The organism is Streptomyces sp. SID13666 (assembly GCF_010548325.1).
Taxonomy (GTDB): Bacteria; Actinomycetota; Actinomycetes; order Streptomycetales; family Streptomycetaceae; genus Actinacidiphila; species Actinacidiphila fildesensis.
Genome location: NZ_JAAGLX010000001.1, coordinates 734,604 through 792,274, shown reverse-complemented (window position 1 = coordinate 792,274; position 57,671 = coordinate 734,604). Strand labels below are relative to the sequence as shown.

Here is a 57,671-nt window from a genome sequence, read left to right as displayed (position 1 = left end):
GCGTACCCCACGGACTCCTGCTACGCGCTGGGCTGCAAGCTGGGCAACCGCGAGGGCATCGACCGCATCCGGTCCATCCGGAACCTCGATGACCGGCACCACTTCACTCTGATCTGCCAGAATTTCGCCCAACTGGGGCAGTTCGTACAGATCGACAACGACGTGTTCCGCGCGGTCAAGGCGGCGACACCGGGCAGCTACACCTTCATCCTGCCGGCGACGAAGGAAGTGCCGCGCCAGCTGCAGCACCCCAAGAAGCGGACCGTCGGCGTGCGCATCCCGGATCATGTCGTGACGCAGGCGCTGCTGGCCGAACTCGGAGAGCCACTCGTCTCCAGCACCCTGCTGCTGCCCGGCGAGGCGGAGCCGATGACGCAGGGCTGGGAGATCAAGGAACTGCTCGACCACGTGGTGGACGCCGTGGTCGACTCGGGCGACTGCGGCACCGAGCCCACCACCGTCATCGACTTCTCCAGCGGCGAGACCGAGATCCTCCGCCGCGGGGCGGGCGACCCCACACGGTTCGAGTAACCGCGCGTCCTGCCACGTGCCGTCAGTCCTGTTGGCGCCACACGTGCAGACCCCACCGGAACGTGTGCAGGTCGCCGGGTGCGAGTGCCACCAGACCGTCTCGGCTCCGGAAGGCGTTCGGCGGGCAGGACATCGGCTCGACCGCGATACCCCGGCGCCGCCGCTCCGGCAGGGTGTCTCCGGTATACACCTGCACGAACCCGGTGCCCTCCCCGAGCCACAGGTCGGTGCCGTGCGAACCCGAGGGGTGTGCGAGGCGCACGACGGCCCGGCCGGAGGAGTCCCGTTCCAGTTCGGCGAAGGCCGTGTCCAGGCGCTGCCCGCCGACGGCCTTGGCCGTGCGGAAGTCGAAGGGTGATCCCGTCACATCCTCGGCCGCGACGGGCATACCCGTATCGTCGAGTGGAAGCCATTTCCGGGCCGGGACAAGGAGCACCGCGTCGTCCACCATCTCGGTGCCCACGGTCAGGTAGGGGTGCTGGCCAACGCCGTAGGGTGCCGTGTCATCACCGAGGTTACGTGCGACCACTGTCACCATCAGTCCGTCCGCCCCGAGCACGTACCCCACGCGGACGTCGAGGTGGAACGGGTAGCCGGGCTGCGGCCACAGGGTGGCGCCCAGAAGTACCCGGTGCTCCTCACGTTCCACCACCTGCCAGGACATCCAGCGCAGCAGCCCGTGAATGGCGTTGCCGCTCTCCGGCTCGGTCAAAGGCAGTTGGAGGTCCTGGTCGTTCCAGAGGTACCGGCCCTGGCCGATCCGGTTCGGCCAGGGCACGAGGAGTTGACCGCGGCCTCCCGTGATCCGCTCGTCGGCCGAGAAGCCGTCGAGCACCGGGCGACCCTCGACCGTGTAGTCGCGCAACGCACCGCCCACTTCCACAATGACGGCGGTCTGCTCACCATGGCGCAGCAGAATCTGCTGCCCGGTAGGGCTCTCGGACACGTACGGCCTCCAGGTCGAAGTTGGTATCGGGCGAGGGCTACGGGTGGCCGCCGGAAACGTCCGCGGGAAGGTCGGCGGGAACGTCGGCTGGAACCGGGGTGAGTCGGAGCGAGATGACGTAGGACACCACGACCGCGACGATCACCAGCGGCATCACGGTGAGACCCTCCGCTCCCAGCAGCAGCGTGGCCAGCAGCACCGAGGTCATCGGCAGTTTCAGCATCGCCACACACATCGCGCCGATGCCCATCGCGAAGCCGGACGTCACGTCCAGTCCGGGCAGATGGGCGAGGGCGAGCCCGCCCGCCGCTCCCACGAACATCGCGGGAAAGATGGGGCCTCCCCGGAAGCTGCTCAGGGACACGCTGTACGCGAGCGCCTTGCAGACCACGAGTACCACGAGAGTGCCCACCGAGTACCCGGCATACCCCTCGAGCAGGGGGTCGAGCGCGCTCTGCCCGGAGTACAGCACCCCGGACGCCTCCTTGCCCGTCCCTTCGGCGTAGACCAGCGCGATCACGCCGACCACCGTGCCGGCCAACACGGTGGCCACCACCCGCCGCCGCTCGACCCGTGCTTGCAGGAAGAGGGCGAGCCGGCGGATCCCCGTGCCGACGAGGGCCGCTGCCACCCCGACCACGATGGCCCAGCCGAACGCGGCGATGTCGGGCCGGTCGGTGTGCGGCACCTGTTGCAAACCCAGAGAGTAGGTGCCCAGGCCGGTCCACGAGCCCAGGCCGGTGAAGATGAGCGAGCCGACTCCGGCCGCGACCAGCCCCGGAACCAGGACCATCCCGAGCATTGCCCCGCCGAGTCCGGACGCTTCCATCAGGAGGAACGCTCCGAGCAGCGGGGACCCCAGCAGCGCGCTGATGGCGGCGAAGCTCCCGGCGACCCCCACCACGGCGGTCGCGTCCGGCGGAAAGTCCTTCTTGACCAGGCGTACGGCGCCGACGGCCAGCCCGCTGCCGAGCGCGATCAGCGGCGCCTCGGGGCCGAGGACGGCGCCCAGGACGAGCGAGGCGACGCTTGCGAGCGCGATGCCGGGCAGATCGATCGCCGGTGTCGGACCCGTGGCCGCGAGCCCCTCGGCCGGTTTGTGGCCGCCCCCGCCCGGCAGGTACCGGATGGTCAGGCCGACCAGGAGTCCCGCCAGGGCGAGGAGCGGCACCGGCCACCAGGACGGCGTTCCGTGGAAGCCCAGTGCCGTGGGCAGATCCTTGTAGGTCAGCGACTGGAGTTCGGAAACGAGGGCGAGATAGCCGAACGCCGCCGCCGAGACCGGGACACCGAGCACCGCGGCCACCACCAGCAGGACCGGATACCCGCGGGCGCGGACCAGGGCGAAAGGGTCCTTGGGGATCGCCCCCGGCTGTCCGACACCGTCGGCCGACATGATCACCGTCTCTCAGCACTGGCGGGCGGGCACGCGAGGTCTTCCCTGCCGTGATATCACGCGACGACGATGCTCCCGGGTGTGCCGGTGCCTACCGGGCGACGACGGCCGGGTTGCCATTCCGATGGCCCAGCGTCCTGACCGGAACGCTCCGGACGGGGCGCCGTCCGTATCCCCCTCCCGGCCCGCTCAGGAGGAGTCGGGTTCGGTCTGCGCGGCGGTGACCCGGCCGTCCTTGACCGCCTTCACCAGCGCCTGGTGGTCTCGCTCGTTCTGGTCGGCGTAGCTCTCGGCGAAGGTCGACAGTGCACGGTCGAAGACGTCGCCGCGCCCCAGGTATCCGGCGATCGCGATCCGGTCACCGGACCTCGCGTGGGCGCGGGCCAGGGTGGTGCCACAGACCTCGCCGAACGCCCTCATGCCCCTCGGCACCATCAGTTCCGGCTGGGCGATGCCCTTCCAGTCACGCAGCTGACGGATGTAGAAGTCGCGGCGCCGCCCGTCGATCCCGTCCACCCGCTGCCAGCCGAGGAAGATGTCGCTCGCGGCCTGCATCAACCGCTGCCCCGCAACCACCCGCTCGCCCTGGTTCTCGTATTCGCTCGCGCCCACATAGGGGGCGAGCGCCGAGGTGTCGGCCTCTTTGGCCTGGAGGAAGAGCGGGTCGTCGCCGTCCCTGCCGCTCAGCAGGAAGATCCAGCATCGGGTGCCGACGCTGCCGACGCCGACCACCTTGCGGGCCACGTCCACCAGGCGGAAGCCTGCGAGCAGGGAGCGCCGGTCCGACGCGAGGCTATGGCCGTAGCTCTCGATCAGCCGGCGGAACTCCTCCTCCAGGGCGCTGCGTTCGATGTCGGGGAGCAGATCGTCGAGCGACACGAGCAGCGGCGGGTCCGCGACGATCCGGGTTTGCCCGTCCACCACCTCGGTGAGTTTGTCGAACGCCTGCAGACTGTCCCGGGTCCTGGCCTTCGCCAGCGCTCGCGCCACGCCCTTGCGGCCGCGCTTGGCCAGCTGTTCGGCCGCCACTTCCTGGAGACGATCCGCGTCGATCTTCGTGTACCACACGGCGAGATGGCCCATGCCCGCGAACCGGGTCATCGACTCCCGGTAGGACCGTACGGTCGCCCGCACGATGTCGGCCCGCTCCGCGTCCGCGAAGCCGTTGGCCCGGCCCGCGATGACGAGGCTGGCAGCCAGTCGCTTGACATCCCATTCCCAGGGACCGGGCAGCGTCTCGTCGAAGTCGTTGATGTCGAAGAGCAGGCGGCGTTCCGGCGAGGCGAGCAGGCGGAAGTTCAGCAGATGTGCGTCTCCGCACAGTTGGGTCCTGATTCCCGAGTCCGGGGTGGTGGCGAGGTCGGCGGCCATGATCGCGGCGGCGCCGCGGTAGAAGCGGAATGGCGACTCGATCATCCGCCCGTAGCGGATCGGCACGAGTTCGGGCACCCGTGTGGCCGACTGGCTCTCGAGGATGCCCAGCGGATCGGGCCGGCTCGCCTGCGGCGAGAACTCGGCATGACTCGAACGGGGCACGTCACGACGGGCCGCCCTGCCGCGAGCCGCTCGTTCCGCAGGCGTCGCCTCAGGTAGGGGGCGGATCATCGCGGCGGGGCGCTTGGTCATCGAATACCTCCTGTATGCACTCACATCGGATCATCGCGGACATGACCGCTTCCGGCATCATCTGAGCGCTACCGCTGCTCCGCTCGGGCGTGCCGGGCGCCGACCTTCCGCCAGATCGCCCGCTGGCAGCGGAGCGTGGCGGTGCCCACCACGATCAGCACCACGATGTTGACCAGTAGTTGGACGAGCGATCCCCAGGCGTTGCTCCAGCTGGTGAACGCCACCGAAACGCTGATGTCCGCGGCGGCCGGGATCGTCGTGACCGAGATGAACACGCCGAGCAGGGCACTCGTCCTCGCCTCGGTCAGCGAGACGATACCGACGATCCCGGCAAGGGCCGCCACGGCGAACGAGAAGAAGTTGGGCGTGTTGATCAGGTTGGAGACGGGCCGCAGCCCCGCGGTGAAGGCCTGCGACTGCAGGTCGAAGGCCCGGATGAGGAGGCTGAAGAGGAAGGTGATGAGGACAGTCAGCAGGAAGCCCACGAACAGGGCGAGCAGGCCCTTCCGGACCCTCCCCCGGTCGCCCCGGTCGATGCCCAGCGCGATACTCACGATGGCGCCGTACTCGGGACCCACGACCATGGCCGCGACGATCAGGATCTGGGAGTTGGTGACGATCCCGACCGAACCGATGAGTCCCGCGATGACCAGATAGAGATAAAAGCTCGGCGCATACCTCCCCTCGGCCCAGATCCGTGCCTCGACCTGCTCCCAGACCGGCGAGCGGGTCAGTGGCCCGAGCTTTTGCGCTCCGGCGTCGGTCGCCCGTCCCGAGAAGGCGATGTCCACCGGTTCGATGACGATCGAGCCCCGGCGGTCCACCTGCAGCGCACGCAGACCGTGCAGAACCTCGTTCGCCCCTCCCGTGAGCACGTCGCAGGCGATCGCGTCACCGTCCGGGTTTCGCGCGGCGCCGGTCTGCACGATCAGGTTGAGGACGCAAGGGTCGCCGGCGAGCAGGTCGACCACCTCGCTCGTGAGGTCCGGCGGGCTCACCGCGCGCACATGGATCATGTCCATCCTGAACCTCCACGCGCTCCGGCACCCGTCCGTGTCCGCTCGGCCGGGAGCCGGGCCGCCGAAAATCATGGGTCGGACGGTCCTTCCAGTAACACCGCAGGCACGGCGTTCCGCAATCCGGAGCACGTGGCGCCAGGAGCGCGTCGGAGCACGTCAGAGCAGGTCGGAAGCGGTGGTGGAATCCCCAGAGGCGCGCCTGCGGCGCCTGTCGGATAGTGGATCAGGTAGTGATATGTCGGAGATTGGATTCTCATGGACCGCTACCCCCCCATAGCCGAGCACGGACTGGTGGGCGATCTGCAGACCGCCGCTCTGGTTTCCTCGCAGGGCGTCGTCGACTGGTTCGCCGCCCCACGCTTCGACTCCCCCAGCGTCTTCGCCGCGCTGCTCGACCACGACCGCGGCGGATACTTCCGGATGACGGCCAGCAACCCGGATGCATCGTGCAAGCAGTTGTACTACCCCGAGACCGCCATCCTGGTGACCCGCTTCATGTCCCCCGACGGCGTCGGTGAGGTGATCGACTGGATGCCGCCCAACCGCACCCGCACCCCGAGCGACCGCCACACGCTGATACGGGCCGTACGCACGGTTCGGGGGACGGTCCGGTTCGACATGGAGTGCCGGCCACGGTTCGACTACGCCCGGGCCGCCCACCAACTGGACCTGGTTCCCGACGGCGCCACCTTCCGGGCACCGGGCGTCACCGCATACCTCCAGAGCACCGTCCCGCTGGAGCGGGACGGCGAGGACGTGCGCGGCTCGATCACCCTGAACGTCGGCCAGCAGGCGGTGGCCGTGTTCACCGTCTGCGACGGCGACGGCGACGGGCAGCTCCCGCCGCCGCCCACCGTCGACGGGATCACCCAACAGCTGTGGGATGCCGCCGACTTCTGGCAGAGGTGGGTGCGGGGCTCCAACTACCGGGGACGCTGGCCCGACATGGTCAACCGCTCCGCCATCACCCTCAAGCTGCTCACCTACGCCCCCACCGGCGCACCGGTCGCCGCAGCCACCATGGGCCTGCCCGAACAGGTCGGCGGCGAACGGAACTGGGACTACCGCTACACCTGGGTCCGTGATGGCTCACTCTCCATCCGGGCCCTGCTCGACCTCGGCTTCGTCGAGGAGGCCACGGACTTCACGCACTGGCTCGGCGACCGGCTGCGGGAGTCGACGGGAAAGGGCGGCGAGCCCCTCCAGATCATGTACCGGGTCGACGGGGAGCCGCTGGTGACGGAGGAGACGCTCGACCACCTCGAGGGATATCGGGGTTCGGCCCCCGTGCGGCTGGGCAATGCCGCCTCCGACCAGTTGCAGCTGGACATCTACGGCGAGGCGCTCTACGGCCTGTCGGAGGGGCGCGAGGTCGCCATTCAGGCCGGCTATCGCGGGTGGAAGATCCTGGCCGACACCCTGAACTGGCTGGCCGACTCCTGGGACCGGCCCGACGAGGGCATCTGGGAGACCCGCGGCGGGCGCCAGGACTTCACGTACAGCCGGGTGATGTGCTGGGCCGCCTTCGACCGCGGCCTGCGCCTGGCGGCCGAGTTCAGCCGGCCTGCCGACACCGACCGCTGGACCAACGCCCGCGACGCCATCCTCGAGCAGGTCATGGCCCGCGGCTGGAGCGAGAAGGAACAGGCCTACGTGCAGCACTACGGCGGGGACGATGTCCTGGACGCCTCGCTGCTGCTGATGCCCCGGGTCGGATTCATCGCCCCCCGGGACCCGTCCTGGCTCTCCACCCTGGACGCCATGGACCGCACGCTGGTCTCCGACAGCCTGGTCTACCGCTACGACCCGGCCGCCTCCCCCGACGGCCTGCGCGGCTCCGAAGGCACCTTCAGCCTCTGCACCTTCCTCTACGTGGACGCACTTGCCCGGGCGGGACGGCTGCGGCCCGCGCGGTACACGTTCGAGAAGATGCACACCTACGCCAACCACGTCGGCCTCTTCGCCGAGGAGGTGGGACCGAGCGGCGAACAACTGGGCAACTTCCCGCAGGCGTTCACCCATCTGTCGCTCATCACGGCGGCCTGCACCCTGGACGAGGCACTCGACAAGCAGCGCGGCTGAGATGGCACGGGGAGCGATGCGGATGGCCGGAAAGGACACGTCCGAGCGTCAACCACTCCAGAGCCTCGACGAGTTCGGGGCCCTGTACGAACAGCTGCTCAGGCGGGCCGCCGGCGCGGGCGGCGGGCGGGGTGCCCTGGCCACCCTGACACCGGACACGGTACGCGCGGCCGCGGCGGAGGTCCGCTCGGGCCGCACCGTGACGCTCGCCTCTCCTGTGGAGACGGAGCCCACGCCGGACAACCCGCGCCCGGCCGGTCACCGGCTGACCAGCCCGCCCGAGGCGGCGGCCGACGGCACCGGACTCCACTTCGCCATCGACCACTTCAGCATGGATGTGCACGGCGACGCCGACAGTCATCTCGACGCCCTGTGCCACGTCGTCTACAACGGCACCCTGCACGGCGGCGTCCCCGCGGCCACCGTCACCGCCGACGGCGCCACGGCCCTCTCCGTCGAACTGGCCAGTAACGGAATCGTCGGCCGGGGCGTGCTGCTCGACATCCCGCGGCTGCGCGAGGTCCCCTGGCTCGAACCGGGCGACCATGTCAGCGCCGACGACCTCGTGGCCGCCGAGCGCTCCCAACGGGTACGGGTCGGGGAAGGGGACCTGCTCCTCGTGCGGGTCGGCCACCGCCGGCGGCGCAACGAGGCCGGGCCGTGGGACGCAGCGCACACCCGGGCCGGACTGCATCCGACCGCGATGCAGTTCCTCGCCGAACGCCAGGTGGCGGCCCTGGGCAGCGACAGCAACAACGACACCGCCCCGAGCCCCACGGACGGCGTGGAGTTCCCGGTGCACGTGCTGGGCATCCACGCCCTCGGCCTCCACCTCCTCGACTACCTCCAGTTCGAGGACCTGGTGCCGCTCTGTGAACAGGAGGGCCGATGGTCGTTCCTCTGCGTGGTTGCGCCACTGCGGCTACCGGCGGCCACCGGCTCCCCCGTCAACCCCATCGCCATTCTCTGACCGGCAGACGGTTGGGCACGCGCCCGCTCGAAGGATCCACGACCCCGAGGTGGTCGACATGGCTGACAACGAACACTATGACGTCATCATCATCGGCACCGGAGCGGGCGGCGGAACCCTCGCTCACCGGCTCGCCCCCACCGGCAAGCGCATCCTGATCCTGGAACGCGGCGGCTACCTTCCCCGGGAACGGGACAACTGGGAGTCGACGGCGGTCTTCGTCAAGGGCAAGTACCGGGCCCCGGAGTTCTGGTACGACAAGCACGGTGACACGTTCCCACCCGAGGTCAACTACTACGTCGGCGGCAACACCAAGTTCTACGGCGCCGCGTTGTTCCGTCTGCGCCCCGAGGACTTCGGCGAGCTGCGCCATCACGGCGGAATCTCCCCCGCGTGGCCCATCCGCTACGAGGACCTGGAGCCCTATTACACGCAGGCCGAGCACCTCTACCTCGTGCACGGCCGGCACGGCGAGGACCCCGGTGAGGGCGAGGTCAGCGCCCAGTACGCCTACCCGGCGGTGCGGCACGAGCCGCGGATCCAACAACTCAGCGACGACCTGGAGAAGCACGGGCTGCACCCGTTCCATCTGCCCATCGGCGTGAACCTCACTCAGGACGAGCACGGCCGCGCGACCCACGAGAGTGTGTGCATCCGCTGCAACCGGGTGGACGGCTTCCCCTGTCTGGTGCGTGGCAAGGCGGACGCGCAGGTGATCTGCGTCGACCCCGCCCTGGAGCACGCCAATGTGCACATGGTCACCGGCGCCAACGTACGCCGGCTCGAGACCGACCCGACCGGGCGCAGCGTCAACAGGGTGGTCGCCGAGCTGGAGGACGGCTCGACCGCCGACTTCAGCTCCGACATCGTCGTCGTCGCCTGCGGGGCGGTGAACTCCGCCGCGCTGCTGCTGCGATCGGCGAACGAGCAGCACCCGGGCGGGCTCGCGAACACCTCCGACGTCGTCGGCCGCCACTACATGCGGCACAACAACCTGGCACTGATGGCGGTCTCCAAGGAGCCGAACGACACCCAGTTCCAGAAGACGCTCGCGCTCAACGACTGGTACCTGGGCGCGGACGACTGGGACTACCCGCTCGGCGGTATCCAGATGCTGGGCAAGTCGGACTCCGACCAGATCCGCGGCGAAGCCCCGCGCTGGGCCGGGATGGCTTCTCCGGACATGCCCTTCGAGGTGCTGGCCCATCACGCGGTGGACTTCTGGCTCTGCGGAGAGGACCTCCCGCAGCCGGAGAACCGCGTGACCCTGGACGGCGACGGCGGCATCCACCTCGCCCTGGACGAGAAGAACAACATCGAGGGCCTCAAGCGCCTGCAGCACAAATTGCAGGGCATGTTGGGACACCTGGGCATGCATCCGCACCACTTGCTCCCGCACAGCCTCTACCTGCACAAGGGGATGCCGATCGGTGCCACCGCGCATCAGGCGGGCACCGTCCGCTTCGGTTCGGACCCCCGGACCTCGGCGCTCGACGCCAACTGCAAGGCCCACGACGTCGACAACCTGTATGTCGTGGACACGAGTTTCTTCCCGAGCATCGGCGCCGTGAATCCCTCCCTGACCGCCATCGCCAACGCCCTGCGGGTAGGCGACCACATCACGGAGCGACTGGGCTGAGCGGAAACGGGACGACCCGTCCGGGCACGTTGGCCGGCTCGGGGACGGTCAGTGCCCGGACGTCGGAGTCAACAGCACGGCGATGTCTCCGGGGTGACGAGTGGGGGCGCCGGCCGCAGTGACCGGTGTGAGCTGACCGTCACGGCGCAGCACGAACAGCATCTGGTGCCCTGTGGGGATCGCGCTGTCGGTGCGGTGCATCACGATCCGGGCGCCGGCCGCGTACCGGCGCACCAGTTCCGGCCGGGTCAGCCCGGCGCCGAAGAGTGCCTCACCTCCGGCGTACGGCGCCACCACACCCTGGCTGCCGGCGAGCGGTCCGAGACGGTGGACGGAGCCTTCCACGCTCTCTTGGAGCGTCATCGAGGCGAGCGCGTTGAAATCGTCCTGCTCGGTGAGCAGCAGCACACTGGTGATTCCTTCCAGCTCGGCGCCGGCCCCGGTGGCAGCCGCGAGCAGCTCGCCGGGCGCCAGCTCCAGCCCTGCCTCCTCGATCCGGGCGCGCTGGTCATGGGCGCCGGCCCACATCAGGACGTCCAGCCCCGCCGAGTTCAGGGCCCGTCCCAGGTCGATCGCCCACAGATCGCCCCCGACGAGCAGCGGCCGCGACCGTGCGGGGCGCAGCACCCCGAGCCGTCTGGCGACCGGGAGCGCGGTCAGGCCGTAGAGCATGACGGTGGCGACGATGACAAGGAAGGTGGCCGGCAGGATCCGGTCGGCACCGTCGATCCCTTTCTGGACAAGGGTGACGGAGAAGGTGGAGGCGGTGGCCGCGGCGACGATGCCGCGCGGTGCCATCCAGCCGACGAACCACCGTTCGCCGGGCAGGATGTCGGTCCCCGCGGTGGCGATGTGCGCCACCAGCGGCCTGACCACGAGGACCAGGACAGCCACCAGGGCGAGCGCCGGGAGGATCACATGACGCAGCGACTGCGGGGTGACGGTGGCCGAGATGGAGATGAACAACAGGCCGATGATCAGCGAGACCAGAGCCTCGAAGAAGGGCCTGCGAGCCGGGATGTCCAGGCCCGGCAGATTGGCCAGGGCCATTCCCATGACCACGGCGGCGATCAGGCCGGTGTCGTCACGGATCGCGTCGCAGGCGGCCGCCACGCCGACCACCGCGGCGAACTGGACTGTGGTTCCGAGCACCTCGTTCAGCCTCATGTACCGCATCACCAGCCAGAGCGCCCCCGCCCCCACCACACCGCCGGTCAGGCCCACCAGCGCGCTGATCCAGAACTGTCCCAGCTGGCTCCCGAAGCCGTTCTGGTCGGCCCTCGCGATGACGCTGTGGAAGATGAACGCACCCAGGATGCCGCCGATCGGATCGATCAGGGAGCCCTCCCAGATGAGGATGCGCTGCAGTCGCTCGGTCGGGCGGACGAAGTTGAGGAGCGGCCCGACGACCGTCGGGCCCGAGACCACCAGGATCGCTCCCAGCATGATGGCCGCGTACTTCGACATGCTCAGGACCGGTACCGCGAACAGTGCTGCGGACACCCAGGTGATCAGCGTGCCGAGCCAGAGGAGTCTGACCACGACGCGACGCGTGTGACCGCGCAGCCGTTTCAGTTCGAGGCCGAGCCCGGCGTCGTAGAGGATCACCGCCACGGCGAGCGAGACCAGCGGGGAGAACGCCGGGCCCAGCAGACGTTCGGGGTCGACGTCGTCCGACAGCGCGCCGGCGGCGAAGCCGACCGGGAGCAGGACGAGAAGCGCCGGCACGCGCAATCGGCTCGCCAACAGCTGGGAGCCGACCGCCAGCACCACGATCAAGCCCACACCCGTCAGTACCTGATTGGGCGTCACAGCTGTGCCTCCTGGGCGGGTTACTGGCCGACGAGCTGGTACCTGCTCCTGCCGGCCGGTCAGCGGCCGACCAGCAGGCAGAGCGCGCCGATGGTCCGGTCCTGGTGGCTCTCCATCACCCCGCGACGTCCTCGTCGGCGAGGGGCTCCAGTACACCGTGGGTGTCGAGGCGGTACAGCACGACGAGCGCGGGTCCGATCAGCACCAGCGCGACGGCCGCGATGATGAGCATCCACTGGAGCGACGCACTCGCTCCCGCGCCCTGCTGGACGGTGAGCGAGGTGGGCACCAGATAGGGCCGCTGGGCGAAGCCCCACGCGGCGACCAGCAGGGCCACGGTGGCAACCGAGGTGTAGCGGGCCCACCCGGCAGCCGGGCCGGCGACCAGCAGGACGGTGACCGCCACGGCGAGCACGGCGATGAGCACCAGGAGGAGCCCCATCCCGTGGGTGAGCCCGTGGTGGACGTACGACGCGTGCGGGTCGGTCACGGTCAGGCCGATCACGCCGAGCACCAGGAGGGCCGCGGCGCTGATCCACGCGCGGAGCCGGAAGTAGCCGATCAGGTCGACGGCCCCGAAGCGGCGGGCGTCAACGGTGAGGAAGACCGCGCCGAGGAAGGCGGTGGCCGCGACGGTGAGCAGCCCGGCCATGATCGAGGTGGTGTTGGACCAGGCGTCCGCCGAGGCGGTGGTGCCGGGCGCGACCCGCCCGGAGGCCACCCCGCCGGCGGCGGTGCCGAGGAAGAACGGGGTGACCAGCGACGAGACCGCGAACACGGCGCCGTAGATCCGGCGTGCGGCGAGCCGTCGGGCGGGCTTGCGCAGGGCGAAGCCGGCCCCGCGCAGGACCATGCCGACGGCCGCCAGCGCCAGCGGGAGCCACAGCGCGGTGAACACCGTCTGGAAGAACACCGGGAAGCCGGTCCACATCAGGATGAACACGAAGATCAGCCAGACGTTGTTGACCTCCCAGACGGGCGCCATGGCGTGGTCGATCAGCCGGCGTGGGCGCTTGCCGCGGTCGGCGCCGCCGGCCAGCAGGTCCCAGAACCCGGCGCCGTAGTCGACACCGCCGCCGCAGGCGTAGGCGGCGATCACCAGCAACAGGATCCAGGCGACGAGGGTGGCGGTCACTGGTCGCTCCCGGATGTCCCGCCGGTGCCCGGATCGGTCGGCGACGCGCCGGAACGCGTCCCGGTGGTGGCGAGTTCAGGGCGCGGTCCGTACGGAGTGTCGGTCTCCGGTCCCTCGGCGGACGCCCGCGCGGAGCCGGCGTCGGCGAGCCGCCAGCGGCTGCGCATCTTCAGCACCACTCCGAGGAACGCGCCGAAGACGAGTGCATAGACCGTGACGACGATGCCGAACATGGTCCACAGCGAGGATGCGGCGGTGGGGGTCACCGCTTCGGAGACCCGCATGTTCTGGTAGACGATCCAGGGCTGCCGGCCCACCTCGGTGGTGATCCAGCCGCACTCCACGGTCAGCAGGCAGGCCACGCCGGAGACGGCGGCGCACCGGAAGAACCAGCGGGACCGTGGCAGGTCGCGGTGGCGCAGCCAGCACCAGCCGTACCAGAGCGCGAGCAGGATCAGCAGGCTGCCGATGGTGACCATGATGTCGAAGGCCCAGTGCGCGATGGTGGCCTGGGTGGCGGTGGGCCGGTCAGCGGCGGGTACCGATGACAATCCGGTGACCTGGGTCTTGGGGCTGAACCCGGCCAGGATGGAATCCAGTTGGGGAATCTTCAGGCCACCCTTGATGCTTCCGTCCTCCTGCAGACGGCCGAACATGTACTCGGGTACGTGGGTGTCGGTCTTCCAGACGATCTCGGTGGCGGCGAACTTGGTGGGCTGCTTGTGGAACACCGCCCGGGTGATGGAGTCACCCAGCACGAACTGCACCGGCGTGAGGATCGCGGCGGCCGTGAAGGGTACGGAGAACCCGAGGCGGTGATAGCGGTCCCGGCGGCCGCGCAGCCAGCCCACCGCGTAGACGCCTGCAACGACGTAACCAGCCGTCAGGAACATCGCCACCACGAAGTGCCAGTACTGCGGACCGAACATGGGCGTGAAGATCGCCTGTTGGACGCTGACGTTCACAGGCCTGCCACTCGGGTCAAGCGTGAATCCCTGGGGGGTGTTCATCCATGAGTTCGCGGCGATGATGCCGAAGGCTCCCAGCAACGCCGCGAGCGGCAGCGGAACACCGAGCCAGAAGTGCGTCCACGGCTTCAGCCTGCGCCACCCGTAGAGGTAGATCGCGATCAGGATCGCCTCAAGGAAGAACGCCCACGCCTCCACGCCGAACCCGATACCGAAGACGTCACCCCAGCGACCCATCATGCCCGGCCACAGCAGCCCGAACTCGAACGACAGCACCGTACCGGTGACGATGCCGACGGCGAACTGGACGGCCATCACCGCCGACCAGCGGCGCGCCAGCAGCATCGCGACCGGGTCGGCCCTGCGCAGTCCCCGGTAGTGCATCACCAGCGTGATGAACGGCAGTGCCACCCCCAGCGGCACCAGGAGGATGTGGGAGGCCAGGGTGAACGCCATCAGTTCCCGGGCCGGCAGCAACTGTGGAGGGGTGGTCGCCAGAAGGTGTACTGCGGTGTTCATGCGGGCCTCGGTGGCTCGTGCCGGTTGACAGGGGGGTCAGCCGGTGGACCGGACGGGGGGAAGGCTTGTGCGGCGGCGCCGTGCGGGACCTCCGGGGTGAAGGCACGTTCACGGCGCGAGCCGGTGGCGAAGACCACCGCCCAGCTGAGGACGGCGCCGAGCCGACTGCGGAAACCGGTGAGGAAGGCGATGTGGATGAACAGCCAGATCAGCCAGCCGATCAGCCCGGAAGCGCGGAAGCGGCCCATCTTCACCACGGCCCTGCCGCGCGAGATGTACGCCGCGCTGCCCAGGTCCAGATAGCGGAACGGTCGCGGCGCGCGGGTCCTTCCCTCGATGGCGTGACGGATCCTGCGGCCGGCGTAGGCGCCGCTCTGCATCGCGACCTCCGCGAGACCGGGCAGCTTGTCCAGGCTCATCAGATCGCCGACGACCCGGATCTCCGGATGGCCGGCGATGGTGAGATCCGGCTCGACCCGGATGCGCCCCGCCCGGTCCTGCTCGGCGCCGGTCGCCCTGGCCAGCGCCGTCGCCAGCGGAGGCGCCTCGACCCCGGCCGTCCACAGCACCGTGCGCGCCTCCACCCGGTCGATGCCACCGTCCTTGCGGCGCACCGTCAGGCCGTGGACGTCCACTTCGGTGACGATCGACCTCAGGTGGACCTCGACACCGAGAGCGTCGAGGGTACGGGCGGTCCGGCGGGACAGCTCAGGCCCGAAGGCACCGAGCACCCCGTCGGATCCGTCGAAGATCAGGACCCGCGCCCGACCGGGGTCGATCGTGGAGAACTCCCGCTCGAGCGTGTGGCCGGCGATCTCCCGGATCTGCCCGGCCAGCTCGACCCCGGTGGGGCCACCACCTACCAGGGCGAAGGTGAGCCACTGAGCGCGCTCCTGCGGATCCGTGCTCGCCTCGGCCATCTCGAACGCCTGGTAGAGCTTGGTCCGCACAGCCAGCGCATCCGCGAGCGTCTTCATGCCGGGGGCGTACGGCGCGAACTCGTCGTGCCCGAAGTAGGACTGCCGCACGCCGATCCCCACGATGAGATCGTCGTAGGGCAACTCGAGTACGCCGCCGTCCGGCCGCTGCGCGTGGACGATCCGCCCGGCGACGTCCACGTCGATGGCCGTGGCCTGCAGGCACCGCACCTGGGGGTGGCGCCGCAGGACAGCCCGCAGCGGCTGGGCGATCTGTCCCTCGGAGAGGATGCCGGAGGCACACTGATACAGCAGGGGCTGGAACAGGTGGTGCGCGCAGCTGTCGACCAGGGTGACCGCTACCGGGGCGCTGCGCAGGGCCCGCACAGCGAAGAGGCCGGCGAAGCCGCCGCCCAGGATTACCACTCTGCGGGGTGTCACATGGTCTTCCACCTGGGATCAGCCGCCGGTGGCGAAACCGGGGAAGAGGGTCATCCCGCCGTCGACGAAGAGCGTGGTGCCGACGACGTAGTCCATCAGGTCGGAGGCGAGGACGGTCACCGCGTTGGCGATGTCCTCCGGATCGCCGACCCGGCGGTACGGGACCAGCCGCAGGAGGTCGGCCTCGGCCTCAGGGGTGTCCCAGGCACTGCGGTTGATGGGAGTGCGGATGGCGCCGGGCGCCACGGCGTTCACTCTGATCCCCTTCGGGGCGAGCTCCTGCGCCAGGGTCTGCATCAGCATCAGGACGCCGCCCTTGGATGCGGCGTAGTTCACGTGGCCGGTCCAGGGGATGATCTGGTGGACCGAACTCATGCAGACGATCTTCCCGGCCGAGCGGGACACCTCGGGGACGACGCCGCGGCGGAGGAATTCCTTGGCGGCTTCCCGGGCGCACAGGAACTGGCCGGTGAGGTTGACGTCCAACACCTTTTGCCATTGGGCGACGCTCATGTCGGTGATGGCGGCGTCCCGCTGCAGCCCGGCGTTGGCCACCATGATGTCGATCGTGCCGAACTCCTCGACCATGCGCGCGACCATCGCGACGACCTGGTCCTCCTGGGAGACGTCGGCCTCGTGCGCGTACGCCCGCACCCCCAAGGACTTGATCTCCTCGACCACTTCCTCGGCCGCCTCCTTGCCGGAGACATAGTTGACGACCACGTCGGCACCCGCCCGCCCCAGACCGATCGCGGTCGCCTTGCCGATGCCGGAGTTCGCCCCCGTCACCAGCGCCTTCTGTCCATGGAGAATCGCCGGTACCGGCCTCCGGCCTTCGTTCACGTCTGAGGTCACTGCCTGTCTCCCGTCGTCGGCCGTGCATCCGGTACCAAGAATGGAGACTCCCCGGCGATGTCCTGTCCTGAGCGCGCGGCGCGCGCGGCCCGCCCGATGGGCGCAGTGATATCGCTCCGACGGCCCAACGCGGGGCGCGTCCGGACCGCAGGCACCTGGATCACCCCTTCGGGAGCCATCCGGGTGCGTCTCTCCGGCCCCATGGCGCCCATGACATCCCACCGCGCCCCCGCCGTGCATGATCTCCGCAGTGGGAGTTGTCCAGACCCGGGAGAGGCACTGTGGTCGGATCAGGACCAGGACCGGCGATCGTCGTGGTCATGGGTGTCGCCGCGTCGGGCAAGACCACCGTCGGGCGGTTGCTCGCCCAGCGTCTCGATGTGCCCTTCGTGGAAGGTGACGACTTCCACCCCGCGGCGAACATCGCCAAGATGACCGCGGGGCAAGCACTCGACGATGAGGACCGCGAACCGTGGCTGCGGAGCCTGACCCGCTGCATCCGGGAAACCTCCGGTGCCCACCAGGGTGGGGTCATCTCCTGCTCGGCCCTCAAGCGGGAGTACCGGGACCTGCTCCGTGCGGCCGGCCCGGGCGTCTGGTTCCTCTACCTGGCCCTTGACGAGGAGACGGCCCACACCCGGATCGCACACCGGACCGGGCATTTCATGACCGCCCGGCTCCTGGACTCCCAATACGAGGCGCTGGAACCACTGCGGGCCGACGAGCCCGGACTCACCGTCGATGCGACCGCCGGGATCGACATGATCATCGGCCCGGTCCAGGCCGCCGTCGCCCGCTTCGAGGCCGGCGAACCGGGATGACCGCCCCCGGTCCCCGGACTCGGCCCGAAGGGAAGCGAAGCGATGGACTCGTTGCCGTCCTTCACCGTGACGGCCCCCGCACCGGTCAGTCGCCGTGCCAGGATCGCCACAGCGCCGCGTAGCCGCCGTCCGCCGCGACGAGTGCGTCATGGGTGCCGAGTTCGGTCAGGACGCCGGACTCGATGACGGCGATGCGGTCCGCGTCGTGGGCCGTCTGGAGACGGTGGGCGATGGCGATGACCGTGCGGCCCTGGAGGGCGGCGGCAAGGGCACGCTCGGTCAGGCGTGCCGCGGCCGGATCCAGCAGGGCGGTCGCCTCGTCGAGGATCACGGTGTGCGGGTCGGCGAGGATCACGCGGGCCAGGGAGAGCTGCTGTGCTTGTGCCTCGTCCAGCCGGTGAGCGCCACCACTGAGATCGGTGTCCAGACCGGACGGCAGATCGTCGATCCAGTCGGCATGCACCGCCTCCAGCGCGGCTCGCAACTGGAGGTCCGTAGCGGACGGGCGCGCGATGACCAGGTTGTTCCGCAGGGTGTCACGGAAGACGTGGTGTTCCTGGGTGATCAGGGCGATCTGGCGGCGCATCCGGTCCGGTGGGAGGTCGGCGACAGGGACGCCGCCGACCGAGACACGGCCGCTGCCGGGCCGGTCGACGCCTGCCAGGAGCCGGCCGAGGGTGGACTTTCCCGCACCGGAGGGTCCGACGATGGCGAGCCGTTCGCCGGGCTGGACGTCGAGATCGATGCCGTGCAGGACGTCGCCCAGGTTCGGGTACGCGTAGGTGACGGCGACGGTCTCGATGCGGTTGCCGGCCGGCTCGGCCGTCGTCGGGGTCGGGCCCGCCGGGACGGCGGCCAGGCCCTCCACCCGCGCGTACGACGCCATGCTGCTCTGCAGCTGTTCGACCGAGAGCAGGACGGTGTCCAGCGGTCCCATGAGCTGGCGCAGGTAGACGGCCGCCGCGACCACCTCGCCGAGGTCGGCCGCGCCGTGGTTGTAGAGCGCGCCGCCGACCAGGAGCACGCCGACGACCGGCAGCGTGTAGGAGATGTCCACGGAAGGGAAGAACACCGAACGCAGCCACAGCGTATGCAGCCTGGCGCCCCTGGCCTTCGTGATGGCCGCCTCGGCGACGTGCAGCCGCTGCTGCTGCAGCCGCAGCGCCTCGACCGTGCGGGCGCCGCCGGCGGTCGTGGCCAGCATTTCCGCGAGTTCGGAATTGGCCGTGCCCTCTGCGAGATAGCCGGTGCGCGCCCTGCGGAGGTACCAGCGCGTGACGACGACGATGACGGCCAGGCAGGACAGTCCGCAGACGCCCAGCAGCGGGTTGAGGACGAGTACCGCGCCGATGATGAACAGCGCCTGTGTCGTGGCAATGAGCACCTCGGGTGCGGTGGTGCGCAGCGCGGTGGCGACGGCGTCGACGTCCGTGGTGCCGCGTACGGCCAGGTCGCCGGTGGGTGTGTGCTCGACGACGGTCGGGGGCAGCGCGAGAGCGCGGGCCAGGAACCGCTCGCGGATACGGGCCGCGGCTCGCTCGCCGAACCGGGCGGCGAGCAGCAGTGCGGAGCGCGACAGCAGGATCTGGACCAGCACGGCGGCGACGATGACGAGGGCGAGCCGGTCCACGGTGCCGACGCTGTCCTGGCCGGTAGATGCCTTGACCGTGTTGACGATGGTGCCCAGCAGCCAGGGACCGACCAGTCCGGCAGCCGCGGCGAGAGCGTTGAGCGCGAGGATTCCCGCGAACGCCGCCTTTTCCACGGCTATGTCGCTGCCTGCGGTGCGACGGACGTGCCTGGTATCGGCGACGGGGAGCGGACCGGTCATCGGGACACTTCCTCTTCCTCTTCGGCGCCCCGGGAGACCAACGCGCGATAGTCGGCCCGGGCGTGCAGGAGGTGCTGATGGGTGCCGGTCGCCTCGACCTGGCCCCCCACGAGATAGACGACCGTGTCCGCCAGCTCCAGGACCAGCGGTGAGGTGCTGGTCACCACGGTGGTCAGGCCGGTACGGGCCGCGCGCAGCCCGGCGGCCATCGCGGCCTCGGTGTGCGCGTCGACGGCGGAGGTCGGCTCGACGGCGAGCAGGACCTCGGGCCGCGCGTACAGGGCCCGGGCCAGCCGCAGCCGCTGGCGCTGGCCACCGGAGAGGTTGGCGCCCTGCGCGGTGATCACGGAGTCCAGTCCTTCGGGCATCGCTTGGACGATGTCGGTGGCGGCGGCGCTCCCGATCGCCGCCAGGATCGCCTCGTGGTCGATCGCCTGCCCGCCGGCGACCACCTCGCGAACGGTCCCGCTGAAGAGATGGGCATCGTTGTCGGCGACCAGGACGCGCTCCCGGAACTGGTCCGGAGCCATCGCATCGACACGGTGGCCGTCCCATGCGGCGTCCGAGGGGGTGAACCGGCCGAGCCGTTCCACCACTGCGGGCGCGTCGGCCGGCCGGTCACCGATCAACGCGATCAGCGCGCCGGGAGGCACCTGGACGCCGGAGGCGGGATCGTGCAGGACAGCGGGCCCCGGCGGGGCATCGAGCCGGCCCGTGTCATGGAGGTGACCGGGCCGCAGGCCCAGGAAGTCGATCACCCGCCGGGCGGCCACCAGGCCCCGGGCGACGTCGGAGCCGCCTTCGATGAAGGCGTAGACCGGCGTGACGAGCATGGCGGTGTACCCGTACACCGCCACGAGGTCGCCGACGGCGAGCGAACCCTCGGCCGCCATCCGCGCGGTCAGCCACGTGACCAGCGCGAGGAACAGTGCCGGCAGACCGATGGCCAGCGCGCCGATCCAGCTGGTCACGGCGCCCACCCGGTAGCCCTGTTCGCGCAGCTCCCGGGACCGCTGCCCGTAGCGGGACGCGTAGACGTCCTTGCCACCGAGACCGTTCAGGACCCGCAACCCCGTCACCACGTCGACGAGCAGTTCGGTCAGCGCACCCTGCCGCTGCCGGTATTCGGATCCGACACCCAGCAGCCGCCGCTGCAACGGTCCGACGGTGACGGCGAGCAGCGGCACTCCCGCCAGCACCACCACGGCCAGCAGCGGTGAGATCGACAGCAGCAGGGCCGCGACGACGAGATAGGCGAGAACGGCCCCCACCCCCGGCCCCATCACGGTCAGGGACATGGCGATCACCTGCACGTCTCCCATCCCGATGGCGACGACCTCACCGGCACCGGCCTGACTCCGCAAGCCGGCGCCGAGCGATGTGGCCTGCCGTACGGTCGCTCGGACGGTGCGGAACGACGCGTCCATGCGGACCTTCGTCATCGTCCGGTGGCGGAGGATGCCCACGACCGCGTTGACCACTCCCATGACGAACAACGCCGCGGTCCAGCCGAGCAGCGCGGAGCTGTCCTGTGCCCGCAGCCCGTCGTCGATCGCGCGGGACAGCAGGTAGGGCGGAACGGCCAGCCCGACCATCCACAGGCTGCCCAGCAACGCCCCGGTGGCGACCCGCCGCCGCTGGCTGGTCACCAGCCACAGCAGGAACCGCAGAGGGCTCCGGATGTCCTTCGGAGCAGGCGGGTGAAAGGTGTCGGCCATGCCCGCACCCTAGCCACCAGCAGGTCGGCGCCCGGCAGCCAGGGGGACGTTACCGCCGCGACGGCACACGATCTCCATCGCCGGTGCATCCCGGATGACGCAGCCACCGATCCAAACTATTGAACACGTTCAAATTAGCTGTAGGCTGCGGCCATGAGCGAACGAAGCACCGCCCTACGGCAGATACGCGCCTGGCTCGTCCTGTTCATCGTTTGTCTCGCGCTCAGCGGATTGACGGCCTTTCCACTGGTCCACGAACTGCGCTGGGCCGACAGCCTGCTGGGGTCCACCGCTCTCGGGGACTGGTTCCCCGGGCTCACCCGCTGGATCACCCGCGTCCGCACCGGACTCGACACGGCCGACGCCGACTACCCGTTCCTGCTGTACGGAACCGACTGGCTGGCCTTCGCCCACCTGGTCATCGCCGTGGCGTTCTACGGGCCCTACCGCGACCCCGTACGGAACATCTGGGTCGTCGAGTTCGGAATGATCGCCTGCGCCGGGATCATCCCGCTGGCCCTGATCTGCGGACCCGTGCGCGGCATTCCCCTCTGGTGGTCGGTCATCGACATGTCGTTCGGCGCCTTCGGAGTCATCCCGCTGTACGTCGTGCGCAGAAAGATCCAACGCCTCGCGGCACTGGACGACGCGGCCGGCCCCCGGCCTGCGGCGGTGGCGCAGCCCGCACAGTAGAGGCCAGCGCCCTGGCCTGATCTCCCGCCCCAAGGCCAGGGCTTCGTGTCCGGGGACAATGCCTGCGGCGATGACGCCGATGGTGACGCCGACCGCGGCGGTCAGCCCTGGGGCGGAGTCACCGGCAACTGCCTTTTGTGTTCGGTCCCTTGGTACCTGCCAACGATCGAAGCGAAGGCACGCTCGCTCACCGGCTTGCCCTCCAGGAAGTCGTCGATCTCGTCGTACGTCACCCCGAGCGCGTCCTCATCCGCCTTGCCCTCGTCGAGCGTCTCCAGGTCCGCCGTCGGCACCTTCCACACCAGCGAGGCGGGCGCCCCGAGCGCCTCCCCGACGGCCCGCACCCGGCGCTTGATGAGCCCGGCAAGGGGCAGTACGTCCGCCGCGCCGTCCCCGAACTTGGTGAAGAACCCGGAGACCGCCTCGGCCGCGTGATCGGTCCCCACGACCAGCCCTTCATGCGCCCCCGCAACCGCGTACTGGGCGATCATCCGCTGCCGGGCCTTGATGTTGCCGTGCACGAAGTCCTGGTGCCGCTCGTCGCGGAAGGCGACCCCACCGGCCAGACAGGCCTCCAGCGCGGCATCGCTCGCTGCCTTGACGTTGACGGTCAGGACCTGGTCGGCCCGGATGAAGTCGAGGGCGAGCTGAGCGTCCTGCTCATCGGCCTGGACGCCGTACGGCAACCGCATGGCGTAGAAGGTCGCGTCGTGCCCGGCCCGACGGGCCCGCTCCACGGCCAGCTGGCACAACCGCCCCGCCGTGGTGGAATCCACCCCGCCGCTGATGCCGAGCACCAAGGACCGCAGTCCGGTGGTCGTCAGCCGCTCGGCCAGGAACGCCACCCGGCGCTCGATCTCCACCTCCGCATCGAAGATCGCGGCGACGTGAAGATCCCGGGCGATCTCCTGCTGCAGGCCTATGGGCGCGGGATCGGTCACGACTACTCCTCGGGGTCGGTTCGGGGTGCAGATTCTATGCTGGCTGCCTGCTGCCACCTCCCGCGGCCTGCGGCTGGCAGCAGGCAGCAAGGCCGACGGCCTCGTCGCGGCGCGGCCCGGCAGCTTCGCCCCACGCCGCCGTTGACCGGCAACGGGGGCTGGTGGCTGTGGTCCTGACGGTCCATACGCTCGGGCCCCGACGCCGCTGAGCGGCGGACCTGTAAGATCATTTACTCAGCGGTGCCGGACGCCTCACCCGCTCCGTCCCGCGCCGTGCACGTCTGAGCGGGTGGTAACACAGAGGGATCAGAACATGAAGCGCGTCATACGCGGCCTCGGAGCCGCTGCCGTCACCGCCGTCTTCGCCGGGGGTCTGCTCGTCGCCCTGCCGGGCGCGGCGAGCGCCAACGACTACGGGTACACCTGTAAGAACTGGAAGGACACCAGCCACAGCTGGAGCGCCGACTGCCACGTGACGCGCGGCAAGGCCCGTACGGTGACCGAGTGCGCCAACGGCAAGACCTACTACGGCAAGTGGGTCGGCAGCGGGTACTGGAAGTTCGATGGCGAGTGCGGCAAGTACGCACTGATGGCCACCGACATCCAGTGGAAGTAGTTCCCCGATGTCCTGCCCCGTCGCAGCCCTCCAGGGCCGCGGCGGGGCGTTCTCACCCCCTTTTCCGCACGCCCGGGAAGCAGCCACCGGAAAGCGGCCCAAGAGGCTGCGATCACGATCGGGATGCCCGTCAGGAATCCGTGCGGCGCTTGCCTTCCTCGAAGAACCCCTGGATCGCGTCGGCGTTGCCGAGTACCCGCAGCGTGCGTGCGGCGCCGAAAGGGGCGTTCCAGAACTTGCCTTCGCGCGGCCGGTGCGGCCCGACGTAGGCGTAGGGCTCCGGCAGGTGGTCGTCGCCGGGTGAGACCCCGTAGTTCACCTCGTCGAGAGTGATGGCGAGGTCGAAGTGTTCGGGCCAGAGCACCGGTTCGGTCTCGGGTGCGAAACCGCGCAACGCCTCGTCCCCGGCGGCGAACGCGCGGAGGATCTCGGCTCCGGCTTCCGGATCGACCGTGATCACCTCGTCCGGCTTCACCCCGGACCCGTCCGGATAGAGCCCCTCCGGGGCGCCGGCCTCGATCCCCGCCGCTTCCGCGAGCGCCGCGTAGGTCTGGCCCGACAGCGCGATGCGGGCCGTTCCGCTGACGAGGTCGCCGCCCTCGACACGCAACGCCGGTTCGCCGATCGTGCCGAAACCGCCGCCGACGATCCGCAGCCGGATGCGGCCGATCGCCCGGTGCTGCGGCCCGGCCAGTACCAGCTCGGCGATGCCGTGCAGGGATCGCCTGGTCAGAGCCACTGCGTCAGCAGTCATGCCGCCTCCTCGGGTTCATCGCTACCCGCGAGTGTCGCAGCCGGCCCGGGCCGCGGCACTGCGCGACACCTGGCATGGCCGGGCCTACGACCGCTGACGGCATCGGAATGACTCCGCTAGCGGGTGGCGAGCCGCTCCAGGAGGGTGGCGCTCCGTGCCAGCAACGTCTGCTCCTCATCCGTGAGTTCGGCCTCGATGGCCTGCGCGAGCCAACCGACCCTGCGGCCGCGCTCCGCTTCGAGCGCGGCCCGGCCCGCGTCCGACAGCTCGACCAGCGACTTGCGGCCGTCCGTGGGGTGCGCCCGGCGGGTGATCAGATCCTGCTCCATGAGCAGCCCCACCGAACGGGCCATCGACTGGGGACGTACACGCTGATCGGCGGCGAGGTCGCTGGTGGTCATGGCGCCGTCGCGGTCGAGTGCGCCGAGCACGGCGACCTGACCCAGCGGGATGCGGTCCTCGTGCTTGACGCGTCGGGTGAGCTTGCCCATCGCGGTGCGCAGTTCTGCGGCGATGGCGGCGGCTTCCGAGGTGGGCATAGGGCACTTTACCCCGTTGGGCAGCATTGCTGTGCACCTGACCTGCACAGCAATGCTGTACAGCAAAACTGGGCAGCATTGCTGTATGATTTGGCGTTGTCGGGCTCAGCGCCAGCGCTGTCGCAGCCGGGGCCACGGCACACGACAACGGGAAGGACCTCCCATGTCCGCACAGGCATCCGGGACCGTCAACGCCGCCATCGAGACCGTCACCGCCCGCCGGATCATCGACAGCCGGGGCAACCCCACGGTCGAGGTCGACGTCGTCCTGGCGGACGGGTCCCTGGGGCGCGCGGCGGTCCCCTCCGGCGCCTCCACCGGTGCCCGGGAGGCCGTGGAACTGCGCGACGGGGACCCCGCGCGCTGGCACGGCAAGGGCGTCGACCGCGCGGTGGCCCACGTCAACGGGGAGATCGCGGCGACCGTACGCGGCCGGGACGCGGTGGACCAGGCGGGTCTCGACGCCGCGCTGGTCGCCCTCGACGGCACCGCCACGAAGTCCCGGCTCGGCGCCAACGCGATCCTCGGCGTCTCCCTCGCCGCCGCCAAGGCCGCCGCGGCGGCTCACCGCCGGCCCCTGTACCGCTACCTCGGCGGTGCCGACGCCCACCTCCTGCCGCTGCCGATGATGAACATCGTCAACGGCGGCGCCCACGCCGACAATCCGCTGGATTTCCAGGAGTTCATGATCGCGCCCGTGGGCGCGGAAACCTTCGCCGAAGCCGTCCGCATGGGCAGCGAGGTCTTCCACACCCTGCGCCGTGATCTGCTGGCCGCCGGGCACTCCACGGGCGTCGGCGACGAGGGTGGCTTCGCACCCGCGCTGCGTACCGCTGAGGAGGCGCTCGACTTCGTGATGACCGCCATCGAGCGCACCGGCTACCTCCCCGGCACGGACATCGGCCTGATCATGGACCCGGCGTCGTCGGAGTTCTTCCGCGACGGGGTGTACGACTACGCGGGCGAGGGAGTGCGCCGCACCCCCTCCGAGAACGCCGACTACCTGGCCAAGCTCATCGACGCCTACCCGATCGTCTCCGTCGAGGACCCGATGGCGGAGAACGACCTGGACGGCTGGCGGGAGCTGACCGCCCGCGTCGGCGACCGCTGCCAGCTCACCGGTGACGACGTGTTCTGCACCAACGAGACACTGCTGCGCGAGGGCATCCGCACCGGCGTGGGCAACTCGGTCCTGGTCAAGGTCAATCAGATCGGGACCCTGACCGAAGCGCTGGCCACGGTGGCCACGGCCCACCAGGCGGGCTGGACGGTCGTCATGTCGCACCGCTCGGGCGAGACGGAGGACACCACCATCGCGGACCTGGCGGTGGCGACCGGCTGCGGTCAGATCAAGACCGGCTCGCTCTCCCGCTCCGACCGCACGGCGAAGTACAACCAACTGATCCGGATCGAAGAGGAGTTGGGCGACTCGGCGCGCTTCGCGGGCCGCTCCGCACTGCGTCGGGCATGAACAGCAGGCAGCGGTAGGGACCACGCGGGCCCCCGAGCAGGATCGGGGGCCCGCTCGCGAGACCGGACAGACACGTCTTCCTGACTGCTGGTTCGCCGCCGCTCCCATCCGCTCGGTGAGGTGATCGGCGGGGAGCGCTCAGGGGCCGGGCGTGGAACCACCGGTGAGCAGCAGCAGCGCGGTGACAAGGTCGTCGGAGGCCGAGCCGGTGGCCAGACGGCGCAGTTGGAGGCCGACGACGAGTGCGACGACGGGGCCGGCCAGGCGTTCGGGGTCCGGTACGCCGAGGCCGCCGAGGATGGAGGCGGCCAGCTGGTCGTAGGCGGTGAAGCATTCTGCGGCCGCCGGGCGCAGCTGGGGGTCACGGCCGGCGTGGATGTAGAGCTCGAAGGGGGCGATGTGCTCGCTGTCGAAGGCGGTGTCCGCGGACACCTGGCCGACGATGGTGGCGGCCTGTTCGGCGGTGACGCAGTCGGTGATGTGACGTGCGGCGAGGTCGGTGAAGCGGCGGGTCTCCTGGTCGACGAAGGAGCGCAGGCTCTCGCGCAGCAGGTCGTGCTGGGTGGCGAAGTGGTACGTGATCGAGCCGAGGGAGACGCCCGCCTCCTTGGCGATGCGGCGGTTGGTGACCGCGGCGACGCCGTCCTGACCGATGATCCGCAGCGTGGCCTCGACGATGCGTGCACGCGTCGGGGTGGGATTCGGCATGTGCTCATCGTCCCATGGTCGGCCCGTTGGTCAGGCCATCCGCCGCGGTGTCGCCGTTGGAGGGAAGGTGCGGGGGGTTCCGCCGGGCGCTGGGAGGAGCGGGCCAGCACTCGTACCATCGCTGGTCATCCGCCAGGCCCGTGCGTGTGGAATCGGCCATCGCTGGGTCCCTTCGTCCTCTCCTACTGTTCGTTCGAACGAACAGTAGGAGAGGATGGCCCCCATGGACATCAATGGATCGACTGTTCTCCTCACCGGCGCCGGCGGCGGCATCGGCCATGCCCTGGCGAAGGCTCTGGCCGCCAAGGGCGCCCATCTGGTGATCACCGGCCGGCGCGCCGAATCGCTCAAGGGCCTCGAAGCGTCCCTGGGCGCACGGGTGCTGGTCGCGGATCTCAGCGACCGCGACGCGGTCGTGCGGCTGGCCGAGGAGGCAGGTCCCGTGGACATCCTGGTCGCCAACGCCGCGCTGCCCGCCAGTGGCGCCCTGCTCGACTTCACCCCAGCGGAGATCGACCGGTCGTTGGAGGTGAACCTGCGCGCACCCTTGATGCTCTCCCGGCTGCTCGCGCCGCACATGGTGGCAGCCGGCCGCGGTCACCTCCTGATGATCGGCTCGATCTCGGGACGGACCTCGTCCCCCGCCACCTCGCTCTACAGCGCCGCGAAGTTCGGACTGCGCGGATTCGCCCATGCCCTGCGGCAGGACCTGCACGCCACGGGCGTCGGCGTGTCCATCGTGCAGCCGGGATTCGTCCGCGGCGCGGGGATGTTCGCCGACACCGGTGCCACACCGCCCGCCGGGGTTCGTACCGTCACGCCCGAACGCGTGGCGGCGGGTGCTGTCAGTGCGCTCGAACGTGACAGGGCCGAGGTGAACGTCGCGCCGGTCGAACTGCGGCTGGGCAGCGCCATCGGCAGCCTCTTCCCCTCGCTCGGCGCCGCCGTCCAGCGCAGGGCGGCGCTCGAGTCCTTCGTCGGGCAGATCACTCAGGCCCAGCGCCACAAACGCTGAGACGCGCCGCCCACACGAAAGTTCGCCGCGGCCGATGAGTTCGGTGGGGCGGTGCCGTCTACCTCTGTGAAAGCACAACGGGTGCTTCCCGCAAAGGAGATCACGATGTCCCAGGCAGCCCTGCCCACCTCGACCGCCACCGCCGCCACTGACACGTCCCGCACCGCCGCCGCTCCGGGCCGCAAGGCCCGCATCGCGCTTCGTACGCTGCAGGTCGTGCTCGCGTTGTTCTTCATCGTCGCGAGCGGGCTGCCCAAGCTGTTCGCGGCGAGCGCCGCCGCGGAGAGCTTCGACAAAATCGGCTTCGGCGACTGGTACATGTACTTCGTCGGCAGCCTTGAGGTGGCCGGCGGGATCGCCCTGCTGATCCCGGTTCTGTCCGGCATTGCCGCGACCGCCTTCATCGGCCTGATGATCGGTGCGTTCATCACCAACGTGACGGCGCTGGACGGCCACTACGCGGCCACACCACTGATCCTGATCATCCCCTTCGCCCTCATCGCCTGGGCCCGCCGCCACCACAACGCGGAACTGGTCCAGTTGGTCCGCCACCGGGCGTGAACACCCCGGCACGCAACCGCTCCAACAGCCGGCGCCCGCCGGGGCCATGCCCCCGGCGGGCGTCCGGCCATGCCCGGATTCCCAGGATGCCGCAGGGAGAACTCAGCCCGGCGGTGCGGACCTCAGCGCCGCCAGCAGCGTACGGGCGTCCCGGACCGTGGGATGGCCGTCGCCGAGACGTACGGCGGCCTCGTCCACGACGCGTTCGGCGTACGCCGTCCCGTCCGTCCCGTCCGTCCCGTCCGTCCCGTCGTAGCCGAGCATGGCGTGGGAGACCTTGAGGCGCAGGGCCAGGGGGTGATCCTCGCCCAGCCGGGAGCGCGCCTCCGCGGCGAAGGCGCCGCATTCCCGGCATACTTGCCCGGTCGGCTTCGAGCCGCCTTCGCGTTCCCAGGCGAGGACCTGGGCTTCGAGGTCCTGAGCCGCGGTGTCGGGAGTGCGGTCCTCGCGCGGCGTGTCACTGGTGTCGCCGCCCATCGTCGGCCGTGCCGCGACCGTGGTGTCGTCCGGCCTCGCGACCCGGGTGTGGACGAGCGTCTCGAAGTGGCGGGTGGCCGGGAGGGTCGCGTGCTCCCGGATGAGGGTGGTCGCCTCGGCGGGCAGGGGCGGCGGGGCGAACCGTTCCACCTCCGGTCCGAGAGGTGCCCCCGCCGAGCCTGCCGCGAGGGCCGCAGCGACCGCGGCGGGGGTCGGCCGCCGGGCCGGATCGGTCTGGAGGCACGACCGCACCACTTCCTCCAGTTCGGCCGGCAGACCCGCCAGGTCGGGCGTGCCGTCGCAGATGTTGGTCATCACGGCGAGGACCTTCCTGCCCCAGGGAAGGTGCCCCAGGGCGAGGCGGGCGAGGAGCGTGCCGAGGGAGAACACGTCGCTGGCCGGGGTGAACTGCTCGTGCTCCCGTATCTGTTCCGGCGAGGCGTAGGCGTACGTCCCGGCGAAGCCGCTCCGGGGCTCGGTCAGCCGCTCGATCTGCGCGATGCCGAAGTCGATGACGCGGGGGCCGTCCTCGGTCAGCAGCACGTTCGCGGGCTTGAGGTCGAGATGCACGATGCCCTCGGCGTGGATGGCAGTGAGCGCGGTGGCAATGCCCGCACCGATACCCCGGACGGTGGCGGCATCCAGGGCACCGCACCGCTCGGCCACCTCCTGCAGCGAAGGTGCGGCCACGAACGGCACCGCCATCCAGGGGGTCCCGCCGCTCGTGTCGGCTGCGATCACCGGCACGGTGAACCGGCCACTGACTCGACGGGCCGCTTGCACCTCGTGCGTGAACCCCTCCCGGATCGAGGAGTCGGCCGCGTACTCCGCGTGCAGGGTCTTGACCGCCACCATGACGCCGTCGGGATCCTGGCAGAGGTAGACGCGGCCGAACCCGCCCTCCCCGACGCGCTCCAGGACCTCGTAGGAACCGAAGGCCGCCGGATCCTCCGCTGTCCGCGCGGACGTGGCCCGCCCCACCTGCCGCCACTCCCCCAGTGCCTCGGCTTCGGCATGGACGGCCGTGGCACCGCCCGGGCCGCGGGCCGGCGCGGGTTCCGGCGCCGCCTGCTCCTCGTCCACCACGACGATCGACACCACTTGGGGTGTGCCCCCACGGAAGGAGTACGCCTCCACGTTCACATTGCCGGCACCCTCGTTGGAGACGTAGACGCCGAGCAGCCCCAGCCGCGCGCACAGGGCGATCTCCTCGGGAGTCGGTCGACGGTCCGCGCGGGCGAAGTAGAAGGATCGGGCCTCGCACCCCTGGTCGGCCAGGCGCTGGATCACGCCGAGCCACTGCTCGATGCTCACCTTGTGCGGTTGCGGATCATCGGTTCCGTCGCTGACCGGGAAGACCCGAGTGAGGTGCCGGGCGCGGTTCTCCCGGGCCAGCAGCCCGAAGGCCGTGGCGGGTGCCGCTTCCACCTGCCTGGCCAGCAGGGTCCCCGCCGTGTCACCGATGTGGAGCGTTGTCTCCCGGGTGGACCGGGCGAGTCCGTCCCGTTGCTCGGACAGCACGTCGTACTCGGGTGAGCCCGGGCCCTCTCCTCGCAGCTCCATGCACGCGAGCACGCGCCCGAAACAGCCGACGGCTTCGTCCAGGTCCTCTGTCCGCATGGCCGCCTTCGCCTGCGAGACCAGCGCTCCGAGTCTCCGGTCGCTGCCCGCGCCGTACAACTGCTCGCATTTATCAGCGATTTGGCCGTACATGCGGCTCGCCCGTGAAAGGTCGCCGCTCCGCTCGACCTCCGCGGCCGCCGCGACCAGGTCCTGCAGACTGTCGTGCCCTCGCTCGTGGCCGAAGGGCAGCCCGCCGGCGAGTTCCGCATAGCGCTGGCGGGCGATACCGGTGAGTGCGTGCCGACCGCCGAGCTCGTTCTCGGCGGTCTTCAGCATCCGGGTGTAGGTGCGCAGCGCGGCGGCGTTGTCGCCGGCCTGCTGCTGCCAGTGGCCCATGTCGCAGAGCACGTTGAGCGCGGCCTCGGTACGGCCCTCCTGCTCGGCCGAACGTTGCAACTCCTCGTAACGGCGTACGGCTTCGTCGGCTCGCCCTGCCCGGCCGTGCCAGTGGGCGAGCTGGTGCCGGGCCAGTCCGGTGTCCTGATGCCGGGATCCCTGCAGCCGCTCACGGTCGGAGAGGAGCTGCGCGAACAGCCGCACCGCGCCCTCCGCGTCGCCCGACTCACCGGTCCAGTGGGCCAGTTGGTGCCGCATGGCCAGAGTGGCGGGGTCGTCGGGCCCGGGCGCGGCCGTCCCACGAACGACCAGTTCGCGATACCGCTTCACTGCCTTGCCCGGCCTGCCCTCCCGGCCGTCCTGCTCGGCCGAGGCACTGCCCTCCCGCAGCCGCGCGAGCACCTCGGCCGCCGGATCACCGGACTCCGGTGTGCCGTTCCGCCGCTTGCCGATCCACCGCATACAGACCCCCCGGAGCTGTCGGTCGGCCGACATCCCGGCCTGCCGGCAGGCCGGATGAAGAGCCGGTACACGGCAAAGTACCGTTCCTCAAGAGTGAGCGGGGGTGGGTCGCCGATCCGTTCCTGTTCACTGCGCCTGCCTCGACGGGTGTTGGGCGGGCCGGCTTGCCGCGTTCGCGCGTCCGAGCCGCAGGTCTCGGTGGAGGAGCCATGCCGTACCGGCGACGACCACCCCGCAGACCGTGGGCACGAGCAGCCACGGCAGGCCCGTCCACACAGTGCCCAGACCCACGACGACGCAGGTCGCCCCGGTGACGATGAGCAGCCACTTGCCGTACGGGCGCCAGGTGAACAGTCCGGGATCACGCGGGCGGACCAGATGCATCGCACCGAACATGAATGCCAACGCCGCCAGCAGCCCCGCGAACGTGCCGACGGCGGCTGTCATCTGCGGCTCGTCGCGAGGCGCGTCGGCGGAATGCTGCCGGGCGTCCCCCTCGGCGACCATGACCACCACGCCGCGCCAGACAGTTGCCGTGACCCGGTCCCCCTTCTGAAGGCCACTCAGCGTCGGCCCCGAGTCACTGAACGGCACCACCACCCTCCCGAAGGGCCGTGGGCCGAGGAGGGTCGCCCGCATGTTCTTGGCGGTCTTGTGGGTGCCCTCGACGGTGAAGCTCAGCTCCCGCAGACAGTCCTCCGACGCCGGTATCACCGTGCGCACGGAACACACCTCGGCCGCCCGGTACTCCCGATACAGGGCACCGTCGGTGGGCAGCCAGCTGGTGAAGACGAAAGCGCAGGTCAGTGCCGTTACCAGGGACAACACGATCAGCGCCGCACCCACCAGCCGGTTCCGACCGGCCCCCCGTGGGGACGGCGGCGATCCGCCCGCCGCCCGCTCAGCGCCGATCCTCATCGTGGTCATCGCTCGACTCCCCCATCGTTGCCCGCCGAAATCCGCTGGACCTCACTCTCTTCCCGCCGTGATCAAGGAGGTAAGGACAGCGACCGGCAATGAGACGTCACCCGTCGTTGCTGAATCCGGGCAACGTGAACCTCAGCCACGCCAGGGCGCCCGACACGACACCCCCCAGGACCCACCGCGTCGGTCGGCCCGGACGGCACCCGCGCCGCCTCGCCCCCCACTCGCAGAATCACCTGGCTGACCAGCGGCGATCCGGACACGCATGACCCACCGGGGTGAAAGGCACAGCCAGGAGCAGTCTTCGCTCTTCCGCGAGCGAGCGGCGGCGGACGTGGGAAGATGGCAGAGCGGAAAAATGACCTCCGGGCGGTCTCCTGACCATGCAATCGAGAGGCAAATGGACGGGCCGACGACTGGTGCGGACGTGGGACGCGACGCGGCGGGCGGCGAGGCGCTGTCACGCGGCCTGCTGTTCATTCCCATCGCCACAGCGCTGATCCAGGACGACGGACGCATCATTCACTGGAGCGCCGACGCCGAGGTGCTGCTCGGCTACACAGCCGAGGAGGCCGTCGGCGCCTTCGCCTCCCACCTGCTCGTGGACGTGGAACAGCAGCCGCGCGTCATGGACCTCTTCGCCGGCATTCTGGGCGGCGAGGCGTGGTCCGGGGTCTTCCCCGTGAAGCACCGTGACGGCCACTCGGTGAACCTGGAGTTCCGTACCCATCCCATCCCGACCGAGTCCGGCCGTCCCCTCGTCCTCGCCGTGGCATCGGACGTCAGGGAGATCCGCCGCATCGAGTCCGACCTGGCCGTCCTCGACAGCTTCTTCACGCAGTCACCCGTCGGCATGGCCGTCTACGACACCGACCTGCGCTTCGTACGGCTCAACGACGCCCTCGCCCGGATCAGCGGCCTGCCCGCGGATCAGCACGTGGGCCGGCGCCTGACCGAGGTGCTGCCGGGGCTCAACGGGGAGGAGATCGAGGCGGTGATGCGGCAGGTGCTGGAGACCGGCGAACCGGTCGTGGACGCCCGGTCCCACGGCATCACGCCCGCGGACCCCTCGAAGGAACGCGCCTGGTCGGCCTCCTACTTCCGGCTGGAGGAACGGACCGGTCGGATCCTCGGGGTGAGCTCCACGATCATCGAGGTCACCGAGCGCTTCCAGGCCGAGTCGCGGGCCGCCACAGCGCGTGAACGGCTCGAAGTGCTCGTCGACGCCACGTCCCGGATCGGCACCACACTCGATCTGGGACGGACCGCGCAGGAACTCGCCGACACCATGGTCCCCCGGCTGGCCGATGTGAGCGGCGTCTTCGTCCTCGAGCGCCTGATCACCGGGCAGGACGCGGATTCCTCGGCACCCGACGGGGCGGAGCAGGTCCGCCGCCTCGCGATCGCCAGCTCCGACCCCGGCTATCCGGTACGGGACCTGCCGGTCGGCGCGGTCCACCGGGTGCCGCGGGATTCGCCGTACGCCGAGGCGATGGCGACGCACCGGACGGTCATCGTGCCCTCGGTGGATCTCCCCCCGCTCGCCCCGGTTGAGGCCGCCGAGCGGGTCCACGCCTACCAGACCCGGGTGTCCCGGACGGTGCGGGTGACTCCGCTGGTCGTGCGCGGGGCCGTACTGGGCATGGTCGTGTACTCGCGGCGCGGCGGCATGGAGGCGTTCGGCGAGGACGATGTCACGCTGGGTGACGAGCTGACCTCCCGGGCCGCGGTGGCCGTCGACAACGCCCTGCTCTACCGGCGGGAGCACGAGACCGGGGAGTCCCGGCAACAGGCGCTGCGCCAGGCCAACGCGGCCCGTGAGCGGCTCGCGCTGATCAATGCGGCGTCCGCCCGCATCGGCACCACGCTGGACCTGACGCAGACGGCGCGCGAACTGGCCGAGGTCGCCACTCCGACGCTCGCCGACACGGTCGTGGTCGAGGTCGTGGACGCTCTGCTGCGCGGCGAGGAGGTCCCCGGCCCGCCCGACCGGTCGGCGCTCCTGCGCCGCCTGGCCTTCCACACCACCGACGGTGCGGGGATGGTGCCGGTGGCCCCGGTCGGCGACGTCCACCGGTTCCATCCCACCACGCCGTACGCCTGGAGCCTGGCGCACCGTCGGCCCGTGCTGGTACCCCGGATGGACGAAGAGGGGCTGAGCTGGTTCGCCGAGGATCCGATCAGGAACGCCGCGTCGCGCGAGCAGGGTCTCCGCAGTTTCATGGTGGTTCCGCTGATCGCACGCGACGCGGTGGTCGGAGTGGTCTCGTTCTACCGGACCGTCACCGACCGGCCCTACGACGAGGAAGATCTGGCACTCGCCGGAGAGCTGGCGGCCCGTGCCGCGGTTTCGATCGACAACGCCCTGCTCTACACCCGTGAGCGGGACGCGTCCAAGGCCCGCCAGCAGGCGCTGGAGGAGGCCCACGCCGCGCAGGAGCGGCTGGCACTGCTCAACGACGCCAGCTCCCGGATCGGGACCACACTCGACCTGCAGCGGACCGCGGAAGAACTGGTCGAGCTGGTGATCCCGCGGTTCGCGGACTTCGCCACGGTCGACCTGCTGGAATCGGTCGTCCAGGGCGGGGACGAGGAGGGCGACCAGACAACGTCACCGACCGACGGAAGGGTTCTGCTGCGTGCTGTCGCGGTCGGCGAGGTCAACGAGTCGGGCATGATCGGGGCGGCCGACGAGGTCGGCGGGACCTCCCGGTCGGCTAAGCTCTACGCCGAGAGCCTGCGCACCGGCCGGTCCATCCTGGTGGCGCAGGTGGACGAGGCCGCCCTGCGCCGGATCGTGGCGCACCCCGACCGCGTCCAGCCGGGCCTCGACGCGGGCGTCCACTCGTATCTGATGGTGCCGCTGCTCGCCCGCGGTGTGGTGCTCGGCGGGGCCGAGTTCATCCGGATGCGCAATCCGGAGCCCTTCACGGTGGCCGATGTCGCGCTCGCCGAAGAGCTGGCGGCCCGCGCCGCGGTCTGCATCGACAACGCGCGCCTCTACCGGCGTGAACGCGACACCGCGCTCACCCTCCAGCGCAGCCTGCTGCCGCAGGAGGTCCACCTCACACCGGGCCTGGAGATCGCCTACCGATACCTGCCGAGCAGCGTCGTCAGCGAGGTCGGCGGCGACTGGTTCGACGTCGTGCCGCTGTCGTGTGGACGGGTCGCCCTGATCGTCGGCGACGTGATGGGCCACGGCATCCGCGCCGCCGCCACCATGGGCCAGCTGCGCACCGCGGCCCGCACGCTGATCACCTTGGACATGTCCCCGGACCGGGTGCTCCGGCGCCTGGACGAGACGGCGTCGGCGATCGGGGACGGGCAGTTCACGACCTGTGTGTGCGCGGTGTTCGATCCCGTCGACCGCAGCTGCATCATCGCCTGCGCCGGACATCCACCACCCGTGGTGCAGGACCCGAACGGGTCCACGCGGCTGATCGACCTGCCTCCCGGCGTCCCGCTCGGTGTCGGCGGCGTTGCCTTCGAGAACGTGGAGATCACCCTCCCCGAGGACGGTGTTCTGGTGCTCTACACCGACGGACTGATCGAACGGCGCGACCGGGACCTCGACGAGGGGATGCTGCTGCTCTCGCAGGCCGTGGCCAACCGCGGACCGTCCCTGGAAGCCAGCTGCGACGCCGTGCTCGACGCGCTGTCGGCCAAGGACAGCGAGGATGACATCGCCATCATCATGGCGCGGGCAATGCCGGTACGTGACGACTGGATCGCCATGCTGCCGCTGTCCGGCGACATGGCCGTGGTGGGCGAGGCCCGGAGGTTCACCCGGGCGAGGCTGGGCTCCTGGGGGCTGCAGTCGCTCAGCGAGGTCGCCGAACTGCTGGTCAGTGAGCTCGTCAGCAACGCCCTGCTGCACACCGGAATGCCCACCGAGCTACGGCTCTTCCGCGACCGGGTCCTCACGCTCGAAGTGGCCGACACCGACAACCAGGTGCCCCGGGTGCGCCGCGTCTCCGAGGAGGACGAGGGCGGCCGCGGTATGCACCTGGTCAATGAACTCGCCCACCGCTGGGGCAGCCGCGCCACCCGCCACGGCAAGGTGGTCTGGATCGAGTTGGAACTGCCCCTCGGCACCTTCGCCCCAGGCGGACCCTGACCTCGGCCGCCGCGGAACGCTGTGGCGAAAGGCTGCGGACCCCGAGATCGACGACCTGTTGGCGAGCGTGGCCACAAGATCTGGAAGAACAAGCGTGTCCCAGGCCCGGAGGATATCGTGATCACGCGGCCGGCTGCGGCGAGCGGCAGTGACTTGAGCGCGACGACGAGGAACATCGCGCGGTGAAGTCCGTATCGGATTCGAGGCATTGGGGGTGCCGCGGTGGTGTCGAAACGTGTCAACGTCGTGGGAGCGGGGATCGTCGGTCTGAGCATCGCCCACGATCTGGCCCTGCGCGGCCATGCCGTCACGGTGATCGCTGATCAGCGGGCGGAGGAGAGCGTGTCCAGCGTCGCGGCGGCCGTGTGGTTTCCCTACCGGAGCGGGACATCGCCGTCGCTGATGGGCTGGTTGCTCGCGGCCCGCGCGCGGTTCGAGCAGCTTTCCACCGACCGTGCCGCCGGTGTCGATCTCCGGGAAGGCCTCGTGGTCGAGCGACACGTCGGGGAGGACCGCTCATGGACCGATGCGGTCCCCCTCCACCACGAGGCCGCCGCGGACGAGCTGCCCTCCGGCGCGGTGGCGGGGGTGCGGGCGACCGTGCCCGTCATATCCATGCCGCACTACCTTCCGTGGCTGGAGAAGCGCTGCACGGGCCTCGGGGTGACGTTCGTCGAGCGCAAGGTCACGGCCGTCGACGACCTCGCCGGCGATGCCGACCTGGTGGTCGTCGCCGCCGGGATGGGTTCCGGAGCCCTCCTCGACGACGATTCGATGTATCCCGTCCAAGGGCAGATCGTCCGCCTGGCCAACCCGGGAATCACCGAGTGGATCACTGACACCGAGAACCCCGGGGGCCTGACCTACATCGTTCCCCGCCGTGAAGACATCGTCTGCGGCGGCGTGGCGCAGGTCGGCTCATGGGCCACGGAACCCGTGGCCGAGATCGAGCAGGCGATCCTTCGCCGGGTGGTCTCCCTCATGCCCGCGCTGGCCGGGCTGCCCGTTCTCTCGCGCGCCACGGGGCTCCGCCCGGCCCGCGACACCATTCGCCTGGAACACGTCGACGGTTTTCCCGTCCCCGTGATCGCCTGTTACGGCCATGGCGGTGCGGGTGTCACTCTGTCGTGGGGCTGCGCCGAGGCCGTGGCAGACCTCGCCGACCAGATCTGACGTCACCCTGCTCGTGCACCCGCGCTCTGCCGCCGCGGCGGCAGAGCGCGGCCGTCGTCGACCGCCGGGCGGGTGACCGCCAGCCCACGGCGGACGTGTGCGGATACGTTCTGTGACCGTCCGCTCCCATCGCGCGATCTGCCCTTGCAGGCGAAGAGGGCGCGAGTGTTATTCAATGGGTGTGCGTAGGGGATCTCGGGGCTTCACCGCACGAGAGACTCGGGTACGCCTCCGGTCATGTGCCGGGGTCGGCGAGCGAGCTGAGAGAGCCGCATGGACTCCACATCATCCCCCTTGCCCTCGTCGCCGTTCGAGCAGGTCAGCCGTGCCCTGGGGGACTACATTCCGCGGGACGGACCGGCAGCCGCAGCCGATCCCGCCGCCCCGCAGGGCGACCACTCCGATCCTCGGTCACCGAACGGCGACCGCGCGACCACCGGCCAGGAGCAGATCCTCGGCGCGGTCAATCTGGACCGGGAACTGAGAATCACTCGCTGCAACCTGGACGCCCCCGCCTTCGATGGGCTGGGGGTCACCGTCGGAGCGGCGTTCGCCGATCTGCTGCCTCCCGGCGACATCCCGACGGTCACCCGGCGGTTGCGGCAGGTCATCGAGACAGGGGAGGCGCACGTCGCCCGGGTCCAGCGTCTGCGGCGGGACGACGGGTCGGAGCTGGTGGTCTCCATGAGCATCCTGCCCGCCGCGGCGCCCCAGGAGGGCCTGACCGTCTCCCTGATCGCCATGGCCAAGCGCTTGCATCTGTACGCTTCCGAGACCGCCATCGGGACGTCGCTGGACATCGGTGAGACGGCGCAGTCCCTGGCCCAGTCGTTGCTGGTCTGGGGAGACGTGGCCGCCGTCGACCTCGATTACGCCGTGTGGACGGGCGAGGCCGTCACCGAGCAGGCTCAGGGGCGCATCCGGCTGCGGCGGGCTGCTCTTATGCCGGACAGGGCGTGGCCCGAGGGCTATCTGACGCCCGGCGACAACCTTCCCAACGAGGCGAGCCGTCTGCTGTCCCTCGCGGTCACGCGTGACGACGTCGCGCAGGCCCTCGTCATTCCCGATCGGGAGGCGATCGAGCGGGTGCTCGGCGATCCGCGACTGGTGCGTGCTCTGGTCCCCGTCGACCGGCCGGCGAGTGTGGCCTGCATACCGCTGGTCCTGGAAGGCTCCGATGGCGCACCGCCCATCGTGCTGGGCGTGGCGGAGGTCTGGCGGCGGCCGGACCGCCCCTTCCACGACAGCGAGTTGCTGGATCTGCAGGAGCTGGTGGCCAGGACCGCCCACCATGTCGATCTGGCCCGCCAGCACCAGCGCGAGCACGCTCAGGTACTGGCGCTGCAGCGCCGGCTGCTGCCGCGCGCCGGCAGCGACACCATCGAGGTCGCCAGCGTCTACCAGCCCACCACCCCCGACAGCGCGGGCGTCGGCGGTGACTGGGTGAACAGCTTTCCCCTGCCGGACGGCCGTACCGCACTCGTGGTCGGCGATGTCGTCGGGCACGGTCTGGGGGCCGCGGCAGCCATGGGCCAGTTGAGCATGGAGGCCAGGGCGCTGCTGTCGGCGGGGCTGGCGCCCGATGAGGTGCTGGCGCATCTGGACGAGACCGTCACGCTCCTGGACGACGCGGACGCCGGCCTGGCGGCCGGCTACAGCGCGCTCGGGTCGACCTGTTGCATCGCGGTCTACGATCCGGTCGGCCATCAGGTGGTCACGTCCAGCGCGGGCCATCTCCCGCCGATCCTCGTCCTCCCCGACGGGTCCGCCAGGACTCTCGCGACGCACCCCCATCCTGGCCTGGGTACCGCCTTCGCCTTGCGGGAGCCGTTCGATGTGCACACCTTCGCCGCTCCCCCCGGGTCCTTGCTCGCGCTCTACACCGACGGTCTCGTGGAGGATCCGGCGGTCTCGATCGACGAGGGCATCGACCGGCTGACGGACGCGGTGAGCAAGGTGCATCCCTGGGACGACCTGCAGCAGGTCGCGAGGAGCCTGGTCGTCGAGTTCGCCTCGCGAAGCCGCCTGCGCGACGACGTGACCTTGTTGCTCGCCCGCATGGCCGGGCGTCGTAAACGGGACACTGCGGCCTGGCGTCTGCCGGCGCGCGACGACGCCGCCGCCCGGGCCCGCACGCTGGCCTCTGCCGTCCTACGGCAATGGCACGCCAAGAGCGCCCCGCGCGACAGCGCGCTGCTGGTGATCAGCGAGCTGGTCACCAACGCCGTCCGCTTCGCCACCGGTCCCATCACGGTGCGGCTGATCAAGACCGGTCACAGTCTGCTGTGTGAGGTCGGTGACACCAGCAACGGCCGACCGCGGCTGGGCCGCGGTGGCCTGCTCGACGACAGCGGGCGCGGCCTGCGCGTCGTCCACAAGCTCACCACCCGCTGGGGGGTGCGGTGGACCGACACCGGCAAGGTCGTCTGGGCGGAACTCGCGAGGTAGCACCACCGGGGGTCAGTACACCTAGAGCCACTCCGCCTCGACGGCCGTGGCCGTGAGTCCGGGCGCCGCCGCGAAGAGCACGGTACGGCTTCCCGCGCTCTGGCCGGCGTCGTGCGCGCGTCGCAGGATGTCGAACACGGCCGCACCGCCGCGGTTGCCGCTGGTGTAACTGTCGCGGCTGTAGGCCAGGACGTCGGTCGGCCACCCGTCGGGCATCGTCTGTTCCATGTACTCCAGCACGCGGGTCCCGCCGGGGTGCGCGAGCAGGAGATCGGGATGCCAGGGGTTGGCGTCGTCCTGGTGACGGAGGCGCAGCCACTCCCACATCGCGACGACCGTGTCCTGTACGGCGCGCGGCCCGCGCCGGTCCATGACGAAGTGCGTGCCGTCGGCACGGGTGTCCAGCCGGTGCAGGTCCCGGGTGCCGGGCAGGGTGTGGTGCCAGGCCGCGTCCAGCCGCAGCACCGACTGCGGCCTGGGGCGGCCGGTGACCACCGCGGCGACGGCGGTGTCCGCGAACAGCAGCCGGACGATCAAGGACTCCAGGGTGTCGTCCGCGGGCTGGTAGGTGGTGCTCAGCGCCTCCGATATCACGACCAGAACCACCCGGTCGGGGTCCGCGGCCACCAGGTCGGCCGCCAGCGCGAGGGAGCGGGTCCCCGCGATGCACGCCCACTGCGTGGCCGGGAGGAGAAGCGCGTCATCGCGTAGCGACAGCCGGTCGGCCAGCGCTATGTCCAGTCCCGGCAGAGCCGGGGTGGTCGAGTGGCTGGTGATCAGGCAGTCGACGTCGGCGGCGTCCAGCCCTGCGATCTGCAGTGCCCCGCGCGCTGCCCGCTCCCCGTACGCCTGCACGGCTTCCCAGGCGGGCGCGGTGCGCTCCTGCACGGTCTGCGGCGCCGGTATCGCCTCGAGCGCGCTGATCGCGCGGTCCACTTCCTGCTCGCTGAATCCGTCGCGGATCAGTGCCTGCCGGGCCGGTGCGACGCCCGGGGTCCGCAGGCCGCTCCCGGCGCTGGACGCGACGGCGGTGGCCAACGGCACCATCCACCCGCGGGAAGCGATGCCGGTACTGGCCGCGATGCCGTCGATCCGCGGCAGCCACGGCGCGTGCTGATGCCGGTCACGTACTTCCGCCAGGATCTGGCTGGTCTCCACGGCATGCTCGCCGTGTATCACCGCGGGAGGGCACAGATAAGCGGTCACAGTACGCACCTTTCTACGCAGGATGATCGAATGCCACGGAGCATATGAAATGGGTCACTTCATCACTTCATGGCCAAGTGAGTACTTTTGCACTCCACTTCAGGAGTTATCTACCTTTTTCGGGCAGATCGGTCTGTGAGAAACGTCTCTGTGGTCCACGCCACTCCGAGAACTCCAAGATCGCCCGAGTGCACAGGCCGACGACGCCGTCTCTCGCCGGCCACCTCGGCAGGGGCAGGTTCACGGACGTCGGCGGCGTCCTGGTGGGCCCATTCGGCAGCCGCAGCAGCCTTGTTGCCGCAGGAGAGCGACGATCCCGCCGCGCCGCACTGCGATGCGCCGCCTGACATCCGTATACCCCCCAAGGGGTGACGAAGCGTCAGCACTCCCCGGCCGTGCGGGCGGACGCATGAAGTCCTTGCCCTCGGGTCCGGACCGCTGCCACGGAGTGGTGCCAGGCTTCAAGAACCGGGGTTCCGTTTCATCCGCCGACACCAATCGTGCAGCTCGAAGGGGGCCTACTCTCCGGATCCGACCCTCATCCCCCCTGCCCGGAAAGGCCGCTGATGTTCGAGGAGCTGCACCGTCGCGCTGTCGTCGCCGACGCCCACAACGATCTGTTGACGGCAGTCGCCGCCCGGCCCCCGAAGCGCTGGGGATCCTTCTTCAGGGAGCGCTGGCTGCCGCAGCTGCAAGCGGGAGGAATCGACCTGCAGGTACTGCCCGTGTTCATCGACGCGCCCTACCAACCCGAGGGTGCGCTGCGGCAGACGCTGCGGATGATCGAGTGTGTCCACGTCCTGGCCGAGGAGAACGCCGATCAGGTCGCGCTGTGCCTCACCGGCGCGGACATCGACGCCGCCCTTGTCCAGGACAAGCTCGCTCTGGTGCTCGCGCTCGAGAGCGCCCCCGGCGTCGGCGCCTCCACCGAGCTCTTTTCGACCTTGCACCGCCTCGGCGTGCGCATCGCCTCCATCGCCCACTGGGGCCGCACCCCGCTCGCCGACGGCAGCCGCGAGGACGCCACGGGCAGCCGCCTCACCGCTCCCGGTGTCGAGGCCGTCCGCGAGATGGAGCGCCTCGGCATCCTCTTCGACATCTCCCACCTCGGTCGGAGCGGCGTCGAGCACGTCCTGGAGCTGGCCACCCGCCCCGTGATCGCCACGCACTCCTGCGCTCGCGCCCTGCGCGACCACCACCGCAATCTCTCCGACGAGCAGATCCGTGGCGTGGCGGCGACCGGCGGGCTGGTCTCCGTGGCGTTCGTGCCCGACTTCCTCACCGATGCCCAGGACAAGGTCCACGTCGACAGGATCGTCGACCACATCGAACACATCGTCTCCCTGGTCGGCGTCGACCATGTCGGCATCGGGCCCGACTTCGTCCGCGAGGTCATAGCCGACACCACTCCCCCCTGCTGCGAGGACTTCGCGGACGCCGACGACCCCTCGTTCACCTTCCCCGGGATGGAGGCTCCCGCCGACCTGCCCCAGTTGACCAGGGCCCTGCTCGCCCGCGGTCTGCCCGAGGACCACATCCTCAAGATCATCGGTGGCAATCTGCGCGCATTCCTCGGCACGAACATCTGAACCCGGTTCCGACTCGTGCGGGCCCCGGCCGAACCGGCCGGGGCCCGCACGTGCTGTCGCCCCCGGGAGTGGTTGGTCGGGGCGGCCGAACAGCGGACGTCGATCCTGCCGGGATCGACAGATCGGCACGCGGGACATTTCGAGACCCTGGGGCCATGACACCGGGAAACACGCTGATCGCTGATATCGAACGACTTGTCCGCTGCGAATCACCGTCCGAGGACCTGGAGGCGGTCGCCCGCAGTGCGGAGGTGGTCGCGGCGGTGGGAGCCGCGCGGCTGGGGGCGGAGCCCGAGCGGGTCGTCATCGACGGCCGGACCCATCTGCGCTGGCGGTTCGGCGACCGGCCCAAGGTGCTGGTACTCGGCCACCACGACACGGTGTGGCCGATCGGCTCGCTGGAGCGGCTCCCGTTCGGGATCCGGGACGGCGTCATGCGCGGGCCCGGCTGCTTCGACATGAAGGCGGGGCTGGTGATGGCCTTCCACGCGGTGGCCGCGCTCGACGACAGGGCCGGCGTGACCTTGCTCATCACCGGTGACGAGGAGCCGGGATCGCCCACCTCACGGGAGCTGATCGAGGAGGAGGCACGAGGGTGTGACGCCGTGCTGGTGCTGGAAGCCGCAGGTCCCGGTGGGGCGTTGAAGACCGAGCGCAAGGGCGTTTCCCGCTACGAGATCCGCATCACCGGGCGGGCGGCCCATGCCGGGCTCGAACCCGAGAAGGGCGTGAACGCGGCCCTGGAATCGGCCCATCAGATCGTGGCCGTGGCCGCGCTGAGCGGCGGGGGCACCACGGTGACCCCGACCAGGGCGCTGGCGGGCACCACGGTGAACACGGTCCCGGGAAGCGCGGTCTTCGAGGTGGACGTGAGGACGTGGACGCAGGAGGCGCAAGTCCGGGTTCATCGCGCCATGCTCGCTCTGCGGCCGCACCTCGACGGGGCCGAGGTAGAGGTGACAGGCGGCCCGAACCGCCCGCCCCTGCAGGCCGAGGCGTCCAAGGACCTGTTCGAGTTGGCCCGCCGGCTCGCGCCCGGGCCGCTCACGTCCACGGCGGTCGGGGGCGCCTCCGACGGCAACCTGACCGCGGGCATCGGCATCCCCACCCTGGACGGACTGGGCGCGGTGGGCGGCGGAGCCCACGCCGATGACGAACACGTCATCGTCGGGGAACTGCCCGGACGCACGCGACTGCTGATGGATCTCCTGCATTGTCTGCTGGGACGAAATCAGGGCGTCCGTTCCATCCAGGCGGACCAGCTGCCCGTGTCGACCAGCTGGAAGCATGATCAGCGTGATTGAAGACATCCGTCTCCTGGAGAGCGTCAGCGACCTGGAGGCCGTCCGGCGCCTGTATGAGCGCATCTGGCGCACCGGGGCGAGCAACCCGCCGGTGACCGCCGACTTCCTGCGTGCGCTGGCGAAAGCCGGCGGCTATGTGAGCGGGGCCTACGAGGACGACGAACTGGTCGGTGCCTGTTTCGGCTTCTTCGCTCCGCCGGCCCGCGAGGCCCTGCACAGCCACATAGCCGGCGTGCTGGCGCGGGCGCAGGGGCGCAATGTCGGCTTCGCCTTGAAGCTTCATCAGCGGGCCTGGGCGCTGGAGCAGGGCGCCGCCGAGATCTGGTGGACCTACGACCCGCTGATCCGGCGCAACGCCTACTTCAACCTGGTCAAGCTGGCCGCCGAGCCGACCGAGTACCTGCCGGACTTCTACGGTCCGATGGATGACGACGTCAACCGGAGCGACCCCACGGACCGCCTCTTCGTCCGATGGCGCCTGTCGTCCCCGGAAGTCGCCGCCGCCTGCGCGGGCACGCCCCGGGATACGGCGGTCGCCGCGGCCGCGATGCTCGACATCGGTCCGGACGGGCGCCCCCGGGCGCGGCAGACCGCGGCGAAGCTCGTCAAGGTCGCCGTCCCCGACGACGTCGAGGCGCTCCGGGGACAGGATCCCGCGCTGGCCGCCGCATGGCGGGCCGCGCTCAGGGAGGTCCTCGGCGGGCTGATGCGGGACGGCGGAAAGATCGCCGGTTTCGACCGTGCCGGCTGGTACATCGTGGAGAGAGCATGAAGATCACCGGAGTGGAGCTCCGCACCGTTCGGATGCCGCTCGTCGCACCGTTCCGTACGAGTTTCGGGACCGAAACGGTCCGTGAGGCCGTCCTGCTGCGGGCGGTGGCCGACGAAGCCGAGGGCTGGGGCGAGTGCTGCGCGGGTACCGCACCCCTGTACTCCTCCGAGTACACGCAGGCCGCGGCGGACGTCCTGACCCGCTACCTGATCCCCGCCATGAAGGGCGTCAGCGGCGCGCACCAGGTGGGGCCCGCCCTCGCCGCGTTCCAGGGCCACCGCACGGCCAAGGCAGCCCTGGAGATGGCGGTCCTGGACGCCGAACTCAGGGCGCGCGACCAGCCGCTGAGCCAGGCTTTCGGCGCCACTCGGACCCAGGTCCCCTGCGGCGTCTCGGTGGGCATCACCGACACGATTCCAGAGCTCCTGGACGTCGTCGCGGAATACCTGGCATCGGGCTACCTGCGGATCAAGCTGAAGATCGAGCCGGGCTGGGACATCGAGCCGGTCAAGGCGGTACGCGAGCGCTTCGGCGACATCCCGCTCCAGGTCGACGCGAACGCGGCGTACCGGCTCGACCAGGCCAGGCACCTCGCCCGGCTCGACCCCTTCGACCTGATCCTGCTCGAGCAGCCCTTGGCCGAGGACGACCTGCTGGGCCATGCGGAGTTGGCGCACCACCTCACGACGCCGATCTGCCTGGACGAGTCGATCGTCGACGCGCGCGCCGCCGCCACCGCGATCAAGCTGAAGGCCTGCCGGATCGTGAACATCAAACCCGGCCGCGTCGGCGGTTACCTGGAGGCCAAGCGCATCCACGACGTCTGCGTCGCCAACGATGTCCCGGTCTGGTGCGGCGGCATGCTGGAGACCGGCCTCGGCCGGGCGGCGAACGTCGCGCTGGCGGCACTGCCCGGATTCCAGCTTCCCGGCGACACCTCGGCGTCCGACCGCTACTACACCACCGACATCACCGCGCCGTTCCGGCTCGAGGAGGGCCGGCTGCGGGTGCCGACCGGCCCGGGCCTGGGCGTGACCCCGATCCCGGAGCTCCTCCAGGCGGTGACGGTCAGCACGAAGTGGATACCCGTATGAGCGCGGGAGCGCCTAGCATGATTCCGTCAGACAGGAAGAAAGGCCACGTCCCCGGGCCTCATGAGCTTCGGACGGGTGGGTGACCCTGTGACCGGCCTTGCCCGCGTTCTGGAGGAGCTCGGTTCGACCCTCCTCCACCTAGTCTGCGGAGAGCTGCCGCAGAAGGAGATCGGCGGCGTCGTCATCCACGACCCGCTGGACGAGCCAGAACTGCCGGACAACGCCCTGGTCCTCGGTGTGGGTCTGCGCGACGACCTGCCAGGGGTCGTCGCCCGGCTCGGTGGGCGCGGAGCCGTCGGCCTCGTCGTCCGCGGACCGGTCGAGCCCGATGAGCAGCTGGTCGCGGCGTCCAGGGATGCCGGTGTCGCCGTCCTCGCGTTCACCCGCGGCGCCACGTGGAACCATCTGACCGGCATGCTCCGCACGCTGACCGCCGAAAGCGATCCGTACGACGCGAACGGCCACACCCGTTCGGGTGATCTGTTCGCCGTGGCCAACGCCATCGCGGCCCTGCTCGACGCGCCGGTCACCATCGAGGACCGCAACTCCCGCCTGCTGGCGTTCTCCAGCCGCCAGGAGGAGGTCGACCCGTCCCGCGTCCAGACCATTCTCGGCCGCCAGGTCCCGGTCCACTACACCCGCATCCTGGAGGAACGGGGCGTCTTCCAGGCGATCTATCGCAGCAACCGCCCGGTCTTCGTGGCCCCGCTGCCCGAGTCCGGCGAGCTCCCGCGCGTGGCCATCGCGGTACGGGCCGGCGATGAGATTCTCGGGACGATCTGGGCGGTCGTCCCCGAGCCGCTCGACCAAGAGCGCACCGAATCGCTCTTCGAGGCCTCCAAACTCGTCGCCATGCACATGGTCTGGCAGCGCGCCGACGCCGACAGTGAGCGCCGGCTGCGCGCGGACCTGCTGAGCGCCGCCCTGGGGAACGGGCCGGGGAGCCGGGAGGCCGTGCAGCGCCTCGGGCTCAGGGACGAGCGGGCGATCGTCATGGCACTCACCGCGGCGCCCGCCGCGACCGAGGCGCCCGCCCAGGCGGGCGCGGACCGCAAGCGCCTCGCCGATGCCTTCGCCATGCACCTCGCCGCGGCGCACCCGCGCTCCGTCGCCGCGCTGATCGGCGATGTCGCGTACGGCATCCTGCCGCTGGCCCGCCACGACGCCGAGGAACGCCCGAGGGTGATCGCCGCCGAGTTCCTGGCCCGGGTGGGCTCCCGCCTGCGCCCGCTGATCGGCGTGGGTCGGCTCGCCGACGACATCTCGGCGCTCGCCCGGTCGCGGTCCAGCGCCGAGCAGGCCCTGCGCGTCCTGCGCGCGGGAGTGCTCGACCAGCAGGTAGCCCTGTTCGACGAGGTCCACGTCGAGGCATTGCTGCTGGAACTCGCCGACCTGGTCCCCCAGGCCGATCTGCCCAGCGGTGCCATCGCCCGGATCGTCGCCTACGACAGTGACCACCAGGCGAACCTCGCCGAGACCCTGCGCGCCTGGCTGGACGCGTTCGGCGATGTCGCGGAGGCATCCGCGGCGATGTTCGTGCACCCCAGCACCTTCCGCTACCGCCTGAGGCGGGCCGCCGAGGTCGGAGCGATCGACCTCGGCGACACGAACGCCCGGCTGGCCGCGATGGTCCAGTTGCGCCTGATGCACATCAGATCCGCAGGCCGAGACTCCTGATCAGGAATGCCAGCCACTCGGTGTCCTGCTCGAGCGCGACCTCGTTCCCGGTCGCCGCACCGTGTCCTGCGTCGTCGAACACGTGGACCAGGATCGGCACGTCACCCGTCTGGGCGGCCTGAAGGCGGGCCGTGAACTTCCGCGCATGCCAGGGCCTGCACCGTGGATCGATCGCCCCCGCCTGCACGTACACCGCCGGGAACACGCCGGGACGCACCAGCTCGTACGGCGAAAGCTGAAGGAACCGTCGTACATCGGCGGGGTCGTCAGGGTCGCCCCAGGCCTTCCGGAGCACGAAGTCCATGTAGGGATCGCGGATCCCCCCGATCAGGTCGAGCAGGGGTGCGCGGGGCAGCACGGCGCGCCAGAGGTCGGGCCGGGTGGTCAGGGCGACGCCGCACATCAGCCCGCCGTCGGAACCTCCGCTCAGAGCGAGGCGGCCCTGGGTCGCACGGCCGGTGGCGATGAGATGCTCGGCCACCGCCACGAGATCGGTGTCCCGCACCTTCTTGTGTTCCCGGTGCGCGGCCAGCCACCAGTCCCGGCCGAACTCGCCGCCACCGCGAAGATGAGCCAGGACCACGACTCCGCCGGCGGCGACGAAGGCGGCCAGATCGCTCTGGTAGGACGGCAGCAGCGGCACGTTCGCCGCACCGTAGGCATACACCAGGACCGGGCCCGAACCCCGTCCCACCACGTGGTACGGGACCGGGACGCCGTCGGGCGCGATGGCCTGGCCCTCCTCCACGGTGGCGTCGAGAGTCACGGTGGGGGCGGCCAGCGTCTCGAGCGGATCCCCCGGCCGGTGTCCGTACACGCCCCAGGAGCTGGTCGGCGTGGAGAAGGCGAACACGAAGGACGGGGCGGGGTTGCCCACGGCCAGCCCCGTCAACGGAAAATGCGGTGCGGCCAGGGCCCCGCGTCCCGGCAGCGGCAGCTCCCCGACGGCCGTCCCGGACCGGTCGAGGATCCGGACCCTGGCGAAGGTCCGGTCGAACTCGCTGAGGTAGAGGTGATCCCCGACCGGGGTGAGCGACCGCAGCACCGTATCGCCCTCGGGCACGAGGTCGACCCAGTCCGACGGGTCCTCGAGCGAGATGGCCACCACCCGCCCGCGCGGGGCGTCCACGTCCGTCACCGCGACATAGCGGTCGCCGACGATGTGTCCGGCGATCGTCCCCGGGCAGTCGGTGATGAACGGCCGCCACTCCTGGCCCGGACGGCGGACCGCGATCGGGATCGGGCTGCCCACCCGGTGTGCGGCGACCTCCCATCGCTCGCCGGCCTGGATGAGCGTGTACTCCCGGGACTCCCCCACCGGGACCGGCTCCACCGTGGTGCCGGCCCCCAGGCGGTGGAAGAACACCGCCTGCCGGAACTCCTCCGGTGACCCGGTGAGCGCGAAGAAGTAGAACCCGCCGGAGTCCGGCAGCCAGGAGACGCCGCCCGCCCACGCGCTGTGCAGGACCTGCGGCGGGGCGCCGTCGAGCTCCTGCCCGCCGGCCACGTCGAAGAGCCGGATCGTGTTGTGCTCGCTGCCGTCCGGGCAGACCCCGATGGCCAGGACCCGTCCGTCCGGTGAGGGCGCCAGCCAGGACAGCACGCCCTTCTCCAGCCCCGCGATCCGCCGTCCCGGCCCGTACGGGGTCTCGGCGACGACCACGTCGGACCCGTTGACCCGGAACCAGTAACCGGCCGCGTACCGGGGCAGCTCGGGCCGCGATCCGGCGTGATGGGCCAGTACGAGTTCCCGCACGGCGGACCGGTCCGGTCCGTCGAAGACGACGGAGGTGGCGAGTTCGGCCTGCCGGCGCTGCCACTCCCGGACCTCGGGTGTCTCGTCCTCCAGCCAGCGGTACGGGTCCGGCACCCGGACCCCCGCGACGTCCGCGACGACCTCGACGGTGCGGGCGGGCGGATACTTCATCGGAACTCCTGGAACTCGGCGCGGAGCCGTTCGACGGCCCCGGGGATCAATGTGGCGTGGTCGAGGTGGATCAGTGCGTCGTAGTCGGCGCCCGGCTCGCCGGGCCCGGTCGGCTCCCGTTCCTCGAGGAGGACATCCCAGTCGAACGGCCGCGGTGACCGCTCCGCGAACCGGATCACCGGCCCCGAGCCGCGGGTCATCCCGACAACCGCCAACTCGGCGCCCAGCGCCGCATGCAGCAGACCGCCCATCATCGGACGCCCCTCGAACGGCGTCCGCTGCACATGCGCGTTGTGCGCACTGACAACGATGCGTTCCTCCCGCTCCAGAACCCACCGCACAGTCTCTGCCATGAACAGGTCCCGCGGGTAGGGCGTGCCGGCCGGCACCGGGTCCAGTTCCGCGAGGAACGCCGCGATGGAAGCCGCGGCCCGGCGCACCACCTCGTCCGCCGCCCCGGCGGCCCGCCCCGCCAGCGCACTCAGGCCCGCCAGCAGCCGCTCCCGCTCGGGAGGCGACAGGCCCGCGAACCGGACCGCCGCCTCGGTCCGGCCGCCCAGTTCGCTCAGGCCCAGCAGTTCTCGCAGGTCCCAGCCGGGCATCCGGTCGGAGATCACACGAACCGCCGGTCCGGGCGAGGTGGAGGAGCCCGGCAGGTCCATGCCGTAGAAGCCGACCCCGGCGGAGCGCATCCACTCCAACTGCCGGTGCATCGGCGCGCATTCACCGAACCGGTAGGTGATGCCGTCCCGGGCGACGTCCGGCGCCTCCCCCGGGCCGCCGCGGAGCCAGGCGTCGACGCCCAGCCCCTCGGCGAACCCGGACTCCATGACGAAGGCGGTGAACCCGTGCTGCTCCACCAGGTAGCGGAGGATCCGGTCCTTGAGCTCGTAGAACTCGGTGATGTTGTGCGCGTCCTCCCCGAGCGCGACCACCCGGACGTGGTCGGGCAGCTCCGTGATCAGCTGTGGAAGTACCATTGTTCCGGCGCGTAGAGGCTGCTGAGCAGCGCTTGGAACGAGGAGCCCGGTCCGGACAGCGTGTTCTTCCAGACCACCAGGGTGTTCGGGGTGGGGAGGAAGAGCGCGGGCAGGTCCTTGCCGAGTTCGGTGACCTCGGCGGAGAGCGCCTTGGAGTCCGCGCCGAAGGTCGATTCGTTGATCAGCTTGTCGGCCTTCGGGTCGGCGTAGGAGCCCAGGTTGAAGCTCCCGTCGGTGTTGAAGACCGTGTTGCTGCTCGGGTATCCGGCCGCGAGGTAGAGCGGTCCGTAGTCCTGCATCGCCCACTCGTTCGCCTTGGCCGGGGCGAAGGAGTTGCCGTAGTTGGCGTACATGTAGTTGAGGGACTTGGTCACGAGGTCGACCTGGATGCCGAGCTTCTTGGCCGCCGACGCGAAGGCCACGTCGCGCGCACCGACGTACTTGGGGCTGTCGGCCGAGGCGAGGGTGAATCGGATCGCCTGCCCCTGCTTGACCCCTGCGCCGCACAGGGCGGGGTTCTCGCAGGTGGTCGCACCGTCGGGGACGACCTTCCAGCCGTGGTCGGCGAGCAGCTTGCGGGCCGCCTCCGGATCGTGCGCATAGGGTGCGGTGCTGCCGAAGGCCGGCGGGTAGGGTGAGTCGGCGCCGGCCGTGCTGTAGTTCTCCGAACCGGCGCCGCCGTAGATGCCGCGGCCGGTGATGTAGCCCTTCTGGTCGATCAGCCGCTGGAGCGCCTGCCGGACGTAGGGCTGGGCGATCACTTTGTCGAAGCCGTTGACGGTGTTCTTGAAGTTGATCGTGAGGGAGTCGAACCGGGCCGGCGCCGGAGCGCCGTAGACGTTGTACCCCTTGGACTTCAACGCGCCGACCTGCGAGATGAACCCGGAGTCCAGGGTGCCGACGGTGAGGTTGCCGGCCTTGAACTGGTTGAGGACCGCGGCGGCGGAGGTGAACGCCTTGAAGTCGACCTGGTCGAGCCGCTTCTCGCCCGGCCCGCTGTAGGCCTTGTTCGTGACCAGGGAGAAGGAGCCGGTCGTCGGGTCGAAGGCCTTCAGCCGGAACGGCCCGTTGACCACCTGCCACAGCGGGTTGGTCGCGAACGTCTTCTGGTCGCTCGACTCCTTGGTGAGGTAGTCGTAGATCGCCTTGGCGTTCCGGGGCTGGGTGAAGTCCAGGTGCGGGCCGCCGGTGCGGGCGATGTTCCACTCGGCCGACGGCATGATGTAGAGCAGGGACAGCATGGAGAGCAGGTAGGACGGGTTGTAGGCGGTGTCCAGGGTGAGCGTCAGCGTGTCCGCCGCGGTCGCCTTGGCGCTGATGCCGTCCGGGAACTGCCCCGGGGTGTAGAAGCTCCAGTTGGCCGGGCTGTCGGCCAGCGCGGCCTTGAGCAGATCGAGGGAGAAGACGACGTCGTCGGCCGTGACCGGTCTACCGGTGGACCACTTGTAGCCCTTCATCCTGATCGTCACTGTCTTGCGGTCCTGGCTGTAGACCGGCAGTTCGGCCAGGCTCGGCCCGGTATCGACGATCTGGTCGCCCTGGCCGCTCGGCCGGTAGAGCGAACGCCACAGCTGGCCGCGGGCGATCACCGTGCCGCTGGCCGAGGCCGGCGGGTAGGGGTAGATGTAGTTCGGGCTGAGCCCCGGGGTCAGCGCCACGACGGCCGTGCCGCCGTTCTTGGGAACGCCGGTCTGCTTCGGGGGCGTCTTGGCGATGTCGTTGGCCGAGCCACCGCCTCCGCCGCACGCCGCCGTCATGAGCAGGACGACGAGCGCTGTCGAGATGCGTCCACGCATGATGCTGTCTCCCTTAGTTCTGACTCGAAGGTGAAGTAGGTCGCCCGATGGCGTCCCTGAGCGCGTCCGCGAGCAGGTTGAGGGCGAGGACGGTGAGGACGATGCACGCGCCCACGGGATAGACCAGCCACCAGTAACCGGTGGACAGATAGCTGGCCCCGTCGGCGAGTTGGCTGCCCCAGTCCACCGTGGGGTAGGTCATGCCGAAGCCCAGGAAGCCCAGCGCGGAGACCACGATGATGGCGTCGGCCACCTGGAAGGTGGCGTTGATGATGATCACGCCGAGGGCATGGGGAATCAGATGGGTGAAGATGATCCGCCGCCGTGAGGCTCCCATCACCTTCGCCGCCAGGACGAACTCCCGGACCCGCAGCGCCAGCACCTCGCCGCGTATCAGCCGGGCCGACAGGAGCCAGGAGAAGCCCCCGATGACGAGGCTCAGCGTCAGCGCGCTGGCCGCGAACCGGGCCGAGAGGATCAGCACCACGAACAGGAACGGGATCGACAGCATCACATCGACCAGGCGCATCAGGAATCCGTGGACCACGCCTCCGGCGAGCCCGGCGACCGCCCCGTACACCGTGCCGATCACGGTCGAGATGAGCGCGGCCAGCAGGCCGATCTGCAGCGACAGCCGGCCGCCGGTCATGAGCCGGCCGAGCACGTCGAACCCGTTGGTGTCGGTGCCGAGCAGATGGCCGGCTCCTGGCGGCAGGGCCGCGTTGACCAGGTCCACATCGGTCTGGTCGGTGTGGTGGATCAGGGGGCCGAGGAAACAGAACCCGGCGATGAGCACCAGGAGCAGGCCACCGGTGAGCGCGAGCCGATGCCGCATCATTTTCTCAACTCGATTCGGCGGTCGGCGGCCGCGACCAGGATGTCGGCGATGAAGCTGCCGGCCACGGTCAGGAAGCCGCCGATGAGCGTGTAGGCGAGGAGCAGGGGATAGTCCTCGCGTTGCAGGCTGTTCAGGAAGAGCAGGCCGAGGCCCGGGTAGTTGAAGAGCGACTCCACGATCAGGTTCCCGGCGAGCACGGTGGGGACCAGCGTGCCGACCAGCGTGATCAACGGCAGGCTGGAGTTGCGGAGCAGGTGACGGAGCAGGATCAGCCGTTCCGGCAGGCCCTTGGCGCGCGCGACCCGGATGTAGTCCTGGCCGAGCTGGTCCAGCGCCGAGGAGCGCTGGTACTGCGCGAAGACGGTGACGCTTCCGCAGGCCAGAGTGATCACCGGCAGGGCCATGGCCCGTGGATCGGTGAACACCACCCAGGGTGAATGGGACTGGGAGGCCTCGGCCGGGAAGATCTGCAGTGTCTGGCTGAACACCGCGATCAGCAGCAGGCCGAGCAGGAACGACGGCGTGGCGTACAGGACGTAGGAGGCGGCCGTGGTCGCCCGGTCGGCGATGCTGTTACGCCGGACCGCCTGGAGTATGCCGAGCGGGACCGCGACCGCCAGTGCGAGGAGCATTCCGGCGGCCGACAGCATCGCGCTGCGACCGGAGTTCTGGGCGAGCAGGGTGCCGACGTTCTCGTTCAGCGTGTAGGAACGGCCCAGATTGCCGTGCAGCAGTTGGCCCAGATAACTGAGGTACTGCGCGATCAGTGAGCGGTCGAAGCCGTGGTCGTGGTTGAAGGCCGCCACGGCCTGGGGCGAGGCCCGCTGGCCGAGCACGATCCGGCCCGGACTGGCGGAGACCAGGCGCAGCAGCAGGAACACCACCGCGGAGATCCCGAGCAGGACGAGAACCGAGACCATCAGGCGGTGGAGCAGATATCTAGCCATTCCCGTTCCCTTGCAGCGGGTAGTGGCAGGCCACCAGATGGGTTCCGGTGACCGGCGCCAGTGGTGGTTCGATCCGGCCGCACTTCTCCGTACTCAGCGCGCAACGCGTACGGAAGCGGCAGCCGCTGGGCGGATCGACGGCGCTGGGCGGTTCGCCGCGCACGCCCGCCCCGGCGCGTTCGCCGTCCGGGACAGCTGCCAGCAGGCCCGCGGTGTAGGGATGAGCGGCGGCGCCGTACACCTCGTCGGTCGTACCGGTCTCGACGAGCTTCCCGAGGTACATGACACCGACGCGGTCGGCGAGGTAGCGCACGACCGCGAGATCGTGCGAGATGACCACGCTGCTGAGGCCGCGCTCGATCTGGATCCGGCGCATGAGGTTGAGGATCTGGGAGCGGATGGAGACGTCCAGGGCGCTGACCGGTTCGTCAGCGATCAGGACCTGTGGTTCCAGGGCGAGCGCACGTGCCAGGCCGACGCGCTGACGCTGGCCGCCGGACAGCTCGTAGGGGTACCGGTCCAGGACGCTGTCGGGGAGGCCGACGTCGTCGAGGAGCCGCCGCACGCGCTCGGGTCGGTCGCCGACGCCCTGAATGACCAGGGGTTCGCGAAGGATCCGGCCGACGCGCATCCTCGGGTCGAGGGCGGCACCGGAATCCTGGAACATCATCTGGACGGCCTTGCGCGGCCGGACCATGCGATCCCCTTCGAAGAGGATCTCGCCGCTGTCGGGGCGGTCCAGGCCGACGAGCATGCGGCCCAGGCTCGACTTCCCGCAGCCGGACTCGCCGACCAGGCCGAAGGTCTCTCCGGCCGCCACCTCGAAGCTCACGCCGGAAACCGCCTTGACGGTCCGGCGGCCCGCCGGGTGCTCCCGGACCAGGTCGACGACGCGCAGGAGCGTCCCGCCGCTCTCCTTCGACGCGAACCGTCCCCGTCGGCTGCCTTCGACCGGGCCGGCGACCGGGTGCCAGCAGGCGTAGGAGTCGACGAACGGCGGCTGCTCCTCCCGGCACCGGTCCGTGGCCGCGTCGCAGCGCGGCGCGAACGGGCAGCCGGGCTCGGGCTTGGCCAGATCGGGCGGCGAACCCGGGATGCTGAACAGCTCCTCGCCCTTGTCCTGGCTGAGGGTGGGGATCGAGGAAAGCAGCGCCTGGGTGTACCGGTGCCGGGTCTTGCCGAAGATGTCCGCCGTGGGTGCGGACTCGGCCACCCGGCCGCCGTACATCACCCCGACCCGGTCGGCCCGCTGGGCGATCACCCCCATGTCATGGGTGATCAGGATCATCGACATGCCGCGCTGGGACCGCAGGTCGTCGAGGAGATCGAGGATCTCGGCCTGGACGGTCACGTCGAGGGCCGTGGTGGGTTCGTCCGCGATGACGATCTCCGGCTCGCAGACCAGCGCCATGGCGATCATCACGCGCTGGCGCTGGCCGCCGGAGAACTGGTGCGGGTAGCCGTCCCGGTGAACGCCCACGCGGGTGAGCATCTCGAGGGCGCGGTCTCGGGCAGCGCGCCTGGTCTCGTTGCGATGCAGGCGGACGGGCTCGGCCACCTGCTCGACGATCTTCTTGGTCGGGTTCAGCGAGGTCAGCGAGTCCTGGAAGATCATGGCGATCTCGTTGCCGCGGTACCGCCTCGGCTCCATCGCGAGCAGGTCCCGGCCGGCGAAGTCGATCGACCCGCCGGTCACCCGGCCCCCGGCGGGGAGCATCCCCATGATCGCGAGACCCGTCATCGACTTGCCGGAACCGGTCTCTCCGACGATCCCGAGGGTCTCGCCGCGTTCCAACTCGAGGCTGACGTTCGCGATCGGCCGGACGACACGGTCGCCACGCCGGATCTCGACCGACAGGTCCCGGAGCGTCAAACTCTTGCGCACATCCATTCGCCGATATTGAGGGCCGCGGCGCGTGCGCTGTTCGTCCAGGACGGCGAGTGTTCAGCCCCGCGTTCGTCCGGACGAACGAACGTCGGCGCGACCCCTGTGCAGGTAGCGTGCCCGCCCCTCGCCGTCGTCGCCCAGGAACGCCACCGGTCCATGGCCGGGCTCGACGGGGAGGAGGGAATCGCCGCGCCAGGCGACCAATTCCGTGCGGTAACTCTCGTCACCGAGCTCCGCCGTGATGCCGAGGGGCACATGCTCGAGCCAGAGCCTGCCCTGCTCGTCCTCACCCACCCTGGTCTCGCCCGTGCTCGACAGATAGGTGCCGACGCAGCGCCGCGCGTTCAGGCGGACTGCCGGGTCCGGGACCGGGTCCCCGGGCAGCTCCAGGATGCGGCCGAGGATCTCCTTCCGCAGCGGCTTGGGGTCACCGCCGTTGGTGAAGATCGCCACTGCCAGGTCGCGGCCGGGCACGACGCGCAGGACCGCCGACTGGCCGATGGTGTTGCCGTCATGACCGAAGACCAGGCCGCCCGGTAGGCCGTAGAGCTCCCAGCCCAGGCCCCAGGCCGTGCCCCAGCCGATGTCCGGCAGCGCGACCTGCGGCTGCCGCATGGCCTGTAGGTCGTCGTCCGCGAGGTGCGTCCGGGCGAAGGCCAGCAGGTCGCGGGGAGTCATCGCGAGCATCGACCCCGCCGGCGCGTTCGAGCGGGCCATCGCCCAGACCGCGGACGGCTTCCCGTCGAGATGGCCCACCGCCGCGCGGTGGACGATCGCTTCGTACGGGTCGTTCGCCGCGTGCGTCATGCCCAGCGGCGTGAACAGGTGATCACGCATGCACGCGTCGAAGGGCTTGCCCCGCACGACCTCGACGATGCGTCCCAGCACGCAGTAGCCCGCGTTGTTGTAGGAGAACATCGAGCCGGGCTCGAAGTTCTGCGGCACCTCGTCCAGCAGGTCCACGTACGTGGCCAGGCAGTCGTCGCCCTTGCCGGTGTCGGTGAAGACATCCCCTTCGAAACCGGAGGTGTGGCACAGCAGTTGCCGCACGGTTGCCTCCCGGAACCCGGGAAGGTAGGTCCGCACCGGAGCGTCGAGAGCTACTCTGCCTTCGCCGACCAGCTGCATCACCAACGTCGCCGTGAGCACTTTGGTGATCGACCCGATCTGGAACACCGAGTCGACCGTCACCTCCACCCCCGTCGCGGTACTCAGTACCCCGGCGGCCACTTCGACCGTCTCCGCGCCCGCGCCGATGGCCACGACAGCCCCTGGCACACCGTGCTCGGCCAACAGCTGCGGCAGCCGCTCCCGCAGCCAACTCCCGATGTCGTGCAATTCGTCCATTCGCCCAAAGTAGACCCCGGGAATCAGCACCGGTTCGTCCACGGCGACCATCGATCTCGCCTCGTTTCGTGGAAACGACCAGGCCCGGCACCCTCAGTGATCATGCCGTGATTGTGAAGCTGAGCTGTGGACCCGCATAAGAAACCATCGATGGACCGATGGGCAGGGCGGGCGGCAAGGTTTGGGGTCTCCGCCGTGCTCGCGGCGGATGCGCGTCGTACC

At 70.3% G+C, this 57,671-nt stretch carries 43 protein-coding genes (1 of these 43 only partly in view); 18 read left to right on the top strand and 25 right to left on the bottom strand.

Annotated features, from left to right (window positions below; translation table 11 throughout):
• Window positions 1–531: the 3' portion of an L-threonylcarbamoyladenylate synthase gene (locus tag G3I60_RS03770; protein WP_164292228.1), read on the top strand. 90 nt of this gene lie to the left of the window's left edge; only the last 531 of its 621 coding nucleotides appear in the window; its start codon lies off the left edge, out of view; its stop codon occupies window positions 529–531.
• Window positions 532–553: 22 nt separating this feature from the next.
• On the opposite strand, the gene G3I60_RS03765 is transcribed toward G3I60_RS03770, so the two are convergent.
• The 4 genes from G3I60_RS03765 to G3I60_RS03750 all read right to left on the bottom strand — a co-directional run bounded on the left by G3I60_RS03765 (window position 554) and on the right by G3I60_RS03750 (window position 5,521).
• Window positions 554–1,477, bottom strand: a complete 924-nt coding sequence (locus tag G3I60_RS03765; protein WP_164292229.1) for an aldose 1-epimerase family protein — start codon at window positions 1,475–1,477, stop codon at window positions 554–556.
• Between the two features lie 37 nt (window positions 1,478–1,514).
• Complete coding sequence (locus G3I60_RS03760) at window positions 1,515–2,873, bottom strand: chloride channel protein (protein WP_164292230.1); 1,359 nt, start codon at window positions 2,871–2,873, stop codon at window positions 1,515–1,517.
• Between the two features lie 189 nt (window positions 2,874–3,062).
• Complete coding sequence (locus G3I60_RS03755) at window positions 3,063–4,499, bottom strand: DUF2252 domain-containing protein (RefSeq protein WP_164606472.1); 1,437 nt, start codon at window positions 4,497–4,499, stop codon at window positions 3,063–3,065.
• 68 nt (window positions 4,500–4,567) lie between these two features.
• Entirely contained in the window at window positions 4,568–5,521 is a 954-nt protein-coding gene (locus G3I60_RS03750; RefSeq protein WP_138351762.1) for a DUF389 domain-containing protein, read from the bottom strand.
• Window positions 5,522–5,773: 252 nt separating this feature from the next.
• Between G3I60_RS03750 and G3I60_RS03745 the strand changes: the two genes are divergently transcribed.
• From G3I60_RS03745 to G3I60_RS03735, 3 genes are read left to right on the top strand one after another with little or no spacing between them, the layout of a single operon-like run.
• The gene (locus G3I60_RS03745) at window positions 5,774–7,600 is read left to right on the top strand and encodes a glycoside hydrolase family 15 protein (RefSeq protein ID WP_164292232.1); all 1,827 of its coding nucleotides are present in this window, start codon (window positions 5,774–5,776) and stop codon (window positions 7,598–7,600) included.
• Window positions 7,601–7,622: 22 nt separating this feature from the next.
• The gene (locus tag G3I60_RS03740) at window positions 7,623–8,570 is read left to right on the top strand and encodes a cyclase family protein (protein WP_164292233.1); all 948 of its coding nucleotides are present in this window, start codon (window positions 7,623–7,625) and stop codon (window positions 8,568–8,570) included.
• Between the two features lie 58 nt (window positions 8,571–8,628).
• A complete protein-coding gene (locus G3I60_RS03735; protein WP_164292234.1) occupies window positions 8,629–10,209 on the top strand; it encodes a GMC oxidoreductase in 1,581 nt (526 codons plus the stop codon).
• A 48-nt stretch (window positions 10,210–10,257) separates the two neighbouring features.
• Here the strand turns inward: G3I60_RS03735 and G3I60_RS03730 are convergent, their stop codons facing one another.
• From G3I60_RS03730 to G3I60_RS03710, 5 genes are all read right to left on the bottom strand, one after another.
• Window positions 10,258–12,021, bottom strand: a complete 1,764-nt coding sequence (locus G3I60_RS03730; protein ID WP_164292235.1) for a cation:proton antiporter — start codon at window positions 12,019–12,021, stop codon at window positions 10,258–10,260.
• Window positions 12,022–12,136: 115 nt separating this feature from the next.
• A complete protein-coding gene (locus G3I60_RS03725; RefSeq protein ID WP_164292236.1) occupies window positions 12,137–13,156 on the bottom strand; it encodes a cytochrome d ubiquinol oxidase subunit II in 1,020 nt (339 codons plus the stop codon).
• Window positions 13,153–14,643 (bottom strand): cytochrome ubiquinol oxidase subunit I, encoded by a 1,491-nt coding sequence (locus G3I60_RS03720; RefSeq protein WP_164292237.1) that lies wholly within the window; start codon window positions 14,641–14,643, stop codon window positions 13,153–13,155. The genes G3I60_RS03725 and G3I60_RS03720 overlap by 4 nt, the downstream gene beginning before the upstream one ends.
• Window positions 14,640–16,001, bottom strand: coding sequence for an NAD(P)/FAD-dependent oxidoreductase (locus G3I60_RS03715; protein WP_343240749.1), 1,362 nt, complete (start codon window positions 15,999–16,001; stop codon window positions 14,640–14,642). Before G3I60_RS03715 ends, G3I60_RS03720 begins: the two co-directional genes overlap by 4 nt.
• 18 nt (window positions 16,002–16,019) lie before the next feature.
• Complete coding sequence (locus G3I60_RS03710) at window positions 16,020–16,856, bottom strand: SDR family oxidoreductase (protein WP_343240750.1); 837 nt, start codon at window positions 16,854–16,856, stop codon at window positions 16,020–16,022.
• A 320-nt stretch (window positions 16,857–17,176) separates the two neighbouring features.
• Here G3I60_RS03710 and G3I60_RS03705 point away from each other — a divergent pair, with 320 nt between their 5' ends.
• Complete coding sequence (locus tag G3I60_RS03705; RefSeq protein ID WP_164292838.1) at window positions 17,177–17,677, top strand: gluconokinase; 501 nt, start codon at window positions 17,177–17,179, stop codon at window positions 17,675–17,677.
• Window positions 17,678–17,762: 85 nt separating this feature from the next.
• Here the strand turns inward: G3I60_RS03705 and G3I60_RS03700 are convergent, their stop codons facing one another.
• Together G3I60_RS03700 and G3I60_RS03695 are read right to left on the bottom strand one after the other, a co-directional pair.
• The gene (locus tag G3I60_RS03700) at window positions 17,763–19,508 is read right to left on the bottom strand and encodes an ABC transporter ATP-binding protein (protein ID WP_164292239.1); all 1,746 of its coding nucleotides are present in this window, start codon (window positions 19,506–19,508) and stop codon (window positions 17,763–17,765) included.
• Window positions 19,505–21,226: an ABC transporter ATP-binding protein gene (locus G3I60_RS03695; protein WP_164292240.1), complete on the bottom strand. Its 1,722-nt coding sequence runs from the start codon at window positions 21,224–21,226 to the stop codon at window positions 19,505–19,507. Before G3I60_RS03695 ends, G3I60_RS03700 begins: the two co-directional genes overlap by 4 nt.
• Window positions 21,227–21,379: 153 nt before the next feature.
• Between G3I60_RS03695 and G3I60_RS03690 the strand changes: the two genes are divergently transcribed.
• Window positions 21,380–21,919 carry a hypothetical protein gene (locus G3I60_RS03690; RefSeq protein WP_138351767.1) on the top strand — a complete coding sequence of 180 codons (540 nt, stop codon included), beginning with the start codon at window positions 21,380–21,382 and terminating at the stop codon, window positions 21,917–21,919.
• Window positions 21,920–22,020: 101 nt separating this feature from the next.
• Here G3I60_RS03690 and nadE read toward each other — a convergent pair whose 3' ends face one another.
• Window positions 22,021–22,860 carry an ammonia-dependent NAD(+) synthetase gene (gene nadE / locus G3I60_RS03685; protein ID WP_164292241.1) on the bottom strand — a complete coding sequence of 280 codons (840 nt, stop codon included), beginning with the start codon at window positions 22,858–22,860 and terminating at the stop codon, window positions 22,021–22,023.
• Between the two features lie 313 nt (window positions 22,861–23,173).
• Here nadE and G3I60_RS03680 point away from each other — a divergent pair, with 313 nt between their 5' ends.
• The gene (locus G3I60_RS03680; protein WP_164292242.1) at window positions 23,174–23,476 is read left to right on the top strand and encodes a hypothetical protein; all 303 of its coding nucleotides are present in this window, start codon (window positions 23,174–23,176) and stop codon (window positions 23,474–23,476) included.
• A 130-nt stretch (window positions 23,477–23,606) separates the two neighbouring features.
• Here the strand turns inward: G3I60_RS03680 and G3I60_RS03675 are convergent, their stop codons facing one another.
• Window positions 23,607–24,230, bottom strand: a complete 624-nt coding sequence (locus tag G3I60_RS03675; RefSeq protein WP_164292243.1) for a hypothetical protein — start codon at window positions 24,228–24,230, stop codon at window positions 23,607–23,609.
• A 116-nt stretch (window positions 24,231–24,346) separates the two neighbouring features.
• Window positions 24,347–24,769 (bottom strand): MarR family winged helix-turn-helix transcriptional regulator, encoded by a 423-nt coding sequence (locus tag G3I60_RS03670; RefSeq protein WP_138351771.1) that lies wholly within the window; start codon window positions 24,767–24,769, stop codon window positions 24,347–24,349.
• A 163-nt stretch (window positions 24,770–24,932) separates the two neighbouring features.
• On the opposite strand from G3I60_RS03670, the gene eno reads away from it, so the two are divergent.
• Entirely contained in the window at window positions 24,933–26,240 is a 1,308-nt protein-coding gene (gene eno, locus G3I60_RS03665; RefSeq protein WP_164292244.1) for a phosphopyruvate hydratase, read from the top strand.
• Window positions 26,241–26,378: 138 nt separating this feature from the next.
• Here eno and G3I60_RS03660 read toward each other — a convergent pair whose 3' ends face one another.
• A complete protein-coding gene (locus tag G3I60_RS03660; RefSeq protein WP_164292245.1) occupies window positions 26,379–26,948 on the bottom strand; it encodes a TetR/AcrR family transcriptional regulator in 570 nt (189 codons plus the stop codon).
• 223 nt (window positions 26,949–27,171) lie between these two features.
• Here G3I60_RS03660 and G3I60_RS03655 point away from each other — a divergent pair, with 223 nt between their 5' ends.
• Window positions 27,172–27,963, top strand: a complete 792-nt coding sequence (locus G3I60_RS03655; protein ID WP_164292246.1) for an SDR family oxidoreductase — start codon at window positions 27,172–27,174, stop codon at window positions 27,961–27,963.
• A 105-nt stretch (window positions 27,964–28,068) separates the two neighbouring features.
• Window positions 28,069–28,524 (top strand): DoxX family protein, encoded by a 456-nt coding sequence (locus G3I60_RS03650; protein ID WP_164292247.1) that lies wholly within the window; start codon window positions 28,069–28,071, stop codon window positions 28,522–28,524.
• Window positions 28,525–28,626: 102 nt separating this feature from the next.
• On the opposite strand, the gene G3I60_RS03645 is transcribed toward G3I60_RS03650, so the two are convergent.
• Entirely contained in the window at window positions 28,627–31,422 is a 2,796-nt protein-coding gene (locus G3I60_RS03645; RefSeq protein WP_164606469.1) for a protein kinase, read from the bottom strand.
• Between the two features lie 126 nt (window positions 31,423–31,548).
• The gene (locus tag G3I60_RS03640; protein WP_164292249.1) at window positions 31,549–32,349 is read right to left on the bottom strand and encodes a hypothetical protein; all 801 of its coding nucleotides are present in this window, start codon (window positions 32,347–32,349) and stop codon (window positions 31,549–31,551) included.
• 424 nt (window positions 32,350–32,773) lie between these two features.
• Between G3I60_RS03640 and G3I60_RS03635 the strand changes: the two genes are divergently transcribed.
• From G3I60_RS03635 to G3I60_RS03625, 3 genes are all read left to right on the top strand, one after another.
• Window positions 32,774–36,463, top strand: a complete 3,690-nt coding sequence (locus tag G3I60_RS03635) for a SpoIIE family protein phosphatase (RefSeq protein WP_164292250.1) — start codon at window positions 32,774–32,776, stop codon at window positions 36,461–36,463.
• A 225-nt stretch (window positions 36,464–36,688) separates the two neighbouring features.
• Window positions 36,689–37,636: an FAD-dependent oxidoreductase gene (locus G3I60_RS03630; protein ID WP_198358507.1), complete on the top strand. Its 948-nt coding sequence runs from the start codon at window positions 36,689–36,691 to the stop codon at window positions 37,634–37,636.
• A gap of 273 nt (window positions 37,637–37,909) precedes the next feature.
• Entirely contained in the window at window positions 37,910–40,084 is a 2,175-nt protein-coding gene (locus G3I60_RS03625; RefSeq protein ID WP_164292251.1) for a SpoIIE family protein phosphatase, read from the top strand.
• 21 nt (window positions 40,085–40,105) lie between these two features.
• On the opposite strand, the gene G3I60_RS03620 is transcribed toward G3I60_RS03625, so the two are convergent.
• Window positions 40,106–41,290, bottom strand: coding sequence for a type III polyketide synthase (locus G3I60_RS03620; RefSeq protein WP_343240751.1), 1,185 nt, complete (start codon window positions 41,288–41,290; stop codon window positions 40,106–40,108).
• A 566-nt stretch (window positions 41,291–41,856) separates the two neighbouring features.
• Between G3I60_RS03620 and G3I60_RS03615 the strand changes: the two genes are divergently transcribed.
• From G3I60_RS03615 to G3I60_RS03595, 5 genes are all read left to right on the top strand, one after another.
• Entirely contained in the window at window positions 41,857–42,879 is a 1,023-nt protein-coding gene (locus G3I60_RS03615; RefSeq protein ID WP_164292252.1) for a dipeptidase, read from the top strand.
• Between the two features lie 155 nt (window positions 42,880–43,034).
• A complete protein-coding gene (locus G3I60_RS03610) occupies window positions 43,035–44,183 on the top strand; it encodes a M20 family metallopeptidase (RefSeq protein WP_164292253.1) in 1,149 nt (382 codons plus the stop codon).
• The gene (locus G3I60_RS03605) at window positions 44,167–44,955 is read left to right on the top strand and encodes a GNAT family N-acetyltransferase (RefSeq protein WP_164292254.1); all 789 of its coding nucleotides are present in this window, start codon (window positions 44,167–44,169) and stop codon (window positions 44,953–44,955) included. Before G3I60_RS03610 ends, G3I60_RS03605 begins: the two co-directional genes overlap by 17 nt.
• The gene (menC, locus tag G3I60_RS03600) at window positions 44,952–46,049 is read left to right on the top strand and encodes an o-succinylbenzoate synthase (RefSeq protein WP_164292255.1); all 1,098 of its coding nucleotides are present in this window, start codon (window positions 44,952–44,954) and stop codon (window positions 46,047–46,049) included. Before G3I60_RS03605 ends, menC begins: the two co-directional genes overlap by 4 nt.
• Before the next feature lie 75 nt (window positions 46,050–46,124).
• Window positions 46,125–47,726, top strand: a complete 1,602-nt coding sequence (locus tag G3I60_RS03595) for a helix-turn-helix domain-containing protein (protein WP_343240752.1) — start codon at window positions 46,125–46,127, stop codon at window positions 47,724–47,726.
• Here G3I60_RS03595 and G3I60_RS03590 read toward each other — a convergent pair.
• From G3I60_RS03590 to G3I60_RS03560, 7 genes are read right to left on the bottom strand one after another with little or no spacing between them, the layout of a single operon-like run.
• A complete protein-coding gene (locus G3I60_RS03590) occupies window positions 47,701–49,653 on the bottom strand; it encodes a prolyl oligopeptidase family serine peptidase (RefSeq protein ID WP_164292257.1) in 1,953 nt (650 codons plus the stop codon). The two genes, G3I60_RS03595 and G3I60_RS03590, sit on opposite strands and share 26 nt — an antisense overlap.
• Window positions 49,650–50,633, bottom strand: a complete 984-nt coding sequence (locus tag G3I60_RS03585; protein WP_164606466.1) for an erythromycin esterase family protein — start codon at window positions 50,631–50,633, stop codon at window positions 49,650–49,652. Before G3I60_RS03585 ends, G3I60_RS03590 begins: the two co-directional genes overlap by 4 nt.
• Window positions 50,615–52,429, bottom strand: a complete 1,815-nt coding sequence (locus G3I60_RS03580; RefSeq protein WP_164292259.1) for an ABC transporter substrate-binding protein — start codon at window positions 52,427–52,429, stop codon at window positions 50,615–50,617. The genes G3I60_RS03585 and G3I60_RS03580 overlap by 19 nt, the downstream gene beginning before the upstream one ends.
• A 13-nt stretch (window positions 52,430–52,442) precedes the next feature.
• Window positions 52,443–53,267 (bottom strand): ABC transporter permease, encoded by an 825-nt coding sequence (locus tag G3I60_RS03575; RefSeq protein ID WP_164292260.1) that lies wholly within the window; start codon window positions 53,265–53,267, stop codon window positions 52,443–52,445.
• Window positions 53,264–54,214 carry an ABC transporter permease gene (locus tag G3I60_RS03570; protein WP_164292261.1) on the bottom strand — a complete coding sequence of 317 codons (951 nt, stop codon included), beginning with the start codon at window positions 54,212–54,214 and terminating at the stop codon, window positions 53,264–53,266. Before G3I60_RS03570 ends, G3I60_RS03575 begins: the two co-directional genes overlap by 4 nt.
• Window positions 54,207–56,105, bottom strand: coding sequence for an ABC transporter ATP-binding protein (locus tag G3I60_RS03565; RefSeq protein WP_164292262.1), 1,899 nt, complete (start codon window positions 56,103–56,105; stop codon window positions 54,207–54,209). Before G3I60_RS03565 ends, G3I60_RS03570 begins: the two co-directional genes overlap by 8 nt.
• 54 nt (window positions 56,106–56,159) lie before the next feature.
• Entirely contained in the window at window positions 56,160–57,449 is a 1,290-nt protein-coding gene (locus G3I60_RS03560) for a serine hydrolase (protein WP_164292263.1), read from the bottom strand.
• Between the last annotated feature and the right edge of the window lie 222 nt (window positions 57,450–57,671).

What these genes read in the sequence shown, in the direction of transcription:
- G3I60_RS03760 (WP_164292230.1), bottom strand. Translation starts at nt 2,873, where the DNA reads ATGTCGGCCGACGGTGTCGGACAGCCGGGGGCGATCCCCAAGGACCCT.
- G3I60_RS03755 (WP_164606472.1), bottom strand. Translation starts at nt 4,499, where the DNA reads ATGACCAAGCGCCCCGCCGCGATGATCCGCCCCCTACCTGAGGCGACG.
- G3I60_RS03750 (WP_138351762.1), bottom strand. Translation starts at nt 5,521, where the DNA reads ATGGACATGATCCATGTGCGCGCGGTGAGCCCGCCGGACCTCACGAGC.
- G3I60_RS03745 (WP_164292232.1), top strand. Translation starts at nt 5,774, where the DNA reads ATGGACCGCTACCCCCCCATAGCCGAGCACGGACTGGTGGGCGATCTG.
- G3I60_RS03740 (WP_164292233.1), top strand. Translation starts at nt 7,623, where the DNA reads ATGGCCGGAAAGGACACGTCCGAGCGTCAACCACTCCAGAGCCTCGAC.
- G3I60_RS03735 (WP_164292234.1), top strand. Translation starts at nt 8,629, where the DNA reads ATGGCTGACAACGAACACTATGACGTCATCATCATCGGCACCGGAGCG.
- G3I60_RS03720 (WP_164292237.1), bottom strand. Translation starts at nt 14,643, where the DNA reads ATGAACACCGCAGTACACCTTCTGGCGACCACCCCTCCACAGTTGCTG.
- G3I60_RS03705 (WP_164292838.1), top strand. Translation starts at nt 17,177, where the DNA reads ATGGGTGTCGCCGCGTCGGGCAAGACCACCGTCGGGCGGTTGCTCGCC.
- G3I60_RS03700 (WP_164292239.1), bottom strand. Translation starts at nt 19,508, where the DNA reads ATGACCGGTCCGCTCCCCGTCGCCGATACCAGGCACGTCCGTCGCACC.
- G3I60_RS03695 (WP_164292240.1), bottom strand. Translation starts at nt 21,226, where the DNA reads ATGGCCGACACCTTTCACCCGCCTGCTCCGAAGGACATCCGGAGCCCT.
- G3I60_RS03690 (WP_138351767.1), top strand. Translation starts at nt 21,380, where the DNA reads ATGAGCGAACGAAGCACCGCCCTACGGCAGATACGCGCCTGGCTCGTC.
- G3I60_RS03680 (WP_164292242.1), top strand. Translation starts at nt 23,174, where the DNA reads ATGAAGCGCGTCATACGCGGCCTCGGAGCCGCTGCCGTCACCGCCGTC.
- G3I60_RS03675 (WP_164292243.1), bottom strand. Translation starts at nt 24,230, where the DNA reads ATGACTGCTGACGCAGTGGCTCTGACCAGGCGATCCCTGCACGGCATC.
- G3I60_RS03670 (WP_138351771.1), bottom strand. Translation starts at nt 24,769, where the DNA reads ATGCCCACCTCGGAAGCCGCCGCCATCGCCGCAGAACTGCGCACCGCG.
- eno (WP_164292244.1), top strand. Translation starts at nt 24,933, where the DNA reads ATGTCCGCACAGGCATCCGGGACCGTCAACGCCGCCATCGAGACCGTC.
- G3I60_RS03660 (WP_164292245.1), bottom strand. Translation starts at nt 26,948, where the DNA reads ATGCCGAATCCCACCCCGACGCGTGCACGCATCGTCGAGGCCACGCTG.
- G3I60_RS03655 (WP_164292246.1), top strand. Translation starts at nt 27,172, where the DNA reads ATGGACATCAATGGATCGACTGTTCTCCTCACCGGCGCCGGCGGCGGC.
- G3I60_RS03650 (WP_164292247.1), top strand. Translation starts at nt 28,069, where the DNA reads ATGTCCCAGGCAGCCCTGCCCACCTCGACCGCCACCGCCGCCACTGAC.
- G3I60_RS03645 (WP_164606469.1), bottom strand. Translation starts at nt 31,422, where the DNA reads ATGCGGTGGATCGGCAAGCGGCGGAACGGCACACCGGAGTCCGGTGAT.
- G3I60_RS03640 (WP_164292249.1), bottom strand. Translation starts at nt 32,349, where the DNA reads ATGACCACGATGAGGATCGGCGCTGAGCGGGCGGCGGGCGGATCGCCG.
- G3I60_RS03625 (WP_164292251.1), top strand. Translation starts at nt 37,910, where the DNA reads ATGGACTCCACATCATCCCCCTTGCCCTCGTCGCCGTTCGAGCAGGTC.
- G3I60_RS03615 (WP_164292252.1), top strand. Translation starts at nt 41,857, where the DNA reads ATGTTCGAGGAGCTGCACCGTCGCGCTGTCGTCGCCGACGCCCACAAC.
- G3I60_RS03610 (WP_164292253.1), top strand. Translation starts at nt 43,035, where the DNA reads ATGACACCGGGAAACACGCTGATCGCTGATATCGAACGACTTGTCCGC.
- G3I60_RS03605 (WP_164292254.1), top strand. Translation starts at nt 44,167, where the DNA reads ATGATCAGCGTGATTGAAGACATCCGTCTCCTGGAGAGCGTCAGCGAC.
- menC (WP_164292255.1), top strand. Translation starts at nt 44,952, where the DNA reads ATGAAGATCACCGGAGTGGAGCTCCGCACCGTTCGGATGCCGCTCGTC.
- G3I60_RS03590 (WP_164292257.1), bottom strand. Translation starts at nt 49,653, where the DNA reads ATGAAGTATCCGCCCGCCCGCACCGTCGAGGTCGTCGCGGACGTCGCG.
- G3I60_RS03585 (WP_164606466.1), bottom strand. Translation starts at nt 50,633, where the DNA reads ATGGTACTTCCACAGCTGATCACGGAGCTGCCCGACCACGTCCGGGTG.
- G3I60_RS03580 (WP_164292259.1), bottom strand. Translation starts at nt 52,429, where the DNA reads ATGCGTGGACGCATCTCGACAGCGCTCGTCGTCCTGCTCATGACGGCG.
- G3I60_RS03575 (WP_164292260.1), bottom strand. Translation starts at nt 53,267, where the DNA reads ATGATGCGGCATCGGCTCGCGCTCACCGGTGGCCTGCTCCTGGTGCTC.
- G3I60_RS03570 (WP_164292261.1), bottom strand. Translation starts at nt 54,214, where the DNA reads ATGGCTAGATATCTGCTCCACCGCCTGATGGTCTCGGTTCTCGTCCTG.
- G3I60_RS03565 (WP_164292262.1), bottom strand. Translation starts at nt 56,105, where the DNA reads ATGGATGTGCGCAAGAGTTTGACGCTCCGGGACCTGTCGGTCGAGATC.
- G3I60_RS03560 (WP_164292263.1), bottom strand. Translation starts at nt 57,449, where the DNA reads ATGGACGAATTGCACGACATCGGGAGTTGGCTGCGGGAGCGGCTGCCG.